The following is a 54,673-nucleotide window of genomic DNA, read 5'->3' as shown; positions in this document are numbered from 1 at the left end:
CAGTGATTAGTCGGGTCATAGTCGATGGTCAAGTATACTTTACCAAAGCCGTTAACGAGTTCAGCAGGCATGGGAAGGTGTAAGGGGTAAGCGAACAAGGAGTGGCGCGAAGATACCAGCTTACGACGTGGCACTTGGCTGGCGCAGCAGGTCGCGGGCAACGATGCCGAAAGCCCATAAGTGCAGGCTCATAGAAAGTGTAGTAAGCACCAACTCCATTGGCGGGGCATTGAACTGGAGAAGGTGTGGGATATTAAGGGCAAAGTTGAGTAGGGAATACAGCAGAAACACAATCTTAGCCCATCGCTTGCCAGTTCGTATGCCCAAGCCAATGCCGACGTATAGGGCCACCACGAACATGAAAATAGCAGCAAGGGCCCAGTGCGGATAGTAGGGGCTAATATGCCCCGAAGCCCACCACGCAAGGGGGCGTACGCAGGCTACGGCAATACTGAGAAAAATAAGAGTCGCCGCCCTACGGTCGTTGGCAGGAATAGTAACGGCCATATCAGCTCACATGATTATACTCATTCCCTACCGTGCCCGCCTGAGCAGGAGCCGGGCGGCGCGTGAGCTGCTGGCGGAACAGGAAGAAACCCACGCCCAACATTAGGGCCAGGGCAACTACTTCCTTCGTCATAGTCCAGGCGCTGTGCTGGAGGAAAAATGGGAAGGCGCGGGCGAAAACGTAGCCTGCGTAGGCAAGCAGCAGTGCGTAGACGACTTTTGCCCACGTCTTACCGGCACGGATGCCCAGGCCCAGGGCAATAGCCAGTGCGAATTGCATGAAGACGGTCAGCAGCACTGGCCCGAGTACCTCCGAAAGCGGAATGTTGGCGTGACGCGCTGGGCCGATAGGCTCCGGCAAGAAGAGATAGAGCGCAGGCACCAGGTACAGTACCAGGAGTACGAAATACAGGCTGGCGGCAATCAGGTAGTCTTTGCGTAGGGATGGCTGCATATCATCGAACAAAATAATAAACCGTTTCCAGGCGCTTGAACGGCGCAGGGGGCGGGGCCAGGTAGTAGCGCTGCTCCTCCTGATACACCAGCTCCTTGGCGGTCAACCGCTGGATGACCCAGGTGGAAATGCCCTTGATGCGGATTGTATCACCGCTGCGGGTGTAGCGGGTGGTCTTGAGCAGCCCGAACTCTTCGAGCTGCACCGTGGTATCCGTGAAGGCCACGGCCTGCACGCCGGAGCCGTTGGCGCGGCGCGGCTCCAAGCGGCGGGACGTCACCTTGCCCTGCTCGTCGTAGTGCGTGACTTCCTGATGCTCCAGCTGCCACGCGCCGAGCAGGTTGCCGGTCTTGTCCGCAACCGGGGGCTCTTCGGCGGCTATCTGCTTACAAGCCGCCACCAGCAGTGGCAGGCTCAGCAGCCAAGTGATTAGCCGAATTCTGGTAAGACTATAGTGCATTAAATGAAATTGTTATGCTAGCTGACCTACAAGTAGATTATCTAAGTAGGTGATCGAATAGGTCTATTAAATCCTGCTCGGTACTTATACCATTAGTTGATAATTCATGTATCTCACCTCTATTATAAAACGGCAAAACTTCATTCTTTATAGTACTAGGATTTCTAGAACATACAGTGATAGAGGTTCCTTCTCGATTAAAATATTTGTTGATTAACTTTTTTATATGAGGCTCTGCTTCCATAGAATTTCCAAGAATAACTAATTTGTCATACTTCTTAAGGATAAGAGCCAAGTGTTGATAATAAGCGGATAGCACATTGTCAGCTCTGACAATTTCCTCTTTCATATTTGGATTATTGAATACCATGACTGGCTCACTATTGTCATAGTTAGCCCTGGTTTTATACGTACGGCCAAAGCGTTTTGTGAATCTGTATGATCCGTGTAAATGGGCAGCTACAAGAGTATTACTTGCTACATAGGCTGGTTCAAGCTCCAGAAGGTCTGGATATGAATTAGATTTAATAAAACCGTCAGAAAATATGAATCCTCCCATTGGCCAATTGGTGAATATAGTATCAAAAATACCGTCGTAGTTTGTAGTGAAAACACGTACTTTGCCTAGTTGTCTTGACTGTATAAATTCTGTTACCGTTGCTGGAACTGTTGGGAAATAGGAACGAATACGGCTATAAGCATCTGAATCTTCATGGTCTTTGAATTCTTTAGCTATTTCTCTTATCTTGTCTAAGAGAAATCCATCGAAAACACTTCTGAGTTTCTCTATATCACTGGGTGGTATTACTTGCTCAAAACCTGATATACTAGAAAATAAATTGATTACAGCATATATCATTCGAATCATTTCTTCATGATTAATTCGAATTCCTCTTTCCTGAAACTGATTACTAAGCTCAAGAAATACAGCGTCAAATTTTTGCCAAAGAGCAGTGATTTCTCGGATGCTCATTGCTGTTGCTCGTCGCTCATGTAACTGTTCAGGGGTTTCAAGAGCACCTGCTGGGCGATTTATAATATCGCCTATTATGTAATTAAAACCATTGCCAACTATAAAAGCTATGCTCATGTGAGTTTTATTAAAATGATTGGGGATAAGATTGATTTACTTCGACTATGTATTAGTTAAATTGTTAAAAAGGCATCCATTCATCAATAAGTTGTGAAATCATGCTTTTAGAAAAATCTTTTATTTCAGGATATTTCGCGCGCATAATTGAATCTATCAAATCAGATTTTTGAATACGAGATAATTTACTAGGGCCGCTTAGACTATGGTCTTGGAGATAGTATGTTATATGCTGGTCTGCATTTTTCGGTTTAGGGCGTCTGTTACTAAAACCCGAAGCAAAGAGCGCCCCTGAACTAAGAGAGGGGTCAACGTTGCTAGGTACCATCATAAAAGAGTTTTGTTGGTTATTGATTGCCGATGCTAGAATCTTAATAGTATCTTCAAGATTCTGCATGCGCCCCGCGACTTGAGTAAAATACTCCGGCACACCTACCTGTTGTTCATCAATTTGTGCAAGTGTGTAAGAGGTGAACTGGCCTAAAAAACTCGTGTAGCCTGGCTGTTGAGATTCCTGGTAAGCAATTAGAATTTTGTCGCCGAGTTCCTTCTGAAAATTCAACGTTTCATATAAACGTAAATCACGTCTATATGAAATATGAGGAATTAATTGTGTATCAAAAGAGTAGGGAGTTGCTTCGTCTTTTATAAGAATAACAGGCTTTTTTGAAGCTATACGCAAACCTAATTCAAACATAACATTTGCGTTACGAGTACTAACGTCACAAACGGCAACATCATTAGCATATATGTTTTTAATTATAGTGCTATGAATGATGTCTACTTGGGTGTCGTTACTTACCATATCGGCATCAAAGCCATTAGTCTCGGCAGCGGAAATAATAATCTCGCGAACTTGCGCCCAATGCCCTAATGGATATCCTAAATCTGGGTTGTCAGCAATTGGCATTATGATGCCGCATTTGGGACGTCTCTCTGTGTTTGACTGAGAATTGCTCTCAGAACTATCGGCTTTATTAGATTTCGCTGACATACTATTGTTAAAAAATGTAATTAAAGTTCTATTTACTCACCTGCATCTCCAGCAGTTGAATAATCCGCTCCTTATCCCGGAGCTGGGCTTCTAGTAGAGCTACCTCGCGTTGAAGCGTCTTTATCTGCTGCTCACTGTCTGAGGCATCCCCACGCTTCGCATCCACCACCTGCACCTCGGCCGATCCGTCGAGAAACATCTCGCCACGGCCGAGTAGGAGCCACGAGGGATTAACTCTATCAATAGAGCTAGCTACTGTAGCAATGTATTCGGCTGGTGGCTTAGAGCCTTTGTCAACGTAGTTGCGCGTAGTAGAGTCACTAACGCCAAGCTTCATGCTGAAGCTGCGGACATTCATTCCCAAAGCTTCGATTAGAATTTTTATTCGCTGATTTATAGCGTCTTGGCTCATTTATTCTCTATATGTAGAGTAAAATTGTTCCTTATGTAGTGAACAATACTCCTTTTGTGGCGTATGTTTGTGCAGTACCCCGGCCAAGTAACTACGCTGGCCGCGAAACCTGCCAAACACGATGGAAGAGTCTGCTGCGTATTCTGCTCCGCCGTACCGCCTTATCCCGCCGCTAACCAAGTGGTTAGGTGAGCAAGGCTACACGGTAGAGGTTCGCTCGCTTTTCGAAGGCGACGACACCCACCTGGGCCTCGTCGGCCGGCTGGTGCGCGCCGACGACTACTTTCTTTACCTCGAGGCCGCAGCCACCCCCAACCTGCTCCAGGTTCGGCTGCGGGGCATGGCCGGAGGCGAGCGGCTGGAGGTTGGCTTTGGCTGGCTACAGGTGCAGCGCCTCGAGCAGGTACAGTGGCTACTGGAGTCCTCGGCCCTGCGAGCCGCAGTAGAGGGCCGCGCGCCTGGACCACCGTCTGTGGCACATGGCTGGCTGGCCTATCGGTGCCCAGAATGCGGCTAGAAGTCCTCGACCGCGCTGGTGAGCCTGTCGAAGTACAGCTTGCGCTGGTCCTCGCGGGAGAATCGGCTGGGCAGGGCAAAAGCGGCTAATTCCCGCAGCCTCTCCAGCGCCTTGGTCACTACCTGCGCCACGCCGGGTTCCAGTGGCTGCTGTTGCAGCGTTTCCAACTGTTGTTGCCACTCGCCGCGCAGCTCCAGTAGCAACTGCACATCGTGCGGCTCCCGGAAAAGCCGGTGCATCTGCTTGCGGATGCTGACCAGTTCCGGCGGGTGTTTACTCGGATTTAACATACGCACCAAACATACGCTTTCGCCATGACAAATAAGCAACGGTATTACTACCTGCAAGCCGAAGTGTGCGAGCTATTGCCGCCCTACGCGGTGGATATGGCCATTCGGGCCGGCTACGGCCAGCAGTACGAGTCGGCTGCCCGGCGGCTCTCCCACGTCAAGCAGGGCAAGATTGCCAACCTGCCCGACCTCATTGCCCTGGTGGAGTACGCGCTGCCCACCTACGCCATTCCGGCCCGCCTGCGCCCCCAGGGCGAGGAAGCCGAAGTGCCCCTATTCGAGAAGTAGTCCACTTTTCCCTCTATACCCTTCGCTTGCTATGCACCTCAACACCGACCCCCAGGCGCCGGCCCGCCGCCCGTGCCTGCGCGATTTGGCGCGCCTCACCACCACGCTCTTGCCCCCGGCCGTGGTGATGCTCACGTCCCTGGACGAGCTGGAGCGCCGCTGCCAGGAAATTGACGCCACGCACCCCCAGTACCGCGAGGAAACCCCGCTGGTGCGCCGCTACGAGCAGCAGCGCCGCGCCGCCCTGCGTGGGGAGCTGCGCTTGGTTTCGGCCACAGCCACCGCGGCCCCCGCCTTCACGGAAACCGCCACGCTTGCCTAACCCGTCCCGGCCATGTCGAAACAACTGTTTTTTCCGCCGATTTCGCTCACCGACGCCCGCACCGGCAAGCGCGTGCGGGTACAGGCGCTGCCCGAGGGGGCAGCGCTGGTCCCTGCGCCCGAGCCGATTCTGGGCTACACCTACCAGCAGGGCCACCTGACGGTGTACGTGCGCGGCACCATGCCCCCGGAGCTGCGCACGGCCCGGCAGGAGGGAAGCACTCACCAGGAAGTGCTGCTCGTGCCCGAACTGCCCAGCGGCATCCGCGAAATCGACTGGACGGACTGCCGCCGCGAGTTTCAACTGCTACTGCCCCAGGCCGCCTGATGATGACGCCCGCCCATTCCCTGAGCCCCGTAGCCAGCGCCCTGGCCCTGGTGTTCGGTACGCCCCCTTTCACCAGCGAGTACACCACCGAGCACATCGGCAAGGTGCTGGGCAAGCTGCTGGGCGAGCCCCTCACCGAGCAGGCCGTGCTGGCCGAGCTGCGGGCCGCGCCCTACGCCACCCCTCGCCCCGGCCGGGGGAAGCATCTGCTTAAGTGGCGCTTTTCCCGGGCCGAGGTGGGGGAGAAGGCCCCGCGCCCGCCGCGCCGCCCCCAGCGCCCGCCCCGGCAGGAGCGCTCCGTTGCCGAGTCCATGGGCCTGAAACGCTCTTAATCCCCCTTCGACTGCTATGGCTACTGCCGCCTACGCCCTCTACACGGCCCGCCCCGCCGCCGGCCCCCTGCGCTCTTTCCGCGACTTTTTGCTCGCCGAGTACCAGCAGCCTGTGCACCTGCTCGGCCTGGAGCACCTGCGCCCGCCCGCCGGCGTGCGCCGCCCCCAGCTGCTGGTGGAGCGGGGCCAGCTCACCGAGCAGCTGGACTCGGTGCGCTTTCTGCTGGGCGTAGCCCGCCAGCACCCGGGCCGCTTCCCGCAGGAGGAGCAGGTGCTCCAGGCCGATGAGCAGCGGCTCACCCAGCGCCTGCAAGCCATTGCCGCCGCCCTGGGCAACGTGCCCCCGTCGCCGTAGCCGGCCCCACCCGCTTTCCATCCCGCACACCTACTGCAACACTGCCCCCGTCGGCGCTTTGGAAGCCGACCGTTCCCACCGGATGGGAATGACCTAGGGACCGGGCCAGCACGCGCTGGCCGGGGGCACGGAGGCCCAGCACCCCTGGAGCCGGCCAGAAGCCTACCGGACGGGAATACCCGCCCCCCGGCGGAGCTCTGGCCACTTTACCCCGCTCTCACCTCACCGTTCTCTCTCCTTTAGTCATGTCCGCTCACCCCCTTCACCTGCTCCCGCTCAGCCAGTGCCTGCTCCAGTGGCACCTGAAAGTAGACGACCTCTGGCACCGCACGGCCACTATCGAAGTCACGCGCACCATCACCCGGGGCACGCGCGCCGGCGTGACCGAGACGCTGCTGCGCCGCGGCTCCCGCGACGTGTGCGACGGGGCCAAGGCCACGGGCGAGGAGCTGCTCAAGCAGTACCGCCGCCGGGTGGAGAAGCTGCTCCAGCAGCCCTTGCTGCTGGGCCTGCTCGTGACCGACACGGGCGAGCTGACGCTGCCCAGCATCCTGGTGGATGCGCGCCAGCTCATGCAGAAGCGCAGCCTCACCGAGCGCACCATGCGCAACCACCTGGCGCAGCTGCTGGCCGTGGGCTTTATCAGCCGCAAGAAGTGGCACGGCCGCCAGCGGAGCTTCGAGCTGTGGATAAACCCCAGCTACGTGTGCAAAGCCCCGCAAAACGCCCCGGAAGTGGCCGTAGCACCCGTTTCTACTTGCACCAGCATCGCCGCCGCGTTATCCACAAACGGTACAAAATTTCCGGTTATTGAGCTTCTGGAAGATCATAAAGAGCAGAAATTAGAAATCGGGCAATGTGGAGAAAATGCCTCGGACGTCGTTTCTGAAAGACCTTTTCAGGAAGCGGAGGCCAGCAACCCGGCTGGACGCGCGGCCCAGGCGGCGAAACAAGGGCAGGGGCGGGGCGCGGCGGCCGCGGCCCCCGAAACCCCCACGCCGGTAGCGCCACCCACCCAGCCCGAACTACCAGCCAACTACGAGGCCTTCGTCATCGAAGCCTGGCTGCTGGCCAAGGCCCTGCTCTATCCCGAGCAGCGCTTCAACGCCTTCCAGGAGCAGCTGGCCCGACAGGCCATCCTGCGCGGGGTGTACCGCGGCTTCACCGACCAGCACTTTGATTTCGAGCGGTACCACAAGGGCGTACTGCGCCGCATCGAACTGGCCGAGAAGTACTTCACCCGCCACGCCGGCCGCTATTGGGCCCCCATGCCCTGGGCCGAGATGGTCACGGGCCGCGGCTACTTCGACTTCGAAAACGAGAAAGGCTTCAAGGGCACCCTCAAGTGGCTGGTGGCCGACCAGCGCGCCGAGCAGCTGGCCCGCGTTAACCGGGCCGTCGGCAAGGCCATCGGCGAGCTGAAGGTGCGCCGCAAGCTGGAGCTGGGGCAGAAAACCCCGCTGCGGGTGCCGCGCTGGATTGTGGAGGCCGAAAGCCGCCGCACCCTCTACCACCGGCACGTGGCCGCCCTGGAGCAGCTGGGCGGCACGCTGGCCCTGGACAAGTACCACAAGCTGGCCGAGCCGCTGCTACGCTAACGCTTTTCCTTCACCCATCCTTCTCTCATTTTTCCCATGACCCAGTCAGCAGCTCCCCTGAAAGTGCGCGCCCTGTTTAAGATGCGCGTGTATTTCACCCACGTTCAGCCCGGCACGGCCGGTCAGCTGGATATGTACAGTTTCGATACCTCCGGCCGCTACCAGGTCGCCGATCCGGCTGCCTACGGGCTGCGCCAGCTCAAGAAGCAGGCCGAGCAGATGGGCGCGCGCATCGCCCGGGCCATCATCTACGACAACCAGGCCTCGGGAAAGCCCGAGTACACCCGCCTGGAGAAGGGAGTGTGGTCGAGATGAGGCTGCTGGAGCTGCGCCAGTGCATCCGGCTCTCGGAGCTGGAGGCCTGCGCCCTGTGGGGCAGCCTGCGCCGGCATCTGCACCTGCTTGGGGAACAGGCGGCCCTGGCCCCGCTGGCGACCGGCACGGCCCTGACGCTACGGCCCCTGCTGACGCTGGCGGCCCGCACCGGACGGCTGGCCCAGGACCGCTGGCCGCTGCCGCCCCGGGGACGGCCGGTGCGCCCCCGGACCCTGCAGCTGGAGTTTGACGAGGTGCTGGCTCTGCTGCAGGCCCACCAGGCCGGGGAGCTGCGCCCGCTGCTGGCCGAGCAGCAGGCGGCCCTGCTCACGGCCGTGGGCAAAGTGCACCAGCAGGCGCAGAATCTATCCGCCCATTTCCGTGTCTGACAGCTACTGACCCGCCCGGGCAGGCTGCGCACTGCGCCCCAGCCGGGGTCCTTTGCGCAGCCTGCCTGGGCCGTTAGGTTTGACTTATTCTTAGACGATTGACCTATGAAAACCCTGGATTTCCCGGTAAAGCCCCACGTGCGCAAGTATCTGAACACGCACCTGGGCCACGAGGCCTACGTGCTCAGCAACACGGGCCGCTTTGGCCGCATGCTCTACCACCTGCTGCGCCGGCAGGTGAAGGGCAAGCTGCACCACGCCGGCTCGCGGGAGGACTGCACCCAGGTGCTGAGCCTGGACATGCGCAACTTCCCAGTGCACCAGTACGGGCTGAAGGAAATCACCGACTACACCATCTTCCAGTTCAACGACTTTGTGGATGAGGAGCTGCGCGAAGAGCTCTACGTCTGGATCCGCCGCCACGTCAACCGCCACACCACCATCAAGGAGGTCATCGTGGACTTTATGGCTGCCTACGACCTGCGCGAGGAGGACATCCAGTACGAGACGCTGCGCAAGGCCGTGCAGCGCAACTGCAACCTGCCGGAGCTGAAAAAAAGACGCCCGAAATCGGTAGGAAAAATGTCCCAAAAAACGGGCGAAATGTCCCGCAAAACGGCTGAATTGTCCCACAAAACGGACGGTTTGTCCCGCGAGGCCCAGCACCGCGCTGTGCGTCAGGAACTTACGGCGCGTCCCTCGGACCTGGTGCACCTGATTCGCCAGCAGCAGTATGACCCCCAGCAGTATGATGCTACCCTACGCTAACCTGCGCCAGGAGCCGGGCATCGAGAACCTGGGTGGGGTGGAGGCCCTCTGGTACACGCCGGCCAGCAACCTGCTGGCTTTCCCCCAGCGCGGCCCGCTCACGATTGCGCAGCTGCAGCTGCGGCCCGGGGCCGTCTGGTACCAGCTCGTGTCGGTGCGCGGCTCGGTGCGCTTCACCCAACCTGCCAAGGACTACGGCCGCCACGGTAGCGGCTTCAGCCCCAAGCTCACCGGCAGCCTGGCCCGGCACACGCCCGAGCTGGCCGCGGGCCTGGAGCACATGGAGGGTGGGCGCTACGTGGTGCTCTACCGCGACCTGAACGGGGAGGTGCAGCTGGTGGGCACGCCCGAGCATCCGCTGGAATGGCGCGATTCCTACAGCGCCGGCTCGGAAACCCAGCGCAACGGCTTCGACTGGACGCTCGCGGGCGAGGCCCTGCGCCGGGCCCGGCCCTACCTGGGCACCTGGGAGGTGGCCGAGTACGGGCAGCAGAGTGGGGTAGTGCTGCAGCCTGGTGCCGGCGGCACGGTGCAGCTGCGCACGGCGGGCGGGCGGCGGCTGGCCACGGTGCCAGCCGGCAAGACCCTGGTGCTCAAGAGTGGCTTTAAACTTTCTTACCAGATACTATAAAATGGCTGGCTCAACTACTTCACCCTTGCCGGAGGTGGCCATGACGCCGGCGGCCTTCCTGGCCAAATGGCGGCTGCGCTACAAGGACAACGACGACTTCCAGATAAAGGAGTCGGACCTGCGCGACCAGGCCGAGGACATGACCAAGACGTTTGTGGCCAAGGCCCAGCTCACGGTCAACTCCATCCGCGGCAACGCGCTGCTGCTGCCCACGCTCAGTGACCTGCTCACGGTGGAGGCGAACGTGCTGGCCGTGGGCCAGCCGGCCAGCGTGGCCAACGCCACCGATGCCGGCAGTGCGGCTGCCGGCGTGGAGGCCGGCGCGGCCTCGTTTCGCCTGATCAAGGACTCGGCCGGCCCGCTCTGGGCGTACGTGAACCCGCTGCCGCTGACCACGCAGCGCGTGCGCGCCAGCTGGGTGCGCACCGATGGCTCGGAGGCCGACAAGGTGGCCACCTATCCGGCGTTCCTCGAGGAGGACCACCCGTACCAGCCCGGGGACGTGTTTCAGTACACCTACCCGGATGGGGCCACGCTGCTGCACCAGGTGAATGACCCGGCCCCAACTACTTACCAAAACCCGCTGCCCACCGGGCAGACGGATGCCCACTATACCGTATTTGCCCCGCTGCCGGCCCCACCTTCGAATGGCTACGTGGCGGGCACGGCTTTGCAGGAAGTGCGCCAGAGCGGCGAATTTGCCACGCTGGCTGCCCAGGCCCGGCTTATCCGCCCGGGTGTGCCGGCTCAGCAGTTCAGCACCATTGACCAGGCCAACCTGCAGGCCGATTACGGCGATACGGTCGAGGCGCTCGGCACCAGTGTCGTATCAACCCTGCTCTTAAAAGGCGGGGTGACCTACGCCACCGGCGGGCGCATGGTGAACTGGAGCCTACTCACCGACAACGGCAACACGGTCATCACCTGCAAGGTTACCGGCAACAGCCCCGAGGGCCGCTACGGCGGAGGCTGGGTATCGGTCACGGGAGCCGGCTCCGACATCGTGGTGGAGAAGGCCCTCTACCCGGAATATGGCTATGCCGTCTACCAAAGCAACGGCCGGCTCACCCACTCGGGGCTGCTGCGCGGGGGAAGTCCCGACAATACCGTGGCCGTGCTCAACGGGTCCGCCAACTTCCGCCACGTCGCCGGTGCGGTTCGCCTGGGTGGATCACTCGGCTTTCAGCTAAGCGGCTCCGCTCAGGCGCTCATTAAAAGCGACGGCCCAATCGACCAGGGGTACAAGCGGGTGGTGGAGTGCGCCGGCAGCGCGAAGATTCGGCTGGAGGGCGGTAGCCTCTTCACCGGCGCAGCGGGCTTTGCCCTCTCGGAAATCGTGTACATGAGCGGCGGCGAAGTCACGTTGGCCAACGGCACCTACGACAATACAGCAGGCAATGCCACGGCCGCGTACCTGACCGGGGGCACGCTCATTGTCGACAACGCCACTGTTGTTCGCGCTATTGGCGGCACGGCCGGCACCGTCATCCTGCGTAACGGCAGCAAGTGCCTGGGTCCCATTTCCTCTGCGCTGGTGGTAGTCAATGAGCAGCCGGCTGGCGGTGGATCCGGCGTGACGGAGCTGCAGATTCGCTCCGACTCCACCACCCGCGTGTTCAGCCTGGATTTGACAGACAAGGTGAAACTGCTCACCGTATCGGCTCTGGGGGCCCGAAACGCGCAGGGGGCCGCCTTTCAGGTGAATAAGTATGCCGCCGGGGCGTGGCAGGGCGGCCTTGAACGCAGCGCCTTGGTGGATGTCCAGGCTGATTTGGACGCGCTGACGCCGGCCGACCGCACGGCCGGAGCCGAACTGCTGATCAAAACCATTCCTGTTACCAGCGCCAACACGGCGCGTCTGCTAGTGCAACTGCAACATGGCTAACCTACAACCCTGCGTGGCTACCCGGGCCGCATTCCGTGCCGCGGCCGGCAGCAGCGCCTTTCAGCCGGTGACCTGGATCAGCCGCAACAACACCACCGGCGATACCAGCGGCACCGTCACCGCTACCGGCAGTTTCGCCGCCGCAGTAGCTAACCGAAAAGTGGCGTTGCCGGCCACGGCTAAGCTGCGCTTCGGCCACAACACCATTTTCGACTATGGCGGCTGCGGCTGGTTCAACGACTACCCAGCCTTCAACACGCTTTGCTACGGCTTCTACCTGGATTCAGCCGCTACCTGGCAGGTATGGCTGAACGGCAGCGGCAGCGGCCTGCCGGGCGGGGCGTGGCTGGAGACGGATGTGCTGCAGGTGGAAATCTACCCGGATCGGGTCGTGTGGCTGGTGAACGGGGGCGAGGTGTACGCGCTGCCCACTGCTCCGGCGGAAGCCGAACTGTGGCCCGGCGCGGTACTCTACTACGCCCAGGCAGCCTTTACCAACGCGCAGATCAGCGGCGACGCGCTGCTGCCCTATGCGTAGATGATCTTTGCCTAATTCAGTGCCCCCTTCTCGGTTGAGGAGGGACTTTTTTATGTCCTTTTGGGCCGTGGTCAGCCGCGGCAGCTTTGCATCGATTCAACTGCCCGAACCGATGCGCGTTAACTCCTTATTGATGGCGGTCCTCAATGGCTTCTTCCTAATGGAAGCAAGTGCCATTCAGAACTATATGCCCCTGGCCGAGCAGATGCGCGAGGGCAGGTTCCGGGCGGCTGACTGGGTAGAGGGGGGCGTGGAAATCACGCCGCCGGCCAAATCCTACTTCGTCCTGACACCCCACGCGGCCGAGCTGGGCATCATGGGCTACGACGCGCTGGCCGACGTGCCAGCCGGCTCGGTGGCCGTGCACACCATTGAGGGCGTGATGATGGAGGCCGACACGTGCTGGAGCCTCGGTACCGCCTCCATTGGTCAGTTGATTCAGCAGGCCGACGCGCACGAGAACATCGTGGCCCACGTGGCTCGCTTCAACACGCCCGGCGGCTCCACCATGGGACTGGAAACCTTCGCCGGCATCATCGCCGGCACCCAGAAACCCTTCGTGAGCTGGGCCCAGCAGATGTGCTCGGCCGGCTACTGGAGTGGCTCGAGCGGCGACGCCATCGTGGTGGCCGGGCGCACGGCCATGGTGGGCAGCATCGGGACCATGGTCAGCTTCCGCGACTACTCCAAGGCCCTGGCCAAGGCGGGTGTGGAAGACCACGTGATTAACGCCACTGAGTCCACCAACAAGAATGCGGCCTTCGCCGAGGCCGTGAAGGGCAACTACAAGCCCATCCGAGAGCAGCTGCTGGATCCGCTCAACAACGTGTTTCTGAGCACCGTGCGGGCCAACCGGGCCGGTAAGCTCAATGCCAAGCAGGAAAAGGAACTGCTCTCGGGCATGGTCTACATCGGCGAGGCCAGCGTGGAAAACGGCCTGGCTGACCAGATGGGCTCCTTCGAGGATGCCGTGAGCCTGGCCCTGGAACTGGCCGGCCGCGCCGCCAAAAATGGGGGGAGCGCCCCTTCAACAGCCACCAATTCAACTTCAAATACCATGTTCGGAAAGAACAAATTCACGGCCCTGACCGCACTGGCGGGCCTGACCGGCACGGCCGTGACCACGCCGCTCGTGGAAGCGGCCAACGACCAGCTCGAAGAGGCCGGCATCACCGGCGTGGCCCTCGTGAGCGAGGCCGCCTACACGGAGCTGGTAGCCAAGGCCGGCCGCACCGACACGGCCGAGGCGGCCGTCGCCGCCGCCCAGAAGGAAGCCACCGATGCCAAAGCTGCCCAGAAGAAGGCCGAGGATGCCGTAGCCACCGCTGAAGCGCGTGCTGAGCAGGCCGAAGCCGATATGGAGCGCCTGGCCGAGCAGCCCGGAGCTACCGTGACTACCCCGCGCAAGTCGAAGGACAAGAACGACGTGGAGGAGCCCACCTCCGAGTCGGACGCGCAGAAGCTGGTCGAAAAGCTCCACGCCGAAATGCTCGGCTAGGCTTAGGCCCCACACCTGATTTTTCATCCTTTCAAGCCCGTATCATGGCTTTAGCAATTACCGCCGTCGTCGCGCAGTTTGGCGCTTACTACCTCAATCAGGGCCAGAACCTGCAGCGCCTGTATTCGCTGCTGCGCTCCCCCACGACCACGGAGAGCATGTTCACGCCCATCAATACCGACGACACGATGTGGCGGGCGGCCAAGACCATCTTCAGCCGCGTGGTGCAGCCCTTCCAGAAGGCCTTCACCCCGCTGGCCGGCGTGGAGTTCCAGCCCGTGGAAATCCGCCAGTTCCGCCTGAAGGTGGACGCGCAGGAGTACCCCGATGAGTTGGAGGACACCTGGCTGGCGTTCATGGACGGCCCGGAAATCGACCGCAAGGCCTGGCCCTTTGTGCGCTGGTACGTGGAAGTGTACTTGATTCCGCAGATCAAGCAGGACATCGAGTTCAACGAAATTTTTCAGGGCGTGTATCAGGCCCCCGTAGCCGGTACGCCGGGTGCCGCCGGCACCTCCATCAACGGGCTGAAAATGATCATCAACGGCCACGTGCAGGCCGGCCGCACCACGCCCATCGTGACGGGTGCGCTGGAGCTGACCAATCCCGAGGCCTTAGTGGAGCAGTTCGAGGCCTTCGCCGATGGTATCCACAAGGACTACTGGGACATTCCCATGATGCTGGGCTGCTCGCCCACGGTGGCCCGCCAGTTCCTGCGGGGCCAGGAGCGCAAGTACGGTAAGAACACCGGGGGTGGGGCGCTGGATTTGACCATCAACAAAACCAACATCAAGCTGCAGGGCCTGCCCTCGCACCGCAACACGGAGAAGATTTGGTGCACGCCGGTGGGCAACGCCATCATGCTGCGCCGCAAGGTCAAGAACCAGTCGGCCGTGCAGGTGGAGAACGTGGACCGTCTGCTCAAGTTCTTCACCGACTTCAGCATGGGCGTGGGCTTCATCCTGCCCGAAATCGTCTTCACCAACGACCAGGAGCTGACGTAGCGGGCCCGACGCCAAGCGCCGGCTTCCGGATGGGAGCCGGCGCTTGGCGCAGGTATTCTTTCAATCAACTGATTTCAAGCGTTTACGATCATGGCAGAGGCCAAAAAAGAAGAAACCCGTCAGCCCACCGTGGAGTCGCTGACGGCCGAGAATGTTCGCCTGCAGGGCGAGTTGGAGGTGGCTCAGGCCGTCATTGCCGGCCAGGCCGAGCAGCTGGCCAACGTGGAAGCGGCCCAGCAGCAGGGCGACGTGGTGGTAGTAAGCCACGAGAAGCAGCAGTACCGCGTGCTGGGCAAGAAGTTCGCCATCAAGGGCCAGGAAATCAAGGCCGAGGAGCTGGGCAAAAACAAGGAGGCCCTCAAGTTCCTGGTGGAGTCGAAAAGCGGCCTGCTTCAGCCCATCGTGAAGGCATAAGGCCCACACGTTCACTCATTTCATCACGACTAACGACTACTCCATGGATCTGTCGAAATTAGGTGCGCTGGAAGGCCCCAACGGGGAGGACAACACGCCCGGCCTGCTCGGCTACGTGCTGTTTGCCCCGGAGGCCTGGTTCACCACCATTGCCAAAGCGCCGAAGTACTCGGCGGCGCAGGCCAAAGCCGGCGACTCGGTCATTATCACCGAAAACCACACCTTCAAGACTGGCCTGGGCTGGCTGAAACTCTACATCACGCTGGACTCCAACCAGCTCAAGGCCGATATCGTGGGTGAGCGGGACGGCCGAGGCCTGAAGGTGAGCTTCGAGGGCTTTCACCCGGGCAACAAGCCCCAGAGCCTGGAATTCCTGAACCTGGTCAAAAACATCGGCGGCATTATGCTGGTGCCCGACGCCGATGGTACCTACATCCAGGTGGGTGCCGAAGGCCTGCCGGTGGAGTTAACGCCGAACTTCGATTCGGGCAAGCTCTCCAGTGGCCGTCGGGGCAGCATGGTGAAGGGCGAGGCGTATGCCACCGGCCTGCGCATCTACGCTGGCGACGTCATCGAGAAGCCGACAGTGTAATGGCCAAGCAATCCCTGAACCAGCAGCTGCTGCGGCCGGAAGTCGCCGAGAAGTTCACAGCCACCATAACGCCCTGTGTTATCCATCTCCAGCGCTTAGGCCGCAAAATTGACCTCACGCTGCTCACACTGGAGCAGGCCGAGGAGCTGGTTCAGGACCCCAAGTTCACCTACCTGGTGCGCAGGAAGTCAACGCGCAGGAAGGCCGCACCAGCGGTGAGCGAGTAACCCGAAGGTGAGAGATCGGGCAAGTGAGGGGAAAAGCCCTGGCCAGGTGGTCAGGGCTTTTTTGCGTCCTTTTTCACCGTGGCAGCGGGCGGCAGTTTTGGGCAATGAAACATGCCGAACTCCTCGCGTGGCTGGCTGCGCCGGCCGATTTTGCCCAAGGTGCGGCCCTGTACGCGCAGCTGGGCGGCAGTGCGGTGTACCAGCAGCTCTTCGCCTTAGGTGAGACAGGCTACAGTCGGAGGGTGCTGGTGGAGCAACTGCAGCTGCTGACCGGCCCGGTGCAGGAGCCGGCCCCGGAGCCGGTAGCTGACAACCGACAACTGCCAACTGACAATAGCCAACCGGGTACTGCGCCCGCGCCCGACGCCGGCGTGCTGACCGGCCTCCGGGCGCAGCTCAAGGCCGCCCGCGACGAGCGAAGTCAGCTGCATGCCCAGCTCACGGCCCCAGGCCTGCGCGTAACGGCCCGCTGCAAGCTGGCCCACCGCATCTGCGCCCTCACCGACCAGGTGCAGCAGCTGCTGGCCAGTGAGCAGCACGTGCTCACGCATGGCCGACTCCCGGGTACGGTGGCCACGGCCGACGTGACCGACGCCGGCGAGTTGCGCCGGCGTCTCGACAACCTCATCAGCCTGCGCAGCAAGGTGCGCCGCCGGCCCGAGCGCGCCGGGGAGCTATCGGCCCTGCAGGCTGAAATCGATTTGATCCGAACCAAACTCATGCCTACTAACATACTGCTCGATGTCAACGCAGCTGCTGCCTAAGGATCTGCCCGGGGCCCAGGATATTATCCTGCACAAAACCACGGCCGTGGAGCGTATCTACGCGGCCAGCATCGCCGAGGCCAATGGTGAGGAAGGCGCGCTGCAGCGGCTCTCGCCGGCTGATCAGCTGGTCAACCAGCAGATCGAGGCCGCCTACGCGCTGCTGAGCAATTACCACACCTTCGACCAGGCCTGGCCACTACTGGCCAAGCAGTTCGGCATCAGCCGGGCCACCTGCTACCGGCGGCTGGCCGATGCGCAAAACCTGATGGGCGACCTGAAGAAAGTGCGCAAGGAAGGCCGTAAGGCCATCCTGCTTGAGTTTGCCCGCAAGATTCTGCAGCTGGCCCTCACGCAGCGCCCGCCCGACATGCGGGCCGCATTGGCCGCCATGAGCTTCGAAGCCAAAGTGGCCGGCCTCATGCGCGCTGACTCGGGCCAGGAGGAGGCCGGTGGGGCCGGTGGGAGCAACACCAGCTACGTGATCAACCTTACCGTAGCCGGCTCCTCGAAAACGCGTACCCTCAACCTGATGGACCCCGACAGCATCCAGGAGGCCGATTACGAGCTGGTGCTCGACGCCGTGGAGCAGGGCGTGTTCGGGGCCGAGCAAATGGAGCAGATGCTGCTGGAAAGAAAGGAGGGCGCGTAGGATGGTGATCATTGACCAGGTTAAACTCAAGTTCAACCAGCCCCAGCTGCGCTACATCACCGCCAGGGGCAAGAAGGAGGGCGTGAGCATCTGGGGCCGCGGTACGGGCAAGTCCACCGTCATAGCCTGGGATATTCACGAAATCGTGCAGACGATGCCCCGCAGCTGCTGGGTCATCGTGGGCTCGACGTATAAGCAGGTGCTCACCCGCACCTTGCCCTCGACCATTGCCGGTCTGGAGGCCCTGGGCTACAAGCTGGACCGGGACTTTTACGTGGGCCGCCGGCCGGCGCCCTCCAAGATGTTCGACCGGCCCCTGCAGGGCCCGCTGAGCTACGACCACTTCATCATCTTCAAAAACGGCACCGGGTTTCACCTGGTGTCGCTCGATGCGGGTGGTTCGGCCTCTCGGGGTCTGAACGTGGACGGTTTTATCGGTGATGAGGCCCTGCTCTTCAATAAGGAGAAGCTCGACGCCGACTTGTCGGCCACCAACCGGGGCAACGGCCAGTATTTCGGCAAAAACCCAAAGCACCACGGCGTTTTCCTGTTTTCGTCGATGCCCTGGGGCGACCAGGGCCGCTGGCTGCTGGACAAGGCCAAATACTACGAAAACGACGGCATTGACCTGGTAGAGCGGCAGAATGAGTTGATTGCGGCCCAGGTGCGCTTTATCGACGCCGAAACCGACGAGGAGCGCCTGCACATCTGGCGGGAAGAGGTGGTCAAGCTCATGCTGGAGGTGCGCTACTTCCCGAGTGCGGCCCATAAGGGCACGTTCTACTCGGAGGCCAACGCCTTCGATAACATCCAGAACCTGGGCCTGCAGTACCTGCTCGACCAGCGCCGGTTCATGACCGACTTCACGTTCATGATTGAAATCATGAACCGGCGGCCCACTACGGTGGAGGGCGGGTTTTACCCCAAACTCGACCAGGCCCGCCACGTGGTAGAGGCCGATGCCGACGACTACATCCTGGGGCTGGAATACAACCTGAAGAAGCTCAGCAGCCCGGATTCACGCATGGACTCGGACTGCCGCAGCCACCTGCCCCTGGTGGGGGCCGTGGACTGGGGCGGCAAGATTTCGGTGCTCACGGTAGGGCAGAAGCACGAGGACGTGCGGGAGTACCGCATCCTGAAGGGCCTGTACGTTAAGCATCCCAAGCTGGTAAGTGACCTGGCAGGTGCCTTCTGCGACTACTACCAGCACCACCTGCGCAAGGAATTGATCTTCCTGGAGGATGCCGAGTGGGGTAACAACCGCAATCCCAACAGCCCCTGGACCCTGAATGAGACATTCATCAAGGTGCTCCAGTCACAAGGCTGGAGAGTGACCCGGGCCAGTCTGGGCCGCGTACCTGGGCATCCCACGCGCTACTTGGTGGCCATGGAGCTGCTGGAGGAGAAAGACCCGCGCCGCTACCGCCTGCGCTTCAACAAAGTCAACACCCGCGACGTGGTGCAGGCCATGCTGCTGGCCCCGGTGGGGCAGGACAGCAAGGGCAATATCGAGAAGGGCAAGAAGAGTGAGCGGAACAACAGCTTCCCCCAGGAGCACGCTACCCACTTCACCGATACGGTGGACCTGCACATACTCTACGTGGGTACTGAGGTGGTGATGAGTATGCCTGACCTGAGTGGCCTGCTGGTGGTGTAGAGCGCCCACTGCAGCTACTGCGCCCACGCTAAGGCCTTGGGTGCAGTAACTGCTGCCTCACGCGAAACAGCGCGCGTAGTTTGCCCAGTGGTTGCGGGTTTTAGGCAATAGCGCAGGGATACTTCCACGTTCGGATTGAGGCGAGCGTAATAGCCCATGTACATGGCATTCAGTCGGGCTTCGCTGGCTAGTTCCAGATGCGGCGTTACAGCATAGCGCAGGCCCAGCCCGAGGGTAAGGATGGAATTGAATGAATAGGAAGAGTTCTTAAAACGCTGCGTTTCCACCATCCGGCTATCGTATTGTGCGTAGGTGGAACGATTGCGGGTCATAAAAAGGGTTGGACCAAACAGGCCGTCAACCTGCACCCGTCGGGGCCGGGCCGAGAGTGTGTAGCGCAGTAGCATGGGGAGTAAAACGATGCGACTGCGCGTATCACCGCTAGAATAGCTCGTATCAGGCGCCTGGCCATACATGGTGTAGCTCAGATCAGTCGTGAGGTAGCTAGAGTGTCGTTTGTAGGTGGTGGCACTAAGCTGCAGCCCAAACCTGGGCAAGAGGGGGATGCCCACAATTACGGCGGGCCTGTAGACCAACCCACCAGCAAGAAGCTCATCCTCATTTCTGTCATAATAATACCCGCCATTAAGGCCGAGGCCAAAGTAATGGGATGGGAGTGCGGGAGAGGAACTCTGTGCCTGCGAAGCGAGAGGCGCCAGCAGCGCGGCGCTCAGTAGAAGTTTATACATCACGATTTACTTAAGTAGATAAAGCGTGAAGTATAGTGAAAATGTAGCTGACCGCAAGAAGCGTTAGCCGCAACCGGCTCACTGCGGGCACCACAGATATCACCGAGGCACCCCCCGGCAGCTGCCGGCAGGCTACAGTGCAAGCCGGGGCGTTCTGCTAGACTGGTGAGACTGAAATGCACTGAAATGGCCCAAAATCGGCCTTTGCAGCGCATGAGGGCAAAACGCTGTGAGATTGGGTTTTTGTGGGTTTTCGGGGCAATATGGGCGGTTTTGTGTCCTTTTTACCGGGGTAGGGGTGCGGCAGTTTTGCAGCATGGAAACCCCCGCAACCATTCGCCTAAAAGACGCGCTGGCCCTGCTCGAAAGCGGCACGCCGCTGCCGGTGCGCTGGGTCACGTGCGACCGGCGACGCAAGAGTGGCGGCGAGTTCCGCGAGCTGGCCGCCGCCCGCATTGGCTCGGCTGAGCCGAAGGCATTGCCGCCGCCGGTGCTCACCGGCAACGCCGAAACGGACGTGGCCACCGTGGCCCGGATTGCCCGCGACCCGGACCACTACGCCAACGCCACGCGCAACCTGCTCGATACCGCCACCGGCAACCTGGTCAAAGTGCACATCTACTTACTCGTGGCCGTGGCCGGCCGCAAAGTCATCCTCTAATGCAGCAGTTACTATTTAGCAGCGCCGGCAGCACCGCCTACTGGCGTGGCAGCGGGCCCCTGGCCGGCTCCGTCGTGCGTGGCCTGGGGTTTTCCGCCGCTGCCGGCAGTGCCGGCGGTAACTCGGCTACCCAGGACGGGGCCACGCCCTCCTCGCCCGTGGAGAAAGGTCAGAACGGCGACGTGGCCCTGTGGGGCGAGGCCAACGATTTCCCGCAGCAGGTGCTCAAGTCGCTGGAGTCGAATACGATTCTGCCCTCGGTGCTGGAGTGGAAAACCCGGGCCGTGTACGGCGGGGGCGTGGTCTACGGCCGCGTGACCGACTTCGACGGCAGCGGCAACGAAATCTTTAAGCGCGAGCGGCTGCCCGACGTGGAGGCCTTCTTCCGGCGCAGCAACATCCCGCGCTACGCCTACGAGGGCCTACAGAACCTGTTTACCTACGCGCAGAGCTACCCGGAGCTGATCCAGTCGCTGAACAAGCAGAAGATAACGACGCTCACGACGCAGGACACGGCCTTCTGCCGCTACTCCGTGCCAAAAGCGAATCAGCCGGTACCGGACTACGTGCACATCTCCGCCAACTGGCCCGACGCCAAGCCCGGGGATGAGTACACTACCTCGGTGCCGGTGCTCGACCCGTACTACGAGCCGGTGGAGGCGCTCAAAGCCGACACGCGGGGCTTCAAGTACATCTATCCGCTGGCGCTGCCGAGTCCGGGCAAGGCCCTCTACCAGCTGGCCAGTTGGAACAGTATCCGCCGCTCGGGCTGGCTGGACGTGGCGCAGGCCATTCCGGAGTTCAAGGCGGCCATGTTCAAAAACCAGCTCAGCATCAAGTACCTGATCGAAACCGATGAGCGGTACTGGAAGTGGAAATACCCCGACTGGGACACGAAAACCACCGAGCAGCGCCGGCAGATTATTGGCGACGAACTAAGCGACTTCGAAAAGACTATGACCGGGGCCCAGGGGGCCGGCAAGTCCATCCTGTCGGTTTCGGTGCAGGATCCGCGCACCGGTGAGAGCGTGTCAGCCTTCAAAGTGACGGCCATTGACGACAAGGTCAAGTCCGGCCTGCACATCGAGGACTCGCAGGAGGCCAGCAGCCACATCTACACGGCCCTGTCGGTGGATCCAACGCTGGTGGGCATTAGCCCGGGCAAGGGGATGGGGGCGGGTAGTGGCTCCGATAAGCGCATTGCCTTCAACAACTTCATCTCCACCCACCGCTTCCACCAGGATCTGATTCTGGAGCCGCTCTACCTGGTGCGCGACTACAACGGCTGGCCGGAGGGTCTGGAGTTCCGCTTCCTCAACCCGCTGGCCCAGACGGCCGACGTCTCGAAATCCAACACTTCAACTGCCACTGGCGGCCAATCCGATAATGCAGAGCCTGCTAACAACTAAAGACGAGCTGCGCCGCTACGTCTCCACCGATACCAGCTCCGTGCCCGAGCCGGTGCAGCGGGAGGCCGAGCGCCTGCGCGGTACGCTGCTACTGCCCCTGCTCGGGGCCCCGCTGCTCAGGTGGCTGGAGCAGCAGTATGTCGCCGGCACCACCGCCGGCGACGACACGCTGGCCGGCGAGCTGCTGGGGCTGGTGCAGGCCCCGCTGGCCCGGCTGAGCATGGCCGGCTCCCTGGACGAGTTGCAGGTGAGCATCGACGACACCGGCATTCACATCGTCAGCACCGAAACGCAGAAAACGGCCTTTCAGTGGCAGATTACGGGAGTGCGCAAGACGCTCACCCGTAAAGGCTACCTGGATCTGAACGTGCTGCTGCAATGGCTGGAGGATAACCGCACCAGCTCGCCCGAGTTGCAGGCCTGGGCCACCAGCGTCAGCCAGTACCGGCGGCTGCAGCTGTTGACCAGCGCCCCCGAGTTTTCGCGCTTTGAGAACATCCAGGACTCGTGGCCGGTGTTCGAGGCCCTCAAACCCATCATCACCAAGCAGGAGCTGTTCATCCTGGCGCCGCAGCTGGGCTACGAGTTCCTCGACGAGCTGCGCACCCAGGTGCGCACCCGCACGGTGTCGGCCGAGAACGAGCAGCTGCTGGAGCAATTCATCCGGCCGGCGCTGGCCAGCCTCACGCTGGCCCGGGCCGTGCCCGAATTGGGCCTGCGCCTGACCGGCGACGGCATTGAGCTGCTGGTGGCCCGCATCGATACGGATAATTCCAAGGAAGCCGACGCGGGCCTGGACGCGCTGCTCCAGGCCCGGGCCTTCGACGCCCAACGCTCGGCCGATATTCTGCTCGAGCGCATGCGCCAGTTCCTCAACCAGCGGGCCTCCGCTACCCGGTACGCTACCTATTTCACCTCAGGGCCTTACCGCCCGGCCACGGCGACGGTAGTGCCCCTGAATACGACCGACTCCCCGCTTTACCGATGCTTTTAATGCTGACTCTACTACTGCCGCCGGCGTTGGAAACAGCTGTCCGCTTCATTGAAAAATACGTGTTCAGCGACTGGAATGCCCTCATGTTTCTGATGGTGCTGTTCCTGCTCGATACGGGCCTGGGTATGCTGCGCAGCTTCCGCCAGGGACGGTTTCACTCCCGGGGCATGCGCCAGATGTTCACCAAGCTGCGCGACTACGGCGTGGGCCTGATTGTGGCCCACGTGCTCAGCTCCGTGCAGGTCGATGGCCAGCCGCTACCCGGGGCCACCTACTTCGCCCTGGGCTTCAAAGGGGCCATCTACTTCTTCATTCTCATCATCGAGACGAAGTCCATCGATGAGAACCTGCGCAACCTGGGTGGCCGCGGCCTACCGCTGCCCAAGTTTCTGCGCCGTGGCATGCAGGACTGGGAGGAAACCGGCCAGTTCCGCAGCAAGCTCCCGCCCGAGGAGCTGCCGCTGGCACCCGAATCCGCTTTACCAACGGCACCTGACCCAGGTGCCATAACCCCCGTTATATGAGCGTAAATATGAAAACCGACGCCGCCGGGCGTGCCTTCCTGACTAAGGAGGAAGGCGAAGTGCTGAAAACCTACAAGTGCGCCGCCGGCGTGCTGACCATCGGCGTGGGCCACACCGGGGCCGACGTCAAGCCTGGGCAGGTCATTACCCGCGACCAGAGCCAGGCCCTGCTCACCCGGGACTTACTACGCTTCGAAGCGGCGGTTAACAAGCTCGTGACGGTGCCACTGACGCAGAACCAGTTCAACGCGCTGGTATCATTTGCCTTCAATTTGGGGGAAGGAGCCCTGGCCAAGTCCAGCCTGCTGCGCTACCTCAACGCCACCGCCAACGGTGTGCGCGACCAAGCGGCGCTGAAGAATTACTTCCGCATCTGGCGCAACGTGAACGGCGTACCCAGCGCCGCCATCGAAGCCCGCCGCCTGCGCGAGTTTGCCTTGTTTGTGAAGCCATGAGGGGGCTGCGTTTCAAGGATTGGGCGTTGATTGCCCTGGTGCTGCTGATCTTCTACCTGGCGGCCGGCTGCACCACCACCCGGGAGTTGCCGCCGCTGGTGGCCGCGCCCACGCCCGAGCAGTTGCAGGCCCAGGCCCAGCTACCGCCGTACCTGGTGCCGCCGCCGCCGGCGGCCTCGCCCAAACAAGTGCAGCGGTGGACCGATGCCCAAACCCAGGCCCTGGCCAACGTCAACGCTCCGGCCGGCAAGGTGAAGCTCAAAAACGTGGGTAACCCGAAGACGACGAATACAATCCATGAGGGCATTACTGGACGCCAGCTCATAATAGGGATGGTGCTGCTTGGAGCCCTTGGGTTAGTTTGTTGGCTGAAACCGTGGCTTATACAAACGAGATAATAAAGCAGTATAAGGATGGTAGGCTCCTCGCTTCCGAGCTTGGTTCGTTCACGCCACGCGTCTTGGTTTAGTGCTGCTAGAAAAGAAGAAGCTTATGAAATCAATTTGCGATAACGCGCCAAAGCTTCAAGACAAAAGCCAGTTGTCATTTCCTCTGATCCCCAACCTAATATTCGTTTAGGACCCCCATAGTAGAGTAGCCATCGGGCCCAACTACCGTGCTCTGCCTGCGCCTGAAGGATATAACGTACCGCTGCTTCTATCTCAGGTGGGTTACTATGTAGATTCAGTAGGCTACACACGGCCCAAGCGGTGTCTGCTAGTGTTTCGCCCAAGCGGCCATCAGGTTTGGCCTGGGCAAGAATACGGGAAATGATAGGGGCCCGCAGGGGTTCCAGCTTTGTAATACCAGCGTAGTAATTGCGGGTGAAGAAGTAATAGACAAAGAATGAATCCCGATACCACAAATCGCAATCATGCTCCTTATTTTCAGCAATAATGCGGAGTATGTATTCTATGACAGGCTGTGTATCAGGAATGTCTCCTAAGTAATACAAGGCATTGGCATTTACAACGCCGTCAACATCGTTGCGGCTGGCTTCCACCCCATACCAGAACAGAAGACTCTGTATCGGCCGCAGCAGTTCAGGTAAGGTGACTCGCCAGAACGTACGATTCTTTACCCATCGAAAGCGCAATAAAAACCACGAGTAAAACAAGCCTTCATCATTGCGGTTGGCCAATATGAGCGGAATGTTAGTAGGTACGGGGCAGGCAATGCCCCGTGCCCGCAGCAAGGCTGATACGCAGGACGTGTCGTCGATATCAAGCGGGCATAAGTGGCGGAAACGGTGGTAGTTGGTGAAATGATTCCACAATCCGCCATAGTTCATCTGATCGCGAAGGAACTTAGTAGCCTGCGTTAGAATCTGGTCGGCCAGCGGTTCTTCTTGGATATGCAAGAGGCTATGGCCAATGAGTGCGGTGGGAAATACGGCACTATCAGAATAGATCCAACCGGCCATTGGCGGTTCAAGCGCGCAGTGAGAGATAAATTCTCCACTGGGAAACTGATGCTGCTGCAGAAAAAGCAAGGCATGGGCAACAGCTTGATCTAGGCGAGTGGACAAGGAGGTAGTCGACAATTCGTCTATAGAGTGCATTGCCTAGAAGGAAACAAACCGGGGAACAATAAGGCGGAGAAGGCCCATTTGAGAGGCGCCCTCCGTGTCCTAAAGGTAAAGAGGAGGAGCCGGAGATTAAGAAGCCATCTTTTCGTGTTGGTGAAGTAGTCACCTAGACAGTAGCATATTTAGATTTCTATAAACCACCTGCAAGTAGGTAGTGTGCAATATAGCACCTTATGACGGCCTGCTGGTAACGAGCTCTCTTCACTACTTAACGGCTGCGCTGCAGTGTAGTGATTAGGTGTGAAGTAAATAAATTCTTATATTTATGCAAAATAATCATTTCATACATATGAGCTGGCGCACAAGATACATTGTGTTGCGAGAGCTCTATTACCATACTATAAGTGCAGACTGCTCGTAATCAGCCGCTAGGCGGACAGCTAGCTGGCATAGCCCGAGTACAAGATTGGTGGAGTTGTAAATTTTCTCCTGTGCTGGCTACTTTTTACGCTTCGGGGTGTGTGGTGAATGCCCAGATGTGGCCGTTACTGCCCAAGTTATTGCTCTTACTCGTAGGCCTAGCAGTGGGAGCTACCTACGTGAGTGCTATTAATGATTGGACAGATCGAGCCGATGATTTTGCCGGCGGAAAGTCTAACCTATTATCGAGCAAGTCGGGCGCGTTTGTGGCGCTCTTAATTGCGGGTTGTGTATGTGTAGGTTTAGGTATTGGTCTGTTTTTAATGCAGGCAAGCTGGGTAAGTGCCTTGTTGTATTTAGGGTCATGGATTGCTTTTTCTTGTTACTCCTGGCCGCCTATTCGCCTTAAAAATCGGGGCTTGATGGGGGTAATAGCTGACGCGGCAGGTTCTCATTTTTTTCCGCAACTGCTGGTAGTTTCAGTGGTTGCTGCTTGGTCAGGCCACGCGGTGCCTGGTATATGGTACGGGACTGTAGGGGGATGGGCCTTGGCCTGCGGGCTGCGTAATATTCTGCTGCACCAGCTAGGCGATATTAAAGCCGACGAGGCCGCGGGTGTCAACACCTGGGTTCGAAAAAAAGGGGCTTATTTTATTCAGCAGCTCGGTCGTTTTGGCATTTTTCCAGTGGAGGTTGGCGCATTTAGCCTGCTTCTACTACTGAGTCAACAACTCTGGCCTGTAATTTTTTTAGTCCTATACGTGGCCTTAGAAGGATTCAAATGGCGCATTTGGGGAGCACCCGCGGTTATTACTCCGGGCAAGCGTATGTTGCTGACTGATTATTACGAGGTTTTTTACCCGTTGAGTTTTGTCCTAGCACTCAGCGTGCAGCATGCAGTTGATGGCTGGTTGCTTGGCCTGCACCTGCTGTTATTCGGATTGCGCTGCTGGCAAACAATCAGACAGTTGATCTGGGCTGGGACTTTGATAGTGCGTAAAGGGTTGTCCCACAAATAGTATGTGTGAGCGAACAATGTGCTATTGGCTACGGAACTTCTACGCAAGCTGTAGGGCGGAACTTGCCAGTAATTAGTTTTTAGCCAACGCCAAGAGTTTAAGCGCAAACTGTTCCGCCGAGTCAACTGGCACGACTGCGCGGGCTTGAGCCGCTGCTTTGATGCCAAACTGCGGCCAGTGAACGCGCTTTCGCCACGCTCTTTCTAGTGCCTCGTCTAGGGCTTGAATAGTAGGTGCTGCAGCTAGGAACCCAGTTTCATTGTCGGTGAACAGTTCGGCTATGCCACCCGCATTGGCGGCAATGGCTGGCCTTCCCGATAGCATGGCTTCTACTAGCGCTAACGGCAAACCCTCATGACGTGATGGAAGTATCAAGGCATGATGCGTACGCCATATTTGTGACACATCTACCACATGACCTCCGATGCTTACTTGCCCGTGCAAATCCAAAAAATCGATCATTTCTCGAATGGCTACTTCATCAGGGCCAGTCCCGAAGAGGGTAAGGTGTAAGGAACGCTGCCTCCATTTACTCATACTCAGCACCTGTAACAGCAAATCCTGACCCTTATCAGCTAAATGGAGTCGGGCGACACAGGCTAAACGAAGCAAGCCATCTGCTTCAGGTGTTGGCCAAGGTAATTCGCCAGTAAATTCTACATTGTAGGGATTCCATACTACCTCGGCGCTAGGCAAGGGCATAGCAAGTTGTAACTGCGTTAATTCTAGGTTATGCCGCGACACAAAATAACAGCGACGTGCGGTCTGGAATACTTGCTGCACATGTGGTCGTGCTTGAGGCGATGGAAGAAAAAAATCAATAGCTTTTTGTGACAGTAATACATAAGCCAACCCTTTTCGTCTGCACACCTCCGCAAAGATAAATCCATCGTAGTTTGAGCCTTGGGAGATTATTGTTAAGTGCGGTTGGAAGGCATCTAGGCCATAGTGCAAAATTCGTTGACTGACTGTGCGCCAAGTAAATTGTTGACGATACGGAAGTAGGCGATTAATAAGGCGCTTACGTAACGAAATTGAGGGAGCAAGGTCGGTTACGAGACAGCCTGCTTTGTATAAGGAAATAAACCGTGGGTGTGCGGGATTAACGTAGGTCTTAAAGGCGCGGACATTGTGGCCAGCTTGGATCAAGTGCAAGGCTGTGCTTACCCAAAGTTCTTCGCTACCTCCCCATTCTCCGCTACAGGAACTGACAAAAGCAATGCGCATTGGTTCAGCCAAGCCGGGGAACTCATGATAAGGCAATACTACGGCATTTAAAGGAAATGAAAAGAAAAGGAGACAACGCAACTATGGCTATATACCGTGCTCTATAGGAATGCGTTGCCAAAATTACTGTTGATATTTCTAACTTTTTACATAATAAATATAATTTTTTATTGTTAGAAATAATATAGTGGCGGCTAGCAACATGCGCCCCTGCATGCTTCATCATGCCCAGTTGCTAATGGCTGCATTTCTTAAAGTTCACAATTAGCGTGACTTTATCCGAGCCAATAGGTGGATTTTTTGTGTCCTTTTCAACCGAGGTCGGCCGCGGCAGTTTTGCTGCATGGAACGACTCGAAATCTGGGGTAGGCACTACGCGCCGGCCAGTACCTGGGATGAACTTACCCGCGCCCAGTTCGCCGGCATTATCGAGGTACTCTACGGCCCGGAGCAGTTCTGGCCCGCTAGGCTGCGGCTGCTGAGCATCGTGAGCGGGGCCCCGCTGGAGCATTTCCTCGAGCTGCCGAAGTTTCAGGTGGAGCAGCTCTACTCGCTCACCGACTTCATTTTCTCCAAGGAGCACTACCTGACCCGGCAGCTGGTGCCGGAGCTGCGGGTGCCGGCGCCCAAGCCGCTACGCATGCTGGGCCCGGGCGACTCGCTGCAGGGCGTGCTCTTTGGCGAGTTCATCTTCGCCGATACCTACTTCTGCCAGTACGCCATGCGCAAGTCGGCCGTGGCCTTCGACCACTTCCTGGCCGCCCTGTACCGGCCGCTGCGCGCGGGCAAGCCCATCGGCCCCGGCCACCCGGAATGGACGGGTGACGCGCGGGAGCGGTTCAACGAGCACAACGTGGGCTACTATGCTGGCTTCATGCACCAAGTACCGGACGTGGACCGGCTCAGCATCCTGACCTGGTACCGCGGCTGCCGGCAGCAACTGGCGGTGGAGTTCCCGCAGGTGTTCGACGTGGCCACCGAGGCAGCCTCCGGTAGCCGGCAGCAGTCGGCCGACTGGGGCCGGGTACTGCGCCTGCTTTCAGGCGGGGCCTTCGGGCCGCTGGAGCAGACCGCCGGCCAGCACCTGCGCACTATCCTCTCCGAAATGAATGACCGGGCCAAGGCGGCCCGTCAAACCAAACGCTGATGCTACGACACTCCCAATACGTTGCGGTTTTCCGCGACCTGGCCACGCGCCACCAGCTCATACAGCACTCGCCCGCGCAGCCGCGCTTTGCCCGGGTGGTGGTCAGCATTGACCCGCTGCAGCGGCAGGTGGATCTGGCTGAAATGGCCGAAAAGCACCTGGGCCGCCATTACAAGGAGGGGGCCACCACGCAAACGCTCATCGTGGAAAGCTGCCATACGCAGTACCTGGAGAACGGCGGTGACAACCGGCAGCGCCGCCGCTCTGGGGCCTTCTACGTGCTGCAAAAGCTGCCCAAGGGCTTCACTCAGGACGAGGTGGAGCTGGCCATCGACGCCACCGAGCAGACCGGTGAGCAGATCCTGGGCGCGTTGCTGCACGGCCTGCAGGGCCAGGTCAAGGTGCGCCTGGACGAGAAGAGCATCACCAGCGACACCATCGGCCCGGTGGGCGACGGCACCTGGTACGGCACCCGCTGGGACTTCGACTTTACCACGCCGGCCACCGCCGCGCTGGCTTACAACCCCTCTGTTTTCAACTAAGTATGGCAGGCGAACGGTATTTCCAGCTGGTTTTTCAATTCGTGTTTCCCGGCGACGGCCAGCTGATCTGGCTTACGCTGGCCGGGCAGTCGCGGCAGTTTACGGCCCGCCACGGCTACACCACCGTGCCCGGCGAGTACACGGTCTTCACCCAGGCCGGTACCACCAACCCGCTACTGAGCACGGCCGAGAGCCTGCGCGGGGCCATTGAGCAGGACCTGGCCAGCCGGGGTTTGGCCGACAAGTACACGGTGGCCAGCACTCTACTTGCCGCCACTACGCCCGAGGATGCGGACGGCGACGGCTACGTGGATGATCCGTCGGTGGACTCCACCGGCATGTACAAAGGCCAGATTACGCTCACGGCCCGCTATTACGATACTACCCTGGACATCGGCGCGCTGCAAATCGGCGGGTTCGGCGGGGCCGGCAACGACTACCCGCGCTTCCGCGAGGTGAGCCGCAACCCCACGCTGCTGCCGCTGCTCATTACGCCCGACGTGCAGCTGGCCACCTGCTACGGCAGCGCCACGGCGGCCGTGCAGCTAACGGTAAGCGGAGGCCTGGCACCGCTGGCCGTGCGCTGGGACGATGGCGTTACCACGCTCACCCGCAGCAACCTGCCGGCCGGTACGTACCGGGTGACACTCACCGATGCCAACCAGGCCAGTACCTACCGCGACGTGGTGGTAGGAGAGAACCCGCGCATCGACGTGGTAGTGCAAAAAACCGAAGCCGGCGTGACGCTGGTAGCCTCGGGTGGTACTCCACCGCTGGCGTATTTGTGGGACGATGGCAACAGGCAGGCCTTCCGCGCCGATCTGGGCGAAGGCACGCACGCGTGCACCATCACCGATGCGCTGGGCTGCTCGGCCGACGTGGTGGTGGAGTACTCGCAGCTCAACTGCTACCTGGTTCGCAACCCCATCCCGCTGCGGCTCGATGCCGGGGCACTCTACCGACAGGATCCGGACCTGAAACCGAACCTCACCTTCGTGTGCCAGGTGCTGGTGGAGGAGCAGTACCTGAGCGGCCAGTTCACGGCCGTGGGGGCGGAGCTGGAGCAGCCCGCGGATCGGGACGGCCGCACGGCCTTCCAGGTGCAGGAACTGCTGGCTCCGTACCTACGGCACCACGTGCCGGCGGCCGTGGGGCCGGTAACCGAGCGGGCAGAGAGCCTGTTTAAGCGGTTTTTTCTCAAGTACGCGCAGGTGTACGGCACCCCGCCGGTGCGGGCAGCGGCCCTGTCGGCCGAGCAGCATTACGTGCTGCTCGGCGGCCTGAGCTTTACCGAGGCCCGCGCCCGCACGTGGCAAAACAGCTACCAGCAGCAGGTAAAGCCGTTTCTGACCTGGGAGCCGCGGGAGAAGGAGGTGTTTGTCGACCAGCCGGAGTTTCTCTACTACCAGGCCCTGGTGGCCACGCCCAGCGTGCGCCTGGTGGTGGAGCTGCGCTTCGACGACTCGACGACGCAGGAGCTGAACGGAGGCGAGGTGGAAGGTGGCGTGCAGCGGTATGAAGTGTTCTGCTTTGGCTGCGGCTACGCGCAGCTGCGGCTGGAGCGGCTGCCGGCCACGCAACGGGCGCGCATTACCGGCTGGCGCGTGTGGGTGGCCGATGACGACGGGTTTGTGGTGAGCGAAGTGCGCACCTACTGCTTAAGTCAGCGCCAGGCCCCGTTGCGCCGCTACGTGCTCTACGCCAACTCGCTGGGCGGCATGAACACGTTCGTGGCCGAAGGCGAGGCCCAGCTCGATGCGGAAGTGAGTGGCGACCAGGTGGAGCTGAACCTGCCGCTGGACTACGACCCCCTCGCCGGCGACACGGCCGTGCTGGAGCGGGAACTGAAGCCGGTACTGAAGCTGGCCTCGGGCGTGCACCTGGGCCGGGTGCAGCAGCTGGGCTTGCAGGAGCTGCTGCTCACCCGCCGGGCCCTGCTCTGGAATGCCGGGCGGTGGCTGGCCGGCTACGTGAAAACCAAAACCGTCAGCGTGCTCGACGACGGCAAGTCCGTGCCCACGCTGGAAATAGACTTTGTGCTGCCCGCTGAGCGGCAGTTTACTCCCTACCTGCCCCCGGTGCTGGCTGGCCAGTCGGCCGCACCGGTGGGCCCCGATTCCGGTGCTGTATGATAGAATTGGTTACGAGTGCCGGCGGCCTGGATCTGGCCGCCGGCACCACCATCACGCTGGAAATCCAGAATCCGCTGTTTCGCTTCGATGCGGTGCCGGGCACCACCTCGTACTCATTCGCCATTCCCTGGAGCCCGCGCAACTTGCGGGCCCTGAACTTTCCGCACGTGCGCGCTGCCCAGGGCGAAGGAGTGGAGCCGGAGGCCTGCGGCTTTTACATCGACGGCATTCTGTGGCGGCAGGGCAGCCTGCTCTACAAGGAGTGCGATGAGCAGAAGCGCACGTGGCAGTACACCTTCGCTGCAGATGCCGCCGATTTGCAGGCCCGTATCAACGGCCGCACCCTTCGCCAGCTCGACCTGGGCACCGTGGCCCTGGAACTGCGTCCGGACGCGGCCCTGTACGCGCTGCCCACGATGCATAATCCGCAGTTTTATGACAAGAACGACGCTTTCAAGGCCGGGGCCGGGCTGCTCAACGACTACCGAAATGGTAGCTACCGGCTCAATGCCGGCGGCACTTGGCAGTTTCCCCTCGTGCCGTTCCCGCGCCTGGTGCCGCTGCTGGAGCGGGTGCTGGGGGCGGTGGGGTACCGCGTGTCGGGCGAGTGGCTCCGCGATGCGGCTGACCTGATCTGCTACTCGGACCGGGCGGCCGAAGTGCTGGCCAGCCCTACCGACAAGCTGCCGGTACTGCCGGCCACGTTTGCGCTCAGCGCGCACGTGCCCGACCAGGGCGTGGGCGAGTTTCTCGTGAATGTGCAGAAGTACTTTGGCCTGGGCTTCGACTTTCACCCCGTGCGGCCGGAGCTGCGCATCACCCGCCTGCGCGACGTAGTGGCCGATGACGCCTACGTGGAGCGCCGCGGCGGCCCGGGCCGTCTGACGGTAGCGGAGGGCGGTGGCTTTCTGCTCAAGCTGGGGCTGGAGAGTGACGACCTGAACAAAACCCGCGACACGAGCTGGGCCCAGCTGCGCGTGGGCAACGGCAAAACCACCATCGACACCCAGGCCGGCACGTTGCACGTGCTCGAGGCCCTGGACAAGTCCGATAACAGCACCCGCCTGGTGCCGGCCGTGCTGGCCAAGGGTGCCTCGCCGGCCTTTGAGGCGGGCGAGGACAGTCGCGCCGGCCTGCGCCTGCTCTACGACCTGGGCGTGGGCACTTATCAGGGCAGTACCTACCCGATGGCCACTAGCGCCAGCCCGGACGGGCAGCTGCCGGCGCTGCGCTGGCCCGGTCCGGAGGGGCTGTACGCCAAGAACTACCAGCCCTGGCTGGATTTCCTGGATCGGGCCGGCCGGGAGGAGCGCACCATGGAGTTTCGGGTGGCCGACCTGCTCAGCCTGGACCCGAAGCGCAAGGAGCTGGTGGCGGGGCGCAAGTATTTGTGGGAAAAAGTCAGCCTTAGCGTGAGCACGTCGCGCCGGCTGGAGCAGGCCCGCTTCACCTACCGACCCATCAGACGATGACAATAGAAGAACAAGAGAGGGTAATGGCCGACAAGTGGCTGGACATCACCATCGGGAGCTTCATTGAGAACATGCGCAAGCTGCGCATCCGCCATACCGGTGCGCTGATGGCCAGCTTTAAAAAGCAGGTGATTGGGGCTGCCAATGGGCGGTTGCAGCTGCAGCTTTCCTATGCCCTGTACGGCAAGTTCATCGACATGGGCGTGGGCCGGGGCATGGGTACCGGCGTGCGGAAGGGCGATGATGGCTACGACCGGATCCGCAACAACCGGGGCCAGCTTAAGCGCCGCCAGCGCAAGGCTAAGCGGTGGTATGGGAAGGAAATAGCCTACCAGACCAAGCGCCTGGCCGAGCTGATGTCGGACCTGCACGGCACGCTGCTGATCAGCGCCGTGGGCGAGTCTCTGCCTTCCGAAACAGTGGAAATTAACTTATAAGTGACGTAATCGTGGCAGAAACCCCCGAAGAACGGAAAGTACGCATCGTCGTCGATGCGCAGCAGCCCAACGCCAGTATCAAGGAAATGTCGGCGGGCCTAGGCGTGCTCAATAGTCAGTTGTCCAAGATGGCGGCCGACGACCCCGGCCGGGCCAAGTTGCAGGACGATTACGCCCGGCTCAATCAGCGGCTCCAGGAAACGCGCACGTCCATGCGCCAGGTTGTGCAGACCGAGGAGGAACTGGCCGAGGCCCAGCGCAAGCTGGCGGCCGAAAACCGCGAGGTGGTGCTCAATGGCCAGAAAGTGGAGGCCACCTTCAACCAGATGAAAGCGGCCGCGGCGCAGCTGGAGCGGGAGCTGCATGACATGAGCAGCGACGATGCCGGCCGGGCGAAGATGCTCAAGGACTACCGGGCCCTGCAGGAGCGCATCGAGGGCGTGAAGAAGGAAATGGGCGAGGCCTCCGAGCAGGGCCTGACCTTTAAAGATGCGCTGGCCTTTGCCGGCGTGACCGTCACGGCTGAAGCCGCGCTGGACCTGATTAAGGAACTGGGGGCCGAGGTGATTAATACCACCAAGGAAATCGGCAAGATGCGCGCCGATATCAACTCCCTGACCGGTGCCACCGGCGCGGAGCTGGACGAGCTGACCGTGGGCGTGCGTGCCCTCTCGCAGACGTTCGGCAAGGAATACAACGAAGTGCTGGTGGCTAGCAACGCGCTGAGCAAGCAAATGGGCATTTCTCAAAAGGAGGCCCTCAAGCTGCTGGAGCAGGGCTTCGTGGCCGGGGCCGACGTGAACGGTGAGTTCCTCGACCAGGTAAAGGAATACCCCGCGCAGTTCAAGGCCGCTGGCGTCTCGGCGTCGGAATTCATCGGCATCGTGACCAAGTCGCAGACCAATGGGGTTTTCTCCGACAAGGGGGCCGACGTGGTGAAAGAATTCGGGCTCCGGATCCGGGAGCAAACCAAGGCCACCGGCGACGCGATGGAGGCCGCCTTCGGGACCGAGTTTACCCAGAAACTGTTTAAGGGCATCAACGACGGCAGTATTTCGTCGGTGCAGGCCCTGCAGCGGGTGTCAACCCAGATGAACGACACGAAGATTCCGGCCTCGCAGCTGCAGACCGTTATTGCCGACGTGTTTGGCGGTCCGGGCGAGGATGCGGGCCTGGAGTATCTGCAGTCGCTGAAGAATATCGGGGGCGGGGTGGAAACGCTCATCGACCAGACCAACCCCTACGTGCGCCAGCAGCAGGCCCTGCTTAGCTCGCAGCAGGAGCTGGCCGAGGCCCAGAATGAGCTGACTAAGCAGTTTGAGGGCACGGGCAACAGCGTGGAAATCCTCACCAACGGGGCCATGACGTTCCTCTATACGCTGCTGGCCTCGCTGGGTGCCACGTTCAAGGAACTCTATGCCCCGGTGCAGCAGGTGTGGGAGCAGCTGCTGGAGCTGGGCGAGAGCATGGGTCTGGTCAGCAAGGAGGGCAGCCTGGTCAAGGACGTGGCCAATGGCATCGGTGCAGCACTGCGCCTGGTGCTCACGCCCACGCGCCTGCTCTGGGGGGCGCTGGCCGACCTGGCCAAGTCCACTATCGAGTGGGTGAAAAGCTCCCAGGATGCCCGGGCGATGCTCTACATCATGATTGCCCCGCTGCGGTTGCTGTTCGATATGCTGCGCGACTCGCCGGCATTCTTCGAGGGCTTTTCGGCCGCGGCCCGGGCCTCGTTCACCCAGGTGGGCCGGGCGTGGAAAGCGGTGCTGGCCGGCGACATCAGCGAGGCCATCGACGAGTTCGATAAAATTGGCGGGGCCGCCGGCCGGGCGTACCTGAAAGCCTTCAACGCGGCCCATAGTGCGCGCCCCACTGAGGCCACGGCTACCAGCCAGGATGGGGGCGACTCGCCCGATACCCGGCCCGGTGCCGGCGGCGACGGTACCACGAAGGAGCAGCGCGAGAAAGCCGCCAAGGAGGCCCAGGCCGCCCGCGAGAAGGCCCGCAAAGAGGCCAAAGCCGCTCAGGACAAAGCCGATCAGCAGCACCTGGATGATCTGAAGCGGCTGGTGAAAGACGAGTTAGTCGTGTTCAGCGGCCGCGACGCCCTGCGCAGCCAGCTGGAGCAGAAAGGCTACACGGATGAGCAGCTGCGCCGCGAGCAGCAGCGGCAGAAAATCTTCCAGGATGCCGGCGCCCAGGTGGACAAGCTCACCGGGCTGGAGAACGACTACACGGACCGGGTGGCCGCCATTATGCAGGAGCGGGACCTGAAGCTGCGCGAGTTGCAGGCCGGATTCGATGCCGAGTCGGAAAAGAAGAAGCAGGAGGAGCTGGACAAGCGCATCGCCGGCGCGCAAGCTGACGAGGAGCAGCGCCTGGCGGAGCTGGAGGTGCAGCTGGCCAACGGGGTGCTCGACGAGTGGGCGTTCCAGGACGCGGTGTACGCGGTGAAGCAGGCCGCCCTGGAGCGGGAGCTGGAGCTGGTGAAGCAAAAAGGTGGGGAGGAGTCGGCCGAGTATAAGAAGCTCCAGGCCGAGAAGCTGCGCAACCAGGCGGACTTCCTCGCCTCGCGCAAGGGCATGGACGAGGGCTACTATAAAATTGAGAAGGGTCTCACGGCCGCCCGCCGGCTGCTGGGCTCGGAGGAGTTTCAGGCTCTGATGGAAATCAGTGGGAAGAAAACCCTGCTCTATAAAGCCGGCGTGGCGGCGCAGAAGGCGCTGGCCATTGCCGAAATCGGCATGAGCGTGCCCAAGCAGTACGCGGCCAATGCCGAGGCCGGGGCCAAGATAGCGGCCCTGGCTCCGCCGGCCACCATTGCCCTGGGCACGGCCTACACCGTAGGGGCCAACGTGCTGGCCACCGCCACGGCCGGGGCCAGCATCGGGAAAATCCTGGGCATCGGCTTTCGTAAGGGTGGAGCCACCGGCTCAGGCATGAGCATTGGCAGCAGCGGCAAGCTGCTGGATCCTGATGGCTTCCCCATTGCCGGCGTGGTGCACGAGAACGAGTACGTGATTCCGGAGTGGATGCGCGCCGACCCCCAGGTGGTGCAGGTAGAGCAGTGGCTGGAGCAAAAGCGCCTCGGCGGCCCGGGCTACCGGCAGGGCGGGGCCACCTCGGGCGACGTGGATACGGCCGCCGGCAGCGGGGCCTCCGTCGACCAACAGCTGGTGGAGGTGCTGCGCCGCTTGGACCTGCGCTTGCAGGACGTGGAGCAGTGGGCTCGTGAGCTGGGCGTGCACCTGGACGTGCATCTGCTGGAGCGTACCCTGGAGGAGCGGGAGGCCACCCGTAAGCAGGCTGATATTCGCTAATTGCGTTTCTGGCTAATCACTAAAAAGCCCCCTGCCTGGAGTAGATAACCGGGGCAGGGGGCTTTTTAGTGAGTGGGTGGATGCTCAATTAGGGTATCAGTACCGGGCCCAGGCCATCTATATAACCACTCCAGTAGTCAAATGCATTCCAATCTCCAGCCTGAGCGGCGGCTGTTCGTTCGGCTTGCGCTGTTTCATAGGGACCGATCAAGTCATCGTTGGTGACAGCAGCGGCTCGGACGTAACCTCCATAAATTACCCCACGATGATAGTCAGCATTGCTTGCGGCCTGCTCCGTGCGGCCTGTGGCGTCAGCGGCATGCAGGTGAGTAGTTGTTCCGAGCAGTAGCAAGGCAGCCAGGACCGAGAAAAAAAGCTTTTTCATAGTTGTGGAAAAGAGGTGGATGAGTAACCTCAAGATTCAAGCAACTAAAGGGAGGCGCAAGGATACTTTCTGCCGGATTGTGACATCAGCAATTACTCATATTAAGTAGTGAGCCAACGTGTCCAGAAAACGGACGGTTTACGGACGGTCTGGTCGGCGTTGAAAAAGCTCCCGAAAACGTGGTTTTTCGGGAGCTTTTTTGATACCCTTTTCTGGACAAACGTTCGTGTCCAGAAACCGAGTGTTTTCTGGATAGTTGTTCGGTTCTATGGAGGCTAATCAGCGAGTAAACATAACTCGACTTTTCGGACAGGTTTACTGTTTCAAATTCCCTAGGCTTTTCATCTGCTCCTGCGGAATGAGCTTCCTGCCGGCTCCGTCGAAGGAAAAGGTACTCGGCTTCACTTCCTTGTTGCCTTTGCTAAACATATGCTGCACATAAGCGGTATCGAGCGGTTCAGAATAGCGAAACTGCACAATACGAGTCTCTACAATCGAGTCGCCCTCCCATAGGGCAGGCAGATCATACATAGCGAAATCAAGTTGGCCGTTGGCTAAATACTGCCGCCACGAGGCGTCTGGGTACATCGCCTTGGGATAGGAATCTGCCTCTAAGCGCCCCTGCTTGGTCAAGCGCTGCCAATGACCATGTGGGGTGAAGGTGTACTTTCCAGTCCTGTTAAGTACTACCCGCAAGGGTCCCTGGTCATAATAAGACTTCCAGACGGTCTGGTACGCCTTATGGGTTTTCTCTACCACCTCACCCCGTTGAAGAGCAGCTTTTTCCGCGGTGGTTAAATGCCGCCGATACTCTCCGTTTCTGTAATCGACAGGCAAGGGTCGAGACAGGAGAAAAATACCACCACTTAGGGCAATTACAATAGCAACGATAACGGGCCAGTTATCCATGAGGACAGTTATAAAGTCTGCCCAAATTAAACAAAATGATGAAGCGGCTCCTACATGCCCTATATCCCTATCTTCATTCCGTTCCTTATCATAATCGATGTTATTTGACCCTCTTGGAATCGTGGTGGGTTTTGGCTCCCGGTCGGGGCGCCGTCGGCGTGGTATTTTTCCGGGGCACTAGCGCTGGTTTGAAGATTACGAAACTCATCCCTACGAGTCATTCCGTATTGACAATATCCAGCACTTACTCTTGTCCCTACACTGTAGCTTTACCCGACTGACCCGGCTCATTCATCCTGGTCAAACTTCCTAACGACCATGACTAACCACGTTCGCCTTGCACCCCGTTTATGGCCGGCCTTATTGGGGCTGGTGCTACTGGTGGCCTCGGCCTGCCAGAGCCTGACCACCGGGCCCGTGGTGAGCACCCTGGCCGGCACGGCGGGCAGTCGGGGCAGCGTCAACGGCGTCGGCGCGGCGGCCCGGTTCTTCAACCCCATAGCCTTGGCTGTGGATGCCGCGGGCACCGTGTACGTGGCCGACGCGGGCAACAATTCCATCCGCAAGGTTACGGCGGCCGGGGTGGTGAGTACGCTAGCTGGCGTGGTGGGCAGGCAGAGCATCGGTGACAGCGCGGACCTAGTCGTGCGCTTTGGAATTCCCTTACGCGAAGGCAGTATGAATGGTCCGGGTACAATGGCCCGTTTCGCTTACCCCACGGGCGTGGCCGTGGATGCTGCTGGCACAGTGTACGTGGCCGACCAGCACAACCACGTCATCCGCAAAATCACCGCGGCCGGGATGGTGAGCACCCTGGCCGGCATGGCCCGCTCCCATGGCAGCGCCGACGGCGTAGGCTCTGCGGCCCGTTTTTATGCCCCCGCAAGCGTGGCCGTGGACACGGCCGGCACCGTGTACGTGGCCGACGCGGGTAACTTCACCATCCGCAAGGTTACAGCGGCCGGCGTGGTGACCACGCTGGCCGGCAAGGCAAGTAGCCGGGGCTGCATCGACAGTGTGGGCACGGCGGCCCGCTTTGGGGGCCCCATCGGCATCGCCGTGGATACCCGGGGCACCGTGTACGTGGCCGACGTCGTCTACCACAACATCCGCAAGATTACGGCGGCAGGGGTAGTGAGTACCCTGGCCGGTAGGGCCGGTGCCTTCGGTAGCAACGACGGGCCGGGCGCATCGGCTACTTTTAACGACCCCATGGGATTGGCCGTGGACGCGGCCGGCACGGTGTACGTGGCCGACGCGGGCAACCACGTCATCCGCAAAATTACGGCGGCGGGGGTGGTGAGTACGCTGGCTGGTACGGCCCGCACCATCGGTGGTGCTGACGGCGTAGGCGCAGTAGTTCGCTTCTATAGTCCTACTGGCGTGGCCTTGGGCGCGGCGGGTGTGGTATACGTGGCCGACGAACTCAACCACGCCATCCGGGTTATTAGGTAGGCTGTTTGGCTCTTCGCACCTGGCTGGGCCTACGATGCCATTTGGGGTTCTTAGCCTTGGTTAAAAGTTTGGTACAAAGGTTAAACGCACAAGCCAGCGAATCGATGGTATCTTTCGATCATGCGTTTGCCTAATGATGCCCTATTGGACATTCAGTGTTTCGTGTATTACCTCTTCGCGGGTACCCTGCACCCCCAGCTGATTGGAACGGATTACGTTTTTCGCTTAGTGCGTGCACCACATCTGCTGGAGAATACCTTCCGCCTCTTCACGGAGGCATTACGGCAACGCGCGCCAGGTGAGCGGGCAGATAGTCGAGCGGAGGATTATGTAGTTGCTAGCTTTGTGACAGGGGACTTGGCGCGCGCGCAGGCCCTGTTGGCCACGGCTCCGATGGAGCAGCCGGACGATGTGTATGCGCGCTTTTTCCAGCTGGCTTGCCAGTTCATGCACAACACCTTTGCCGATCCCATTCAAACGCCGACTTACTTAGTGGACTTGGAGGGAGTAGGAACCGATGCGGTACCCGCTTTTGCGGTGTGGACTACTGTAGTAAATAGGCCAGCACCCGATACTGCCACAGCGTACGCACGGGCCTTGCGACGAGCCAATGACCGAGCACGGGCGCAGTTGGATGGCGACTTGCCTGAGGAGCCTTTCACCGATTGGGAATTAGAGCAGGAAATCTATTAGTGCTGTCTAAGTTCGAAACAGGCGTAGAAGATGGAGATACACGGTGGCTCAAGTAGGCAATACGACTGCCCGCTTAACCTTTGTACCAGACTTTTAACCAGAGCCTATATAGTCTGAAGAGTCTTTACATGCCGAATCCACCGCCGCGGCTGTGCTGCTGCCCGGCTTGGTGAATGCGCTGCTAGGCCACCTGGCGCTGCCCTTCCTGCTCCAAGTGCGGGTTGAGTTCCCGTACCAATTCATGGAGGTATCTCGTCTTTTGAGTCTGGGGAACATTTTATAAACGGTCGTTTGTAGGAGGTTACCTCGCATTTGACGCTTTGCAGAGAATAACAACTCCACTGGAACAGTGAGAGCATATGGCTCAAAAAGGTACACCTATCTGAGCCGGCCCGAGGTAGGCTGGCTCACCAGTAAAATAATGGCTCATTAAGTCGGCTCACGTTACTATCTTCGTGAGCCGTACTTATTGAGCCATTTACTATGATTTTCGGATACGCCCGGGTTTCTGCCAAAGATCAGAACCCCGATACTCAGGTTGAGCAGCTGACGGCTGCTGGCTGCGACCAGCTGTTTGTGGAGAAGATGAGTGGTACGACCACCAGCCGCCCCGAGTTGGAGAAACTTCTGCAGCAGCTACGGCCCGGTGATACGGTAAAGGTCGCCCGGCTAAACCGGCTCGGACGTAACACGCGCCACGTGCTGGAGCTGATTGCCCGGTTTGCCGAGCTGCAGGTGCGCTTCGTGTCGCTCGACCTGGGGGTCGACACGGCCACGCCCGCCGGCAAGATGATGGTCGGCGTGTTTGCCGTGCTGGCCGAGTATGACCGGGAGATAAACCGGGAGCGGCAGGACCACGGCCGTGAGCTGGCCAAGGCCGCAGGTACCCACATGGGCCGCCGGGCCGGCCTTGACCCGAAGCGTCTGGAGCAGGTGAGTATGGCCATGAAGTCCGGGCACACCAGTGCCGGTGCCATCACCAAACTCACCGGCCTGCCCCTGGCCACGGTGAAGCGCTACAAGAAAGTCGTCGAAGGAGCGAATTAGTGTCCTTTTTGCCGGCTGGGCTGAGGAGGAGTTTTGGGTTCATTTCACACAAACCCAAACCCTCAGCTTATGAGAAGTTACCTCGTTCTGCTCTTCGGCAGCCTTTGCTTCATCCTGGCCACGGCCTGTAGCCGGCCGGCACCGCCGCCTCTGACGCCGGCGCCGGTGGACTACTTCTACCAGGAGCGCAAGTGCGCGCCAGTAGATGCTCCCACTCGGGAGCAGGTGCGTGTGACGCAGGTAGCCACACCCAATACGGGTATTAGGGTGCCTCGACCGCGCTTCTACCAACGATGGCGGCGCGTGCATGGCCGCCGGTACCACTTTACCTACCGAGTAGGAGATAAGCGCGCCATGGTAGAGAGTCCGGAACCAGGTGGGCGAAGTCGGCAGGTGTCCTGAACTGACACCCAATCTGCCACCCGAAAAAGAAAAAGGCCCTCAGCGAGTAGCTGAGGGCCTTTTCTGTGGTCGTGTAAGGAGTCGAGTTTAGTGCATGCTAGAAGTCCGGCATTTTGGCCAACTGCTCATCATCATCAAACATACCTAGTTTCCGCAGGTAGGTGGCCGTAATGCCTGCGTGAGCGTGCCGGCAGTGCCGCCGCACCAGCTCAATGTCCTGCGTGGCCAGGTATAAGTTAATAGCCCCCGTGTGTTTGTAGCCATACACGGTATGCTCCCCATCATTCAGCCCTACGGCTGTTAGCACCTTGCGGTGGCGCTTGGCAAACCAGTTTTTGCCCACCGGCTCCGGCCCCGGTTTGTGCTCCTTGGTAAACACGTAGGCATCGGGCGGGTAGGAGCGCAGGCCGGCTTTTTCAATCATGGCCTCGAGCTGGCGCACAATCGCTACGTGCTCAGCCTTACCGTTCTTGGCCCGGGCCGCCGGCACGAGCACCGTGCGCGGTTTGATGTCGCGCACGCGCAGCAGGCGCAGCTCACTGCCGCTGCGGATAAAGCCGTAGTAGATGAAGCTTATATATAAGAGTAGCTGCTCATCGCCCCGCTTGAGAATTTCGGCCGTGATGGCCTGCCGCTCCGCCTCCGTGTAAGGCACGTGAATGGGGGAGGCCTCCACCTTGCGCAGCTCCGTGGGCGCGCACGGGTTGCGGGTCAGGATTTCTTGCTTGACTAGGTAGTTAAACGAGGCGTTAAGGCTGTTGCGGTAGTTATTATAGGTTTTGGCCGTAATACCGCGCTTGCTCTGCTGTTCCAGAAAGCTGGTAATGTGGGCCAGGGATAGAAATTTAAGCGGGAGGGACGCAAACGGTGGGTACTCGCGGATGCGGCGCAGGGCCACGTTGTAAAACTCCGTGCCTACGCCCGCGGCGGCTTTACGCTCCACTACCCATTCAATAGCCTGCTGCACGGTCGCCTTCTTGGGATCAATGCCCAGAGTGACGGCTGGGGTCTTGCCGGCCGTGTAGCCTTCCTCCAACAGCTGGCGAATCTCAGCCAGCTTCTCCTTGCACACCCGCCGCCGCTCGCGTAGGGTAGTGTACTTGTTCATGCCCGTGTACTGCTTGCGAACGAAGGTTTGCTTGTCCGTATCCCAGATTCGGTAGTCAATATACCAGCGCTTGGATAGGTCGCCATCGGCGTCGAACAGGCGGGGCTCGTACTCAGGGGCGTACATGGCGCTGTGATAATTTTGTGATAAAAATATAACAAGCACAAAAAAACGGCCTTTCCGCGAAGGAAAGGCCGTTTTCGAATGTAGCGGGGACGAGAGTTGAACTCGTGACCTCAGGGTTATGAATCCTGTGCTCTAACCAACTGAGCTACCCCGCCCTGTTTGGTGGTGCAAATGTAAGGACAAGATTTAACGTAATGCAAGTGTTGTGCAAAAAAAAACCCGCGTATATTGGCTGCCGGGCCGCTTTTTTCAACCAGTGCGGGCCGCTAAATTCTTTACGCTGTTCTGCTTATGCCGCTTTCTGCCACTCGCCTCAAACACCGTTTTACGGTCGAATACCCCATCAATGCTTCGCCTAAAATCCTGTATCCGTACCTGGCTTCCGCATCTGGGCTCTCCCACTGGTTCTGCCAAGACGTACGGATTGAGGGTGGACACCTTTACAATTTCATCTGGGATAATCAGTCCCACCACGCCGAAATGGCGTCGCACCGGACCAACCGCTCTGTACGATTTGTCTTTCTGGATGAAAATAAACGGCACGCCGCTGATGCCAATTACCTCGACTTCCTGATTGAGGAGTCGCAGCTTACGCAGGAAGTGTACCTGCGGGTAGTGGATTATTCGGAAGAAACCGACACCATTGAGCTGCAGGAAATGTGGGATAGTCTCATGCAGAAACTGCGGGAACAGGTGGGCGGTTAACTACCCGTTGCCCGATCAAAGAAGGAGCAGACACGAAACGAGCCGTATCTTCGTTTCCTGTTTGCTCCTTTTTGTTTGGGAGGCTTCTGGCCCGGGTAGCGTATCCTGTCGGGTCTTTTGATATGAAAAAACTCGATAAACTTATTCTGCAGGCGTTTGCCGGGCCGTTTGTACTCACCTTCGCGGTAGTGCAGTTCATCTTCCTGATGCAGTTCATGATGAAATACATGGACGACCTAGTTGGGAAGGATCTGGGTTTCGGTGTAATTGCCCAGCTGCTGTTTTACTTCAGCGTGCTGATCGTGCCCATATCCCTGCCGCTGGCGGTGTTGCTGTCGTCATTGATGACGTATGGCACCCTGGGGGAGCACCATGAGCTGACAGCCATCAAAACAGCGGGCATTTCGCTTACCCGTATTCTGCGGCCGGTAATGCTGTTCAGTGTACTGCTGGCCGGGGGAGCTTTCTGGTTCAACAACACCATTGTGCCCATGGCCAATCTGGAAGCCTATAGCCTGCTTTGGGATGTGCGCCAACAGAAGCTGGCACTCGACATCCGGGAGGGAGTGTTCTACAACGGCATTCCGGGCTACACGATTAAAGTGAACAAAAAGCTGGGCGAGAATGGTGACCTGCTTAAGGGAGTCATGATTTATGATCATACCCAGAGTCGGGGCGGCAATGCGGTGATTCTGGCCGACTCGGGCCGCATGTTTACACGCTTCGGAGGCCAGTACCTGGGGTTGGAGCTGTATCATGGCCGTACGTACGTGGAGCAGCCCAGCGCCCAGAACGCCTCGGGGGCCAGCTTTATCCGCCAGAATTTCGACCGGAACCTGATTACCTTCTCCCTGGCTTCATTCGGGATGGACCGCACCAAAAAAGAGTTGTTCAACACCAACAAGATGATGCTGAACCTCGCCCAGCTCACGCATTACACGGATTCGCTCCACAACCGGGTGTTGCTGGAGCGGAAGCACCTTATTCCGCAGCTAAATCCCTATTACACCTACCTGCGCCTCGACACTACCGGCCGGATGGCCATTCAGCGGGTTGAAAACTGGCAGGTACCGGCAGTAGAGTTGCGCCCCGTTACGCAGAATATAGCCCAGCAGGCGGCCAACCGGGCCCGGAACGTGCGCTCCTTTTTGGGCACCTCGGCCGAACGTCTGAATAACCTGACCAAGGAAACGGCCAATTACCGCATCGAGAGCTACCGCAAATACACTCAATCAGCAGCTATTTTACTGATGTTTCTGATTGGTGCCCCATTAGGTGCCATCATCAAAAAGGGAGGGATTGGGGTGCCCATTCTGGTGTCTATTGTGTTTTTTATCATCTACTACGTCGTGTCCATCATGGGCGAGAAGTACGGCCGGGAGGTGGTTATGCCGGTAGGCGTGGGCATGTGGATGTCGGCGTTGGTATTGCTGCCCATTGGTCTGTTTTTCCTTTACCAAGCCCGCCACGACTCCGGCCTGTTGGAAGTCGACTGGGGCCGCTTTGTGCCAGGCTGGCTGCGCTGGCCGCTGCGGGGCTACAAAAAATCAGCCTGAGGGGCTTCTGGTAAGTGATGCTGCCAGAAATTCAAACTAAACTCTTACCTTTGCGGCCACCCCGAATTGCGGGGTGGCTTTTCTTTTTTCATTTTTTAATCTAGGACGGGGAAACCTATCTGCCGATGAAACTCACTACCGAAGCAAAACAGGCTATTTTCGAGAAAAACAGCCTGCAAAAAGTAGCCACCGACACGGGTTCGGCCGAGGCTCAGATTGCGCTGTTCACGCACCGCATCTCGCACCTCACTGAGCACCTGAAAGTGAACAAAAAAGACTTCTCGACCCGTCTGGGCCTGCTGAAGCTTGTTGGTAAGCGTCGTCGCATGCTGGACTACCTCCAGCACCGCGAAATCAACCGCTACCGCGCCATCATCAAGGAGCTGGGCATTCGTAAGTAAGCCCACCGCCTGGAGCAGGGAGCCTTCCACCCCGGAAGGTTCCCTGCTCTTTTTTTGTCCGAAACCAAGTGCACCATTTGTTAGGTTCGGACGTTGATTTTTCTGAATATGATTTTTTAGAGCAAAATGGGGCCGCTGCCGGCCCCGTTTTTACGGCTGCTCGCCCGCTGCACGCTTTTCAAAAGCAACCCTCTCAGATGCCCAATTACAACGCGGTTACCAAACACATTACGCTGCCCGACGGACGGCAGATTTCCATTGAAACCGGCAAACTGGCCAAATTTGCGGATGGCGCCGTAGTGGTACGCCTCGGCGATGCCATGCTGCTGGCTACCGTTGTGTCGCAGCCCAGCGCCCGCGGCGACGTGGATTTCCTGCCCCTGTCGGTTGACTACCAGGAGAAATTCGGTGGTGCCGGCAACATTCCCGGCTCGTTCCAGCGCCGCGAAGGCCGCCTCTCGGATTACGAAATCCTGGTGTGCCGCCTTGTAGACCGTATCCTGCGCCCGATGTTCCCTAAGGACTATCACTACGAGGTGCAGGTGATGATTACCCTGATTTCGGCCGATAAAACCGTGCAGCCCGACGCTCTGGCTGCGCTGGCCGCTTCGGCTGCCCTCTCGATTTCGGATATCCCCTTCGCTGGCCCCATCTCGGAAGTTCGCGTGGCCCGCATCGACGGCAAGCTGCAGATCAACCCCCTCACCGCCGACATTGCCCGCGCCGACATCGACCTGATCGTGGGTGCCACGGCTGATTCGGTAGCCATGGTGGAAGGCGAAATGAACGAAGTGAGCGAGGAAGAAATGGTAGAAGCCATTGCCTTCGCCCACGAAGCCATTAAGGAGCAGGTGCGCGTGCAGCAGGAGCTGGCCGCCGAAGTGGAGAAATCCCACGTGAAGCGCGAGTACCCCAAGTACGAGGAAAACGACGACCTGAAGAAGCGCATCCACCAAGGCGTGTACCAGCAGGCCTACGAAATTGCCAAGTCGGGCAACACCAGCAAATCGGGCCGGAAAGAGGCATTCAGCGCCGTTAAAAAGACGCTGACCGAGCAGCTGCTGGAAGAGCAGCCGGAACTGGACATGAAGATGTTTGGCCGCTACTACTCTTCGGCCGAGAAGAAAGCCATCCGCGACATGATGATCAAGGAGCGCACCCGTCTGGACGGCCGCGCCCTGACGCAGATCCGCCCCATCTGGAGCGAAGTGAACTACCTGCCCGGTGCCCACGGCTCAGCCTTGTTCACCCGCGGCGAAACCCAGTCGCTGACCACGGTAGCTCTGGGCACCAAGCTCGATGAGCAGATCATCGACACTGCTATGACCTCGGGCTACAGCAAGTTCATGCTGCACTACAACTTCCCGGCCTTCTCGACCGGTGAGGTGAAGCCGAACCGCGGCCCCGGCCGTCGCGAAATCGGCCACGGCAACCTGGCTCAACGCTCACTGAAGAAGGTAATGCCTTCCGACGACGAGAACCCCTACACCGTGCGTATCGTGTCGGACATCCTGGAGTCGAACGGCTCTTCGTCGATGGCTACGGTGTGCGCTGGCTCGATGGCCCTGATGGACGCGGGTATTCCGGTACGCGCCGCCGTTTCGGGTATTGCCATGGGCCTCGTGCAGGACAAGGAAACCGGCGAATACGCCGTGCTTTCGGATATCCTGGGCGATGAGGACCACCTCGGCGACATGGACTTCAAAGTAACCGGCACCGAGAAAGGTATCGTGGCTTGCCAGATGGACATCAAAATCCAGGGCTTGAGCGCCGAAATCATGACGGCAGCCCTGCACCAAGCCCGCGAAGGCCGTCTGCACATTCTGCGCGAGATGGCCAAGACCATCAGCCAGCCTGCCGCCGAGCTGAAGCCGCATACGCCTCGCTCGCACAAAATGCTGATCGATAAAGAGTTCATTGGCGCTGTAATCGGGCCCGGTGGCAAAGTGATTCAGCAGATCCAGAAGGACACCAACGCCACGGTAATCATCGAGGAGAAGGACGAGAAAGGTCACGTGAGCATCTACGCTTCCAACCAGGAAGACATGCAGGCTGCTATCGGCCGTATTCAGGCCATTGCCGCCGTGCCGGAAGTAGGTGCCACCTACAAAGGCAAGGTGCGCAGCATCCAGCCTTACGGTGCCTTCGTAGAAATTATGCCGGGCAAAGACGGTCTGTTGCACATTTCGGAAGTATCGCACGAGCGCCTCGCTGCGCTGGAGGGCGTGCTGGAAGTAGGGCAGGAGATTGACGTAAAACTGCTCGACATCGACAAGAAAACGGGCAAATACCGCTTGTCGCGCAAGGTGCTGCTGCCCAAGCCGGAGCGCGCTGCTGATTCCAACGGCGCAGCTTAACCCGCTGCCGCCGAACTTTCGCGGGTACCGGGGTGTTGCTCTCAACTGACCCGGTACCCGCGTTTGGGTATCCCTCGTATACCGGACCAACACGACCTTACTAGCATCAATAACTCAACTCTCTCGCGCCCGCAATGAGACAGCTAAAAATCAGCAAGCAGATCACCAACCGCGAAAGCCAGTCGCTGGATAAATACCTCCAGGAGATTGGCAAGGTGGATCTGCTAACCCCCGACGAGGAGGTAACGCTGGCGCAACGCATCAAAGAAGGTGACCAGCAAGCGCTGGAAAAACTCACCAAGGCCAACCTGCGCTTCGTGGTGTCGGTAGCCAAGCAGTACCAGAACCAGGGACTGAGCCTGGGCGACTTGATCAACGAGGGCAACCTCGGCCTGATTAAAGCCGCCAAGCGCTTCGATGAAACCCGGGGCTTCAAATTCATTTCCTACGCCGTTTGGTGGATCCGCCAGTCGATTCTGCAGGCCCTGGCCGAGCAGAGCCGTATTGTGCGTCTGCCCCTGAACCGGGTTGGCTCGCTGAATAAAATCAGCAAGTCGTTCTCGGAGCTGGAGCAGAAGTTTGAGCGCGAGCCTTCGCCCGAGGAAATTGCCGAAGTACTGGAGTTGACCACCTCGGAAGTGGTGGATACGCTCAAGATTTCGGGCCGCCACGTATCGGTGGATGCGCCGTTTGTGCAGGGCGAAGAAAACCGCCTGCTCGACGTGCTCGAAAACGAGGACGAGGAGTCTCCCGACACCGGCCTGATGAACGACTCGCTCCGCAAGGAAGTGCAGCGCGCCCTGAGCACGCTCACCAAGCGCGAAGCCGATGTGATTACACTTTACTTCGGCCTGAACGGGGAACACTCGCTCACGCTGGAAGAAATCGGGGAGAAGTTTAACCTGACCCGTGAGCGGGTTCGTCAGATCAAGGAAAAAGCTATCCGCCGTTTGCGTCATACGTCCCGCAGCAAAGCGCTGAAACCCTATCTGGGGTAAGTTTTTCTACCCCGTTGCAAAAAACCCTGACCATTGGTTGGGGTTTTTTGTTGATGTGCAGTACCCCGGCTTACTATTATCCACCTTTCTCGGCGTTTCGGACAAAGTGACGGACCGTGGAAGTTGGCTTAATTTCGGTAGTGCGAAGCTGAACCGGCCGAAAATCCGGCGTACTTGTACTTTTGCACCCCAACTTAACTCTACCCGGCGCGGGCCATACCCTGCGCTTCGAACTTTCTCATGGCGACTTCCACTCCAGAGCACATCAAGTGTCTGATTATCGGTTCCGGTCCGGCTGGCTACACAGCCGCTATTTATGCCGCCCGAGCAAACCTTAAGCCGGTGATGTACCAGGGCCTGCAGCCCGGCGGCCAACTGACTATCACCAACGACGTCGAGAACTTCCCCGGTTATCCCGATGGTATTATGGGCCCCGAAATGATGGAAGACCTGAAAAAGCAGGCTGCCCGTTTCGGTACTGACATCCGCTACGGCATTGCTACGTCGGTGGACTTTTCGGGCCACCCGCATCGGGTGACCATTGACGAAAACCTGGAGCTGACCGCCGACACCATCATCATTGCCACCGGAGCTTCGGCCAAGTGGCTGGGTCTGCCCTCGGAGCAGCGTCTGAACGGCTCGGGCGTATCGGCCTGCGCCGTGTGCGACGGGTTCTTCTACCGCGGTAAGGACGTGGCCATTGTGGGTGCCGGCGACACGGCGGCCGAGGAGGCTACGTACTTGGCCAACCTGTGCAACAAGGTGTACATGATTGTGCGGAAAGGGGAGATGCGCGCCTCGAAAATCATGCAGAAACGCGTGATGGACAACCCCAAAATTGAGGTGCTCTGGAACACGGTAACCGACGAAATCCTGGGCGAGCACGCCGTGGATGGGGCCCGCGTAAAGAACGTGCTGGACGGCACCACCCGCGACCTGGCCATTGAGGGCTTCTTTGTGGCCATCGGCCACGAGCCCAACTCCAAGATCTTCCAGCCTTATCTGCACCACGACGAGCAAGGCTACCTGAAAACCATTCCCGGCACGGCCAAAACCAACGTGGATGGGGTATTTGCCTGCGGTGACGTGCAGGACTATACCTACCGCCAGGCCGTAACGGCTGCCGGCTCCGGCTGCATGGCGGCCCTGGATGCCGAGCGGTATTTGGCAGCCCTGGGCGACCATTAGGTGAAATGGTGAGTTAGTGATTTAGTGAGTTTGACGCCAAACACTATTCAAGGTGGCCGTGCGTTCAACCCGCTAAGTCACTAACTCACCAGCTCACTATTTCACCATTTCACTGTTTTGCCCTTGCTGCACTTTTTGAAAACCTGGCTGCTGCCGCTGCTACTGATCGGGCTGTTTATTGGCTTGCCCGGCCAGCTGCTGGCCCAGCGGCGCAAAGCGCCGGAGCCAAAGGCGAAAGCCGGCTCGGCAGGCAAGCGGAAGGATTTTTTCCGCATCAAATCCCCGACTATCCGCTACGTGCGGCCCGATACGACCATCCTGATTGAGACGGAGGAACTGCCTGAGGAAAATTCCGACGCGGCTAAATCTATCTTCTTCAATCCGGCCAAAAAGCTCTCCATTGTGAGCGAGGACACCAGCACCCTGAACGAGGGCGGGCAGGAGATTGTGGAGGTGTCGGAGCAGGTCAAAATTGACTCTTCCTGGATTAAAGTGGCGGGTTATTACGCTATCTGGGACACGCACAACATCAATCCGTACCGGGTAGATGGCCGCCGCATCAAGGACACGCTGAACCTGAAGCTGACGGAGCCTGAAAAGCAGCGCTACGCCAAGATGCCCCTGATCAAAACCCCGATGACCTCGGACTTCGGTTTCCGGGGCTACCGCTGGCACTATGGGGTGGACCTGGACCTGGAAACCGGCGACTCAGTAAAAGCGGCCTTTGATGGCGTTGTGCGCATTGTGAAATGGGATGGCTCGGGCTACGGCAATTACATTATGGTGCGCCATTACAACGGCATCGAAACGCTGTACGGCCACTTGCAGAAGTCATTGGTAACCCCGGGTACGTTTGTGAAGGCCGGGCAGCTGATTGGCCGGGGCGGCAGCACCGGCCGCAGCAGCGGCTCTCACCTGCACTTTGAGGTTCGCTACGAAGGCAACCCCATCGACCCGGAGCAGATGTACGACTTCCCGGATTACCGGCTCATCAAAGACAACTTCCAGATTACCTCCGGCCTGTTTGCCTACTACAGCAAGTCGTTGCGGTACCGCGGCGGCAGCGTGCCGGGCGCGGGCAGCGGCGGCAGCAGCAGCAGCCGAAGCAGCAGTGGAAAGCCTACGCAGGCCCGCCGCATTGTGTCGCACAAAATCCGGAGCGGGGATACGCTATCAGAAATTGCCGACAAGTACGGCGTCTCCCAGGCCCAGATCCGGCGCCTGAACGGCGGTACCGCCGTACTGCGTGTAGGCCGCACGCTGCGGATTAAATGAGTTGCCAGTTGCGCGTTACCAGTTACCAGAACGGGGCTGGTAACGCGCAACTGGGAACCGACAACTGATTGCATATGAAACTTGATATCCTGGCCCTTGGGGCGCACCCCGACGATGTAGAAATGTCCTGTGCCGGTACGCTGCTCGCAGCGGCAGCGGCCGGTAAGAAAATCGGCATTGTGGATTTTACCCGGGGTGAGCTGGGCACGCGCGGTACGCCGGCTACCCGGGCGCAGGAGGCCGAAGCCGCCAGCCGCATCCTGGGTCTCAGTGCCCGCGAAAACCTGGGCCTGCCCGACGGCTTCTTCCGCAACGACCGGGAGCATCAGCTGCCCGTTATTACCGCCATTCGCCGCTACCAGCCCGATATCATCCTCTGCAACGCCATCCACGACCGGCACCCCGACCACGGCCGCGGGGCGCAGCTGGCCTCGGAATCATGCTTTCTGAGCGGGCTGCGCATGATTGAAACTCTCGGCGACGACGGGCAGCCTCAGCAGCCCTGGCGGCCCCGGCTGGTGTTTCACTACATCCAGGACCGCCAGATTCCGGCCGATTTCGTGGTGGACATTACGGCGCATTGGCCCAAAAAGTGGGAGAGTATTCAGGCATACCGCTCCCAGTTCCATGACCCGGAAAGCACCGAGCCCGGCACTTACCTATCCACACCGGTATTCAGCAACTTCATGGAGGCTCGGGCCCGGGAATTCGGCCACCTGATTGGAGTAGAGTTCGGGGAAGGCTTCACGCGGGAACGGCCGTTGGGCGTGCGTGAAATCACCGAGCTTATTTAGGCTGTATGGACAGCAAATAGGCCCAAAGCACGTCATGCATAGCGCAGCGAAGCATCTCGCGTGCTGGCGTTAGGATTAGTATTGCAACATCAGCACGCGAGATGCTTCGGCTCCGCCTCTGCATGACGTGCTTGGGGCCTGCTGTTCACAGAGCATAGACAAACGCACAGAAAGCGCCGCCAGATTGGTGGCGCTTTCTGTGCGTTTACCCATTGCTGTACGCCTGCTAGTTGCTATTTATGAAGTCTGATTTGAAAAAGGATAATAGCCATAAAGGCCTGTTTTACATGGTATTGAAGCCAGGCTAAAAGTCTGATGTGAGTATAGATTGAACTGGCGAAGCCGAATCTGGGGTGCTACTTCGGGCATCCTCTCAGGGCAACGCCGTACGCCGCGTGGCCGGGGGACCAATAGTTGTTTCGCACCTTACTTCTCCGCATCCATGAAACGTACACCTGCTCGCCTGCCGCTTTGGTTGAAACTCGTGTTTACCGCCTTTTTGCTGGTGATGGTACCAGTGTACTGGGTGAACTACGGCCCCACCAACTTCCTGTACTTCTGCGACGTGTCGCTGCTGCTGTGCCTGGTGAGTGTGTGGACGGAGCGCCGCCTGCCGGCCTCCATGGCTGCGGTGGGCATCCTGCTGCCGCAGGTGCTGTGGTGCGCCGATTTTGTGGGCGAGCTGTGCGGCCACCATCTGCTGGGCATGACGTCCTACATGTTCGATGAAAACCGCTCCCTGTTTCTGCGCGGGCTCTCGTTCTTCCACGGCTGGCTGCCCTTCCTGATCCTCTTTCTGGTGAAGCGCCTGGGCTACGACCGGCGCGCCCTGCCCGCCTGGACGCTGCTGGCTTGGGCGCTGTGCCTGGTGGCCTACTTCTGGCTGCCGCCCGCCGGCACCGTGCTGTCCGACCCCAAGATTCCGGTGAACATCAACTACGTGTTCGGTTTCGATGACGCCCACCCGCAAACCTGGCTGCCCGCCCCGCTTTACCTGGTAGGCTGGATGCTCACGCTGCTGGTAGTGATTTACTTGCCCACGCACTGGGCCCTGCGCCGGTGGCTAGCTCCAAAGGCCTCTGGTACCCAGCAGGAAGCTACGCCCTCGGGTCAGTTGGCTTGGGAGCGGGCGTAGAGTTCGGTAATTATTAACTGGTACAGTATCTTGTTATGAAAATCACGCGCCTCGCTCGTCCACTTACCCGGTTATTGCGAATGTCTGTTTCTAGTCCGGAGCCCGCCGCTGATGGGGCTTCCCATTCTGGCGCCCGCCCTGGCCGCCGCCAGCGCCTGGTAGGAGCTACCGCCACCCAGATGCTGCCGCTGCTGAAGCTGCTCGATACCATCCAGCCCCAGGTGTGCAGCGACTCGGTGTTTCACCTGCGGCGGCTGAAAATTCAGGCCCACTTTGCCGAGGTGCGCCAGGAGCTTCGCACCGAGCGGCCCCGGCGCGAAGCCGTGCAGCATGCCCTCCACGCCCTCACAGAGCTGGTGCGCGAAGAAGCCCGCGACATCAGCCGCGACGAGCTGCAGCAAGCCGCCAAGGAAGTAGTATTGGCTACCCTCAAGAATGCCCCGGCCTTGATTAACGTGGCCAATCAGGCGCGGCTGCTGGCGTGAAGAGCTATGCAAGCCAATTGGCTGCTGAGGTGATTTTTTTCTTATATGTTTAACAAACTACTGCTTAATGCCAGTCGATAGTTTTATTCCGCAAAACAGAGTTCTAAAACTGCTAAGCTATTACAATCTGGGAGGTGGCATTGCTGGTCTGTTTATACTAGCATCTCATCTATCTGAGTTAGATCAATCAGCCCTACAAATTAGCGGTGGCATATAGCGGATTCATGAACGGTGTAGCTGCCGTCGCCTAGCGTACGTAAGCAGGTATATGCAAGCGTATTCGATGGATTTGCGCCAGCGCGTGGCGCAGGCGCTGACTGAGCCCGGAGCCCGGCAGG

61 protein-coding genes, 1 tRNA gene and 1 pseudogene (1 of these 63 cut by a window edge) are annotated in these 54,673 nt (G+C 59.5%); 47 read left to right on the top strand and 16 right to left on the bottom strand.

The features are described 5' to 3' along the window. The 8 genes and pseudogenes from EI291_RS19030 to EI291_RS23570 form a co-directional block, all read right to left on the bottom strand. Nucleotides 1-71, bottom strand: the 5' end (the start) of a protein-coding gene (locus EI291_RS19030) for an STAS/SEC14 domain-containing protein (protein ID WP_125423842.1). The gene continues 349 nt to the left of window position 1, outside the view; the window shows 71 of its 420 coding nt (coding positions 1-71); it begins with the start codon at nt 69-71; its stop codon lies off the left edge, out of view. A gap of 49 nt (nt 72-120) precedes the next feature. Further along, complete coding sequence (locus tag EI291_RS19025) at nt 121-507, bottom strand: hypothetical protein (protein WP_125423840.1); 387 nt, start codon at nt 505-507, stop codon at nt 121-123. A 1-nt stretch (nt 508) separates the two neighbouring features. Then, nucleotides 509-961, bottom strand: coding sequence for a hypothetical protein (locus EI291_RS19020; protein WP_125423837.1), 453 nt, complete (start codon nt 959-961; stop codon nt 509-511). Nucleotide 962: 1 nt separating this feature from the next. Further along, entirely contained in the window at nt 963-1,421 is a 459-nt protein-coding gene (locus EI291_RS19015; RefSeq protein WP_125423834.1) for a hypothetical protein, read from the bottom strand. A gap of 37 nt (nt 1,422-1,458) precedes the next feature. Next, nucleotides 1,459-2,511, bottom strand: a complete 1,053-nt coding sequence (locus tag EI291_RS19010) for a hypothetical protein (RefSeq protein ID WP_125423831.1) — start codon at nt 2,509-2,511, stop codon at nt 1,459-1,461. A 64-nt stretch (nt 2,512-2,575) separates the two neighbouring features. Beyond that, the gene (locus tag EI291_RS19005) at nt 2,576-3,505 is read right to left on the bottom strand and encodes a hypothetical protein (RefSeq protein ID WP_125423828.1); all 930 of its coding nucleotides are present in this window, start codon (nt 3,503-3,505) and stop codon (nt 2,576-2,578) included. A 28-nt stretch (nt 3,506-3,533) separates the two neighbouring features. Further along, nucleotides 3,534-3,704, bottom strand: coding sequence for a hypothetical protein (locus EI291_RS22950; protein ID WP_170172723.1), 171 nt, complete (start codon nt 3,702-3,704; stop codon nt 3,534-3,536). A gap of 6 nt (nt 3,705-3,710) precedes the next feature. Next, nucleotides 3,711-3,917: pseudogene (locus EI291_RS23570) on the bottom strand (hypothetical protein); the annotation flags it as partial. Between the two features lie 121 nt (nt 3,918-4,038). Between EI291_RS23570 and EI291_RS19000 the strand changes: the two are divergent. Continuing rightward, the gene (locus tag EI291_RS19000) at nt 4,039-4,434 is read left to right on the top strand and encodes a hypothetical protein (RefSeq protein ID WP_125423825.1); all 396 of its coding nucleotides are present in this window, start codon (nt 4,039-4,041) and stop codon (nt 4,432-4,434) included. On the opposite strand, the gene EI291_RS18995 is transcribed toward EI291_RS19000, so the two are convergent. Then, nucleotides 4,431-4,724 (bottom strand): hypothetical protein, encoded by a 294-nt coding sequence (locus EI291_RS18995; protein ID WP_125423822.1) that lies wholly within the window; start codon nt 4,722-4,724, stop codon nt 4,431-4,433. The genes EI291_RS19000 and EI291_RS18995 overlap by 4 nt on opposite strands. Nucleotides 4,725-4,748: 24 nt before the next feature. Between EI291_RS18995 and EI291_RS18990 the strand changes: the two genes are divergently transcribed. The 20 genes from EI291_RS18990 to EI291_RS18895 all read left to right on the top strand — a co-directional run bounded on the left by EI291_RS18990 (nt 4,749) and on the right by EI291_RS18895 (nt 19,283). Further along, nucleotides 4,749-5,012, top strand: coding sequence for a hypothetical protein (locus EI291_RS18990; protein WP_125423819.1), 264 nt, complete (start codon nt 4,749-4,751; stop codon nt 5,010-5,012). 31 nt (nt 5,013-5,043) lie between these two features. Continuing rightward, nucleotides 5,044-5,334 carry a hypothetical protein gene (locus EI291_RS18985; RefSeq protein WP_125423816.1) on the top strand — a complete coding sequence of 97 codons (291 nt, stop codon included), beginning with the start codon at nt 5,044-5,046 and terminating at the stop codon, nt 5,332-5,334. A 12-nt stretch (nt 5,335-5,346) separates the two neighbouring features. Next, nucleotides 5,347-5,661: a hypothetical protein gene (locus EI291_RS18980; protein WP_125423813.1), complete on the top strand. Its 315-nt coding sequence runs from the start codon at nt 5,347-5,349 to the stop codon at nt 5,659-5,661. Continuing rightward, on the top strand, nt 5,661-5,993 hold the full coding sequence (locus EI291_RS18975; protein ID WP_125423811.1) for a hypothetical protein: 333 nt from the start codon (nt 5,661-5,663) through the stop codon (nt 5,991-5,993). The genes EI291_RS18980 and EI291_RS18975 overlap by 1 nt, the downstream gene beginning before the upstream one ends. Nucleotides 5,994-6,009: 16 nt before the next feature. Further along, nucleotides 6,010-6,348 (top strand): hypothetical protein, encoded by a 339-nt coding sequence (locus tag EI291_RS18970; protein ID WP_125423808.1) that lies wholly within the window; start codon nt 6,010-6,012, stop codon nt 6,346-6,348. Between the two features lie 245 nt (nt 6,349-6,593). Then, a complete protein-coding gene (locus EI291_RS18965; protein ID WP_125423805.1) occupies nt 6,594-7,946 on the top strand; it encodes a hypothetical protein in 1,353 nt (450 codons plus the stop codon). Nucleotides 7,947-7,982: 36 nt separating this feature from the next. Continuing rightward, the gene (locus EI291_RS18960; RefSeq protein ID WP_125423802.1) at nt 7,983-8,261 is read left to right on the top strand and encodes a hypothetical protein; all 279 of its coding nucleotides are present in this window, start codon (nt 7,983-7,985) and stop codon (nt 8,259-8,261) included. Then, entirely contained in the window at nt 8,249-8,650 is a 402-nt protein-coding gene (locus tag EI291_RS18955; RefSeq protein WP_125423799.1) for a hypothetical protein, read from the top strand. The genes EI291_RS18960 and EI291_RS18955 overlap by 13 nt, the downstream gene beginning before the upstream one ends. A 105-nt stretch (nt 8,651-8,755) precedes the next feature. Beyond that, nucleotides 8,756-9,418, top strand: coding sequence for a hypothetical protein (locus EI291_RS18950; RefSeq protein ID WP_125423797.1), 663 nt, complete (start codon nt 8,756-8,758; stop codon nt 9,416-9,418). Next, the gene (locus EI291_RS18945; RefSeq protein ID WP_125423794.1) at nt 9,399-10,049 is read left to right on the top strand and encodes a hypothetical protein; all 651 of its coding nucleotides are present in this window, start codon (nt 9,399-9,401) and stop codon (nt 10,047-10,049) included. The genes EI291_RS18950 and EI291_RS18945 overlap by 20 nt, the downstream gene beginning before the upstream one ends. 1 nt (nt 10,050) lies before the next feature. Then, nucleotides 10,051-11,934 (top strand): hypothetical protein, encoded by a 1,884-nt coding sequence (locus EI291_RS18940; protein ID WP_125423791.1) that lies wholly within the window; start codon nt 10,051-10,053, stop codon nt 11,932-11,934. Then, the gene (locus EI291_RS18935) at nt 11,927-12,472 is read left to right on the top strand and encodes a hypothetical protein (RefSeq protein ID WP_125423788.1); all 546 of its coding nucleotides are present in this window, start codon (nt 11,927-11,929) and stop codon (nt 12,470-12,472) included. The genes EI291_RS18940 and EI291_RS18935 overlap by 8 nt, the downstream gene beginning before the upstream one ends. A gap of 133 nt (nt 12,473-12,605) precedes the next feature. After that, nucleotides 12,606-13,970, top strand: a complete 1,365-nt coding sequence (locus EI291_RS18930) for a S49 family peptidase (RefSeq protein WP_170172722.1) — start codon at nt 12,606-12,608, stop codon at nt 13,968-13,970. A 44-nt stretch (nt 13,971-14,014) separates the two neighbouring features. Continuing rightward, complete coding sequence (locus tag EI291_RS18925) at nt 14,015-14,974, top strand: hypothetical protein (protein ID WP_125423782.1); 960 nt, start codon at nt 14,015-14,017, stop codon at nt 14,972-14,974. Between the two features lie 90 nt (nt 14,975-15,064). Next, the gene (locus EI291_RS18920) at nt 15,065-15,388 is read left to right on the top strand and encodes a hypothetical protein (protein ID WP_125423779.1); all 324 of its coding nucleotides are present in this window, start codon (nt 15,065-15,067) and stop codon (nt 15,386-15,388) included. Nucleotides 15,389-15,431: 43 nt separating this feature from the next. After that, nucleotides 15,432-15,980 (top strand): hypothetical protein, encoded by a 549-nt coding sequence (locus tag EI291_RS18915; RefSeq protein WP_125423776.1) that lies wholly within the window; start codon nt 15,432-15,434, stop codon nt 15,978-15,980. Then, on the top strand, nt 15,980-16,207 hold the full coding sequence (locus EI291_RS18910; RefSeq protein ID WP_125423773.1) for a hypothetical protein: 228 nt from the start codon (nt 15,980-15,982) through the stop codon (nt 16,205-16,207). Before EI291_RS18915 ends, EI291_RS18910 begins: the two co-directional genes overlap by 1 nt. A gap of 104 nt (nt 16,208-16,311) precedes the next feature. After that, nucleotides 16,312-16,971 (top strand): hypothetical protein, encoded by a 660-nt coding sequence (locus tag EI291_RS18905; protein ID WP_125423771.1) that lies wholly within the window; start codon nt 16,312-16,314, stop codon nt 16,969-16,971. Continuing rightward, on the top strand, nt 16,949-17,623 hold the full coding sequence (locus EI291_RS18900; RefSeq protein ID WP_125423769.1) for a hypothetical protein: 675 nt from the start codon (nt 16,949-16,951) through the stop codon (nt 17,621-17,623). The genes EI291_RS18905 and EI291_RS18900 overlap by 23 nt, the downstream gene beginning before the upstream one ends. A 1-nt stretch (nt 17,624) precedes the next feature. Then, on the top strand, nt 17,625-19,283 hold the full coding sequence (locus tag EI291_RS18895) for a hypothetical protein (protein WP_125423766.1): 1,659 nt from the start codon (nt 17,625-17,627) through the stop codon (nt 19,281-19,283). Nucleotides 19,284-19,297: 14 nt separating this feature from the next. On the opposite strand, the gene EI291_RS18890 is transcribed toward EI291_RS18895, so the two are convergent. After that, nucleotides 19,298-20,032, bottom strand: coding sequence for an outer membrane beta-barrel protein (locus EI291_RS18890; protein WP_240635605.1), 735 nt, complete (start codon nt 20,030-20,032; stop codon nt 19,298-19,300). Nucleotides 20,033-20,348: 316 nt separating this feature from the next. Between EI291_RS18890 and EI291_RS18885 the strand changes: the two genes are divergently transcribed. From EI291_RS18885 to EI291_RS18860, 6 genes are read left to right on the top strand one after another with little or no spacing between them, the layout of a single operon-like run. Continuing rightward, complete coding sequence (locus tag EI291_RS18885) at nt 20,349-20,693, top strand: hypothetical protein (RefSeq protein WP_125423760.1); 345 nt, start codon at nt 20,349-20,351, stop codon at nt 20,691-20,693. Continuing rightward, nucleotides 20,693-22,102 (top strand): hypothetical protein, encoded by a 1,410-nt coding sequence (locus tag EI291_RS18880; RefSeq protein WP_125423757.1) that lies wholly within the window; start codon nt 20,693-20,695, stop codon nt 22,100-22,102. The genes EI291_RS18885 and EI291_RS18880 overlap by 1 nt, the downstream gene beginning before the upstream one ends. After that, nucleotides 22,080-23,096, top strand: coding sequence for a DUF6712 family protein (locus EI291_RS18875; RefSeq protein WP_125423754.1), 1,017 nt, complete (start codon nt 22,080-22,082; stop codon nt 23,094-23,096). The genes EI291_RS18880 and EI291_RS18875 overlap by 23 nt, the downstream gene beginning before the upstream one ends. Further along, nucleotides 23,096-23,620, top strand: coding sequence for a phage holin family protein (locus tag EI291_RS18870; RefSeq protein ID WP_170172721.1), 525 nt, complete (start codon nt 23,096-23,098; stop codon nt 23,618-23,620). The genes EI291_RS18875 and EI291_RS18870 overlap by 1 nt, the downstream gene beginning before the upstream one ends. Next, nucleotides 23,617-24,075, top strand: coding sequence for a lysozyme (locus EI291_RS18865; RefSeq protein WP_125423748.1), 459 nt, complete (start codon nt 23,617-23,619; stop codon nt 24,073-24,075). The genes EI291_RS18870 and EI291_RS18865 overlap by 4 nt, the downstream gene beginning before the upstream one ends. Continuing rightward, nucleotides 24,072-24,473 (top strand): hypothetical protein, encoded by a 402-nt coding sequence (locus EI291_RS18860; RefSeq protein ID WP_125423746.1) that lies wholly within the window; start codon nt 24,072-24,074, stop codon nt 24,471-24,473. The genes EI291_RS18865 and EI291_RS18860 overlap by 4 nt, the downstream gene beginning before the upstream one ends. A gap of 92 nt (nt 24,474-24,565) precedes the next feature. Here the strand turns inward: EI291_RS18860 and EI291_RS18855 are convergent, their stop codons facing one another. After that, nucleotides 24,566-25,603, bottom strand: coding sequence for a prenyltransferase/squalene oxidase repeat-containing protein (locus EI291_RS18855; RefSeq protein ID WP_170172720.1), 1,038 nt, complete (start codon nt 25,601-25,603; stop codon nt 24,566-24,568). A gap of 491 nt (nt 25,604-26,094) precedes the next feature. On the opposite strand from EI291_RS18855, the gene EI291_RS18845 reads away from it, so the two are divergent. Beyond that, nucleotides 26,095-27,042: a UbiA family prenyltransferase gene (locus EI291_RS18845; RefSeq protein ID WP_125423737.1), complete on the top strand. Its 948-nt coding sequence runs from the start codon at nt 26,095-26,097 to the stop codon at nt 27,040-27,042. 72 nt (nt 27,043-27,114) lie between these two features. On the opposite strand, the gene EI291_RS18840 is transcribed toward EI291_RS18845, so the two are convergent. Next, nucleotides 27,115-28,269: a glycosyltransferase family 4 protein gene (locus EI291_RS18840; protein WP_125423735.1), complete on the bottom strand. Its 1,155-nt coding sequence runs from the start codon at nt 28,267-28,269 to the stop codon at nt 27,115-27,117. Nucleotides 28,270-28,612: 343 nt separating this feature from the next. Between EI291_RS18840 and EI291_RS18835 the strand changes: the two genes are divergently transcribed. The 6 genes from EI291_RS18835 to EI291_RS18810 are packed head-to-tail and all read left to right on the top strand — an operon-like array spanning nt 28,613 to nt 37,316. Then, nucleotides 28,613-29,416 carry a hypothetical protein gene (locus EI291_RS18835; protein ID WP_125423732.1) on the top strand — a complete coding sequence of 268 codons (804 nt, stop codon included), beginning with the start codon at nt 28,613-28,615 and terminating at the stop codon, nt 29,414-29,416. Further along, nucleotides 29,416-29,958: a hypothetical protein gene (locus tag EI291_RS18830; RefSeq protein WP_125423729.1), complete on the top strand. Its 543-nt coding sequence runs from the start codon at nt 29,416-29,418 to the stop codon at nt 29,956-29,958. The genes EI291_RS18835 and EI291_RS18830 overlap by 1 nt, the downstream gene beginning before the upstream one ends. Before the next feature lie 2 nt (nt 29,959-29,960). Further along, complete coding sequence (locus EI291_RS18825) at nt 29,961-32,090, top strand: SprB repeat-containing protein (protein WP_125423726.1); 2,130 nt, start codon at nt 29,961-29,963, stop codon at nt 32,088-32,090. Then, nucleotides 32,087-33,562, top strand: coding sequence for a hypothetical protein (locus EI291_RS18820; RefSeq protein ID WP_125423723.1), 1,476 nt, complete (start codon nt 32,087-32,089; stop codon nt 33,560-33,562). Before EI291_RS18825 ends, EI291_RS18820 begins: the two co-directional genes overlap by 4 nt. Next, on the top strand, nt 33,559-33,999 hold the full coding sequence (locus EI291_RS18815; protein ID WP_125423720.1) for a hypothetical protein: 441 nt from the start codon (nt 33,559-33,561) through the stop codon (nt 33,997-33,999). Before EI291_RS18820 ends, EI291_RS18815 begins: the two co-directional genes overlap by 4 nt. Nucleotides 34,000-34,010: 11 nt before the next feature. Then, the gene (locus EI291_RS18810) at nt 34,011-37,316 is read left to right on the top strand and encodes a phage tail tape measure protein (protein WP_125423718.1); all 3,306 of its coding nucleotides are present in this window, start codon (nt 34,011-34,013) and stop codon (nt 37,314-37,316) included. 88 nt (nt 37,317-37,404) lie between these two features. Here the strand turns inward: EI291_RS18810 and EI291_RS18805 are convergent, their stop codons facing one another. Beyond that, on the bottom strand, nt 37,405-37,701 hold the full coding sequence (locus EI291_RS18805) for a hypothetical protein (protein WP_125423715.1): 297 nt from the start codon (nt 37,699-37,701) through the stop codon (nt 37,405-37,407). Nucleotides 37,702-38,016: 315 nt separating this feature from the next. Further along, nucleotides 38,017-38,610 carry a hypothetical protein gene (locus tag EI291_RS18800; protein ID WP_125423712.1) on the bottom strand — a complete coding sequence of 198 codons (594 nt, stop codon included), beginning with the start codon at nt 38,608-38,610 and terminating at the stop codon, nt 38,017-38,019. 318 nt (nt 38,611-38,928) lie between these two features. Here EI291_RS18800 and EI291_RS18795 point away from each other — a divergent pair, with 318 nt between their 5' ends. From EI291_RS18795 to EI291_RS18785, 3 genes are all read left to right on the top strand, one after another. Then, nucleotides 38,929-40,065 carry an NHL repeat-containing protein gene (locus EI291_RS18795; RefSeq protein WP_125423709.1) on the top strand — a complete coding sequence of 379 codons (1,137 nt, stop codon included), beginning with the start codon at nt 38,929-38,931 and terminating at the stop codon, nt 40,063-40,065. A 120-nt stretch (nt 40,066-40,185) separates the two neighbouring features. Next, nucleotides 40,186-40,758: a hypothetical protein gene (locus EI291_RS18790; RefSeq protein ID WP_125423706.1), complete on the top strand. Its 573-nt coding sequence runs from the start codon at nt 40,186-40,188 to the stop codon at nt 40,756-40,758. Nucleotides 40,759-41,241: 483 nt separating this feature from the next. Then, on the top strand, nt 41,242-41,805 hold the full coding sequence (locus EI291_RS18785) for a recombinase family protein (RefSeq protein WP_125423703.1): 564 nt from the start codon (nt 41,242-41,244) through the stop codon (nt 41,803-41,805). Nucleotides 41,806-42,304: 499 nt separating this feature from the next. On the opposite strand, the gene EI291_RS18780 is transcribed toward EI291_RS18785, so the two are convergent. Further along, complete coding sequence (locus EI291_RS18780) at nt 42,305-43,441, bottom strand: tyrosine-type recombinase/integrase (RefSeq protein WP_125423700.1); 1,137 nt, start codon at nt 43,439-43,441, stop codon at nt 42,305-42,307. 81 nt (nt 43,442-43,522) lie between these two features. Beyond that, a tRNA-Met gene (locus EI291_RS18775) sits at nt 43,523-43,596 on the bottom strand. Between the two features lie 136 nt (nt 43,597-43,732). Here EI291_RS18775 and EI291_RS18770 point away from each other — a divergent pair. From EI291_RS18770 to EI291_RS18725, 10 genes are all read left to right on the top strand, one after another. Beyond that, the gene (locus EI291_RS18770; protein WP_125423697.1) at nt 43,733-44,146 is read left to right on the top strand and encodes an START-like domain-containing protein; all 414 of its coding nucleotides are present in this window, start codon (nt 43,733-43,735) and stop codon (nt 44,144-44,146) included. Nucleotides 44,147-44,268: 122 nt separating this feature from the next. Then, nucleotides 44,269-45,702, top strand: a complete 1,434-nt coding sequence (locus EI291_RS18765; protein ID WP_125423694.1) for an LptF/LptG family permease — start codon at nt 44,269-44,271, stop codon at nt 45,700-45,702. A 125-nt stretch (nt 45,703-45,827) separates the two neighbouring features. Continuing rightward, complete coding sequence (gene rpsO, locus EI291_RS18760; RefSeq protein ID WP_044002073.1) at nt 45,828-46,103, top strand: 30S ribosomal protein S15; 276 nt, start codon at nt 45,828-45,830, stop codon at nt 46,101-46,103. A 197-nt stretch (nt 46,104-46,300) separates the two neighbouring features. Further along, on the top strand, nt 46,301-48,460 hold the full coding sequence (pnp, locus tag EI291_RS18755) for a polyribonucleotide nucleotidyltransferase (RefSeq protein WP_125423691.1): 2,160 nt from the start codon (nt 46,301-46,303) through the stop codon (nt 48,458-48,460). Nucleotides 48,461-48,594: 134 nt separating this feature from the next. After that, nucleotides 48,595-49,458: a sigma-70 family RNA polymerase sigma factor gene (locus EI291_RS18750; RefSeq protein WP_022823752.1), complete on the top strand. Its 864-nt coding sequence runs from the start codon at nt 48,595-48,597 to the stop codon at nt 49,456-49,458. Between the two features lie 240 nt (nt 49,459-49,698). After that, nucleotides 49,699-50,646 carry a thioredoxin-disulfide reductase gene (gene trxB / locus EI291_RS18745; protein ID WP_125423688.1) on the top strand — a complete coding sequence of 316 codons (948 nt, stop codon included), beginning with the start codon at nt 49,699-49,701 and terminating at the stop codon, nt 50,644-50,646. A 123-nt stretch (nt 50,647-50,769) separates the two neighbouring features. Further along, a complete protein-coding gene (locus EI291_RS18740) occupies nt 50,770-51,921 on the top strand; it encodes a peptidoglycan DD-metalloendopeptidase family protein (protein WP_240635601.1) in 1,152 nt (383 codons plus the stop codon). 74 nt (nt 51,922-51,995) lie between these two features. Then, nucleotides 51,996-52,715 (top strand): bacillithiol biosynthesis deacetylase BshB1, encoded by a 720-nt coding sequence (bshB1, locus tag EI291_RS18735; RefSeq protein WP_125423685.1) that lies wholly within the window; start codon nt 51,996-51,998, stop codon nt 52,713-52,715. A gap of 442 nt (nt 52,716-53,157) precedes the next feature. After that, on the top strand, nt 53,158-53,850 hold the full coding sequence (locus EI291_RS18730; RefSeq protein WP_125423682.1) for a hypothetical protein: 693 nt from the start codon (nt 53,158-53,160) through the stop codon (nt 53,848-53,850). An 80-nt stretch (nt 53,851-53,930) separates the two neighbouring features. Then, nucleotides 53,931-54,335, top strand: a complete 405-nt coding sequence (locus EI291_RS18725) for a hypothetical protein (protein ID WP_125423679.1) — start codon at nt 53,931-53,933, stop codon at nt 54,333-54,335. Nucleotides 54,336-54,673: the final 338 nt, after the last annotated feature.

Source organism: Hymenobacter rigui (genome assembly GCF_003944715.1).
GTDB lineage: Bacteria > Bacteroidota > Bacteroidia > Cytophagales > Hymenobacteraceae > Hymenobacter > Hymenobacter rigui.
Note: the sequence above shows the minus strand (reverse complement) of the source record. Positions and strands in the feature narration are given on the sequence as shown.

What these genes read in the sequence shown, in the direction of transcription:
- EI291_RS19025 (WP_125423840.1), bottom strand. Translation starts at nt 507, where the DNA reads ATGGCCGTTACTATTCCTGCCAACGACCGTAGGGCGGCGACTCTTATT.
- EI291_RS19020 (WP_125423837.1), bottom strand. Translation starts at nt 961, where the DNA reads ATGCAGCCATCCCTACGCAAAGACTACCTGATTGCCGCCAGCCTGTAT.
- EI291_RS19015 (WP_125423834.1), bottom strand. Translation starts at nt 1,421, where the DNA reads ATGCACTATAGTCTTACCAGAATTCGGCTAATCACTTGGCTGCTGAGC.
- EI291_RS19010 (WP_125423831.1), bottom strand. Translation starts at nt 2,511, where the DNA reads ATGAGCATAGCTTTTATAGTTGGCAATGGTTTTAATTACATAATAGGC.
- EI291_RS19005 (WP_125423828.1), bottom strand. Translation starts at nt 3,505, where the DNA reads ATGTCAGCGAAATCTAATAAAGCCGATAGTTCTGAGAGCAATTCTCAG.
- EI291_RS22950 (WP_170172723.1), bottom strand. Translation starts at nt 3,704, where the DNA reads ATGTTTCTCGACGGATCGGCCGAGGTGCAGGTGGTGGATGCGAAGCGT.
- EI291_RS19000 (WP_125423825.1), top strand. Translation starts at nt 4,039, where the DNA reads ATGGAAGAGTCTGCTGCGTATTCTGCTCCGCCGTACCGCCTTATCCCG.
- EI291_RS18995 (WP_125423822.1), bottom strand. Translation starts at nt 4,724, where the DNA reads ATGTTAAATCCGAGTAAACACCCGCCGGAACTGGTCAGCATCCGCAAG.
- EI291_RS18990 (WP_125423819.1), top strand. Translation starts at nt 4,749, where the DNA reads ATGACAAATAAGCAACGGTATTACTACCTGCAAGCCGAAGTGTGCGAG.
- EI291_RS18985 (WP_125423816.1), top strand. Translation starts at nt 5,044, where the DNA reads ATGCACCTCAACACCGACCCCCAGGCGCCGGCCCGCCGCCCGTGCCTG.
- EI291_RS18980 (WP_125423813.1), top strand. Translation starts at nt 5,347, where the DNA reads ATGTCGAAACAACTGTTTTTTCCGCCGATTTCGCTCACCGACGCCCGC.
- EI291_RS18975 (WP_125423811.1), top strand. Translation starts at nt 5,661, where the DNA reads ATGATGACGCCCGCCCATTCCCTGAGCCCCGTAGCCAGCGCCCTGGCC.
- EI291_RS18970 (WP_125423808.1), top strand. Translation starts at nt 6,010, where the DNA reads ATGGCTACTGCCGCCTACGCCCTCTACACGGCCCGCCCCGCCGCCGGC.
- EI291_RS18965 (WP_125423805.1), top strand. Translation starts at nt 6,594, where the DNA reads ATGTCCGCTCACCCCCTTCACCTGCTCCCGCTCAGCCAGTGCCTGCTC.
- EI291_RS18960 (WP_125423802.1), top strand. Translation starts at nt 7,983, where the DNA reads ATGACCCAGTCAGCAGCTCCCCTGAAAGTGCGCGCCCTGTTTAAGATG.
- EI291_RS18950 (WP_125423797.1), top strand. Translation starts at nt 8,756, where the DNA reads ATGAAAACCCTGGATTTCCCGGTAAAGCCCCACGTGCGCAAGTATCTG.
- EI291_RS18945 (WP_125423794.1), top strand. Translation starts at nt 9,399, where the DNA reads ATGATGCTACCCTACGCTAACCTGCGCCAGGAGCCGGGCATCGAGAAC.
- EI291_RS18940 (WP_125423791.1), top strand. Translation starts at nt 10,051, where the DNA reads ATGGCTGGCTCAACTACTTCACCCTTGCCGGAGGTGGCCATGACGCCG.
- EI291_RS18935 (WP_125423788.1), top strand. Translation starts at nt 11,927, where the DNA reads ATGGCTAACCTACAACCCTGCGTGGCTACCCGGGCCGCATTCCGTGCC.
- EI291_RS18930 (WP_170172722.1), top strand. Translation starts at nt 12,606, where the DNA reads ATGGCGGTCCTCAATGGCTTCTTCCTAATGGAAGCAAGTGCCATTCAG.
- EI291_RS18925 (WP_125423782.1), top strand. Translation starts at nt 14,015, where the DNA reads ATGGCTTTAGCAATTACCGCCGTCGTCGCGCAGTTTGGCGCTTACTAC.
- EI291_RS18920 (WP_125423779.1), top strand. Translation starts at nt 15,065, where the DNA reads ATGGCAGAGGCCAAAAAAGAAGAAACCCGTCAGCCCACCGTGGAGTCG.
- EI291_RS18915 (WP_125423776.1), top strand. Translation starts at nt 15,432, where the DNA reads ATGGATCTGTCGAAATTAGGTGCGCTGGAAGGCCCCAACGGGGAGGAC.
- EI291_RS18910 (WP_125423773.1), top strand. Translation starts at nt 15,980, where the DNA reads ATGGCCAAGCAATCCCTGAACCAGCAGCTGCTGCGGCCGGAAGTCGCC.
- EI291_RS18905 (WP_125423771.1), top strand. Translation starts at nt 16,312, where the DNA reads ATGAAACATGCCGAACTCCTCGCGTGGCTGGCTGCGCCGGCCGATTTT.
- EI291_RS18900 (WP_125423769.1), top strand. Translation starts at nt 16,949, where the DNA reads ATGTCAACGCAGCTGCTGCCTAAGGATCTGCCCGGGGCCCAGGATATT.
- EI291_RS18895 (WP_125423766.1), top strand. Translation starts at nt 17,625, where the DNA reads ATGGTGATCATTGACCAGGTTAAACTCAAGTTCAACCAGCCCCAGCTG.
- EI291_RS18890 (WP_240635605.1), bottom strand. Translation starts at nt 20,032, where the DNA reads ATGTATAAACTTCTACTGAGCGCCGCGCTGCTGGCGCCTCTCGCTTCG.
- EI291_RS18885 (WP_125423760.1), top strand. Translation starts at nt 20,349, where the DNA reads ATGGAAACCCCCGCAACCATTCGCCTAAAAGACGCGCTGGCCCTGCTC.
- EI291_RS18880 (WP_125423757.1), top strand. Translation starts at nt 20,693, where the DNA reads ATGCAGCAGTTACTATTTAGCAGCGCCGGCAGCACCGCCTACTGGCGT.
- EI291_RS18875 (WP_125423754.1), top strand. Translation starts at nt 22,080, where the DNA reads ATGCAGAGCCTGCTAACAACTAAAGACGAGCTGCGCCGCTACGTCTCC.
- EI291_RS18870 (WP_170172721.1), top strand. Translation starts at nt 23,096, where the DNA reads ATGCTGACTCTACTACTGCCGCCGGCGTTGGAAACAGCTGTCCGCTTC.
- EI291_RS18865 (WP_125423748.1), top strand. Translation starts at nt 23,617, where the DNA reads ATGAGCGTAAATATGAAAACCGACGCCGCCGGGCGTGCCTTCCTGACT.
- EI291_RS18860 (WP_125423746.1), top strand. Translation starts at nt 24,072, where the DNA reads ATGAGGGGGCTGCGTTTCAAGGATTGGGCGTTGATTGCCCTGGTGCTG.
- EI291_RS18840 (WP_125423735.1), bottom strand. Translation starts at nt 28,269, where the DNA reads ATGCGCATTGCTTTTGTCAGTTCCTGTAGCGGAGAATGGGGAGGTAGC.
- EI291_RS18835 (WP_125423732.1), top strand. Translation starts at nt 28,613, where the DNA reads ATGGAACGACTCGAAATCTGGGGTAGGCACTACGCGCCGGCCAGTACC.
- EI291_RS18830 (WP_125423729.1), top strand. Translation starts at nt 29,416, where the DNA reads ATGCTACGACACTCCCAATACGTTGCGGTTTTCCGCGACCTGGCCACG.
- EI291_RS18825 (WP_125423726.1), top strand. Translation starts at nt 29,961, where the DNA reads ATGGCAGGCGAACGGTATTTCCAGCTGGTTTTTCAATTCGTGTTTCCC.
- EI291_RS18820 (WP_125423723.1), top strand. Translation starts at nt 32,087, where the DNA reads ATGATAGAATTGGTTACGAGTGCCGGCGGCCTGGATCTGGCCGCCGGC.
- EI291_RS18815 (WP_125423720.1), top strand. Translation starts at nt 33,559, where the DNA reads ATGACAATAGAAGAACAAGAGAGGGTAATGGCCGACAAGTGGCTGGAC.
- EI291_RS18805 (WP_125423715.1), bottom strand. Translation starts at nt 37,701, where the DNA reads ATGAAAAAGCTTTTTTTCTCGGTCCTGGCTGCCTTGCTACTGCTCGGA.
- EI291_RS18800 (WP_125423712.1), bottom strand. Translation starts at nt 38,610, where the DNA reads ATGGATAACTGGCCCGTTATCGTTGCTATTGTAATTGCCCTAAGTGGT.
- EI291_RS18795 (WP_125423709.1), top strand. Translation starts at nt 38,929, where the DNA reads ATGACTAACCACGTTCGCCTTGCACCCCGTTTATGGCCGGCCTTATTG.
- EI291_RS18790 (WP_125423706.1), top strand. Translation starts at nt 40,186, where the DNA reads ATGCGTTTGCCTAATGATGCCCTATTGGACATTCAGTGTTTCGTGTAT.
- EI291_RS18785 (WP_125423703.1), top strand. Translation starts at nt 41,242, where the DNA reads ATGATTTTCGGATACGCCCGGGTTTCTGCCAAAGATCAGAACCCCGAT.
- EI291_RS18780 (WP_125423700.1), bottom strand. Translation starts at nt 43,441, where the DNA reads ATGTACGCCCCTGAGTACGAGCCCCGCCTGTTCGACGCCGATGGCGAC.
- EI291_RS18770 (WP_125423697.1), top strand. Translation starts at nt 43,733, where the DNA reads ATGCCGCTTTCTGCCACTCGCCTCAAACACCGTTTTACGGTCGAATAC.
- EI291_RS18765 (WP_125423694.1), top strand. Translation starts at nt 44,269, where the DNA reads ATGAAAAAACTCGATAAACTTATTCTGCAGGCGTTTGCCGGGCCGTTT.
- rpsO (WP_044002073.1), top strand. Translation starts at nt 45,828, where the DNA reads ATGAAACTCACTACCGAAGCAAAACAGGCTATTTTCGAGAAAAACAGC.
- pnp (WP_125423691.1), top strand. Translation starts at nt 46,301, where the DNA reads ATGCCCAATTACAACGCGGTTACCAAACACATTACGCTGCCCGACGGA.
- EI291_RS18750 (WP_022823752.1), top strand. Translation starts at nt 48,595, where the DNA reads ATGAGACAGCTAAAAATCAGCAAGCAGATCACCAACCGCGAAAGCCAG.
- trxB (WP_125423688.1), top strand. Translation starts at nt 49,699, where the DNA reads ATGGCGACTTCCACTCCAGAGCACATCAAGTGTCTGATTATCGGTTCC.
- bshB1 (WP_125423685.1), top strand. Translation starts at nt 51,996, where the DNA reads ATGAAACTTGATATCCTGGCCCTTGGGGCGCACCCCGACGATGTAGAA.
- EI291_RS18730 (WP_125423682.1), top strand. Translation starts at nt 53,158, where the DNA reads ATGAAACGTACACCTGCTCGCCTGCCGCTTTGGTTGAAACTCGTGTTT.
- EI291_RS18725 (WP_125423679.1), top strand. Translation starts at nt 53,931, where the DNA reads ATGTCTGTTTCTAGTCCGGAGCCCGCCGCTGATGGGGCTTCCCATTCT.